Below are 57,671 nucleotides of genomic sequence, written 5' to 3'. Positions count from 1 at the left end.
ATGCGACACTAAAACTAAAGTAACTCCTCTTTCCTGATTCAATTGAAGCAATCTCTCCATAATATCTTCAGTAGATTTGGGATCTAAAGCAGAGGTAATCTCATCACAAAGCACAACTTCAGGTTGACCAACAATCGCCCTAGCAATGGCAACTTTTTGTTGTTGACCACCACTTAAATTGCCTGGATAGGCGTGTCGTCTATGATAGAGATTTAAAAAATTAAGAGTGTCGTATACCTGTTCTTCAAGTTGATTCTTAGATATCTTTGGATGGTAAATACGCAGAGGATAGGCTATGTTTTCAAATATGGTTTTCGAAGAAAACAGTCCATAATTTTGAGAAATATAGGCAACTTTTTTAGCAAAATCACGACGTGAAAGCTTCTTCATTGGCAAAGAGTTATCAAACCCAGCTATACTTATAGAGCCAGATGTTGGCGTATCAAGAAAGTCTAAACAACGCAAAAGTGTTGTTTTCCCAGAACCACTATGACCAACTACCCCGAAAACCTCTCCTGGATAAACAAAAAAGGATACTTCAGAGAGAAGAATATGGTCGCCTAAATTCTTGCTAACATTTTGAACTGAAATGATAGGAGAATGTTGTTCCAACACAAGCCATACCTCTCCTTTTATTTATGAATACAAAACTATAGAGAAGAGGGATTAAACTACACCATTCTATATTTCTGCAAGTAGGTTTACTGTTCTTAAAGTTCAGTTATCAAACTCTCTGCTCTAGAAAAGATAGATATAAGTTTTGTTTAAAACGAACCAAAATTTGATCTATTAAAACAAGAAGAAGAAGATTCTATGCGCGACATTCTCAATACAAACTTCTGATTTAAAGATAAACTATACCAAAAGAAATAGTCCCGCTTTCAAACAAACTTACTATTCCAAAAAATGTATAGAACTGAGAACAACCTTTTGAATTTACCATATAATAAAAATAGCATTCAACAATGCATTTAGTTTTGTATAGTTCCTTAGAAACTATTATTTAACTTATTAAGCTCCTTGATAAAGTTCCTTGACAAATCCCTGGGTTAACCCCAAACTGAGCGCTGAATAAGCTTAAGGAGATAAACCCTGATGTTGAATATTCAAGATATTCTAGGAAATGATGACGAAAACCTATTGTCATATCAATGTAAACATATTACAAAAGATAAACTGACTCTTCCGTCCCATGATTTTGTAGACAAGGTATTCGGATCCTCGGATAGGAATAACCGTGTTCTCAGATCCCTACAAGCTATGTTTTCCCATGGGAGGTTAGGAAATTCAGGCTATCTATCTATACTTCCCGTAGACCAAGGCGTGGAACACTCCGCAGGAGCGTCTTTTGCTATTAATCCTATATATTTTGATCCAGAAAACATTGTGAAGCTCGCAATAGAAGCTGGATGTAATGCTGTCGCTTCTACCTACGGAACACTGAGTTTACTTTCTAGGAAATACGCTCATAAAATTCCCTTTATGCTAAAGCTAAACCACAATGAACTGCTCTCCTATCCAACAAAATACCATCAAATTTTCTTTACTCAAGTAGAATCAGCATATTCAATGGGCGCAGTTGCTGTAGGGGCTACTGTTTATTTTGGCTCCGAGACTTCTAATGAAGAAATTGTAGCAGTTTCCAATGCGTTCGCTCAAGCCCGTTCCCTGGGTCTCGCAACAGTACTTTGGTGCTATCTACGCAATCCAGCCTTTGTTGCTAATGGAGTAGATTATCATACTGCAGCAGATCTGACAGGACAAGCTGATCATTTAGGTGCTACCCTAGGAGCTGATATTGTTAAACAAAAGCTCCCCACATGCCAAGGAGGATTTAAAGTTATCAATTTTGGGAAAACAGACGAAAGAGTCTATTCGGAACTCTCTTCGAATCATCCAATTGATCTTTGCCGTTATCAAGTCTTAAATAGCTATTGCGGCAAGATAGGTCTAATTAACTCTGGAGGACCTTCTGGAAAAAATGATTTTGCAGAAGCTGCTAAAACAGCGGTAATTAACAAAAGAGCTGGGGGAATGGGGCTAATTCTTGGAAGAAAAGCCTTTCAGCGCCCCTTACCAGAAGGCATCCAATTATTAAACCTGGTTCAAGATATTTATTTAGATCCCAATATTACAATAGCTTAACTTTTCAAAGAAGGTCTATATGCACTCGCACTCAAAACCAACGAAACCGTTGGGAACATTCACTGTAGGTATGTTATCACTTGCCGTAGTGATTAGTTTGCGTAATCTCCCATTAACAGCAAAACATGGTCTTTCTACCCTGTTCTTTTATGCGCTAACTGTAACATGTTTTATGATTCCTTATGCTCTGATTTCTGCTGAGCTTGCTTCTTTCAAGCCTCAGGGAATTTATATTTGGGCACGTGATGCTCTAGGAAAATGGTGGGGATTCTTTGCTATATGGATGCAATGGTTCCACAACATGACATGGTATCCTGCTATGCTGGCTTTTATAGCTAGTACTATTGTTTATAAAATCAATCCTGAATTAGCTCACAATAAGGTTTTTATTGCGACCGCAATTCTTTCTGGTTTTTGGATACTTACATTTTTCAATTTTTTAGGAATTACTTCTTCCGCGTTATTCAGCTCCATTTGTGTAATCATAGGAACATTAATTCCAGGAGCTATCTTGGTCAGTTTAGCTCTTTTTTGGATTTTTTCTGGAAACCCGATTGCCATTTCTCTTTCTTGGGGAGATCTTCTTCCTGACTTCAGCAACATGTCTTCGCTTGTATTACTCGCAGGAATGTTACTTGCGTTATGTGGTCTAGAGGCTAATGCTAACCTTGCTTCTGATATGGTAAATCCTCGAAAAAATTATCCAAAGGCAGTCTTTATTGGTGCAATAGCAACACTAACTATTTTAGTTTTGGGTTCTTTATCAATAGCAATAGTAATCCCAAAAGAAGAAATTAGTTTAGTCTCTGGACTAGTAAAAACCTTTACCTTGTTCTTTGATAAATACAACCTCTCCTGGATGACTGGAATCGTTGTGGCTATGACCATTGCAGGGTCGCTAGGAGAACTTAATGCCTGGATGTTTGCAGGAACGAAAGGCCTTTTTATTTCTACTCAAAATGACTGTCTTCCGAGAATTTTTAAGAAAGTAAATAGCAAAAATGTTCCAACAAACTTAATGTTGTTCCAAGCTATTGTTGTGACAATATTCACACTTTTATTTCTATGCTTGGATTCAGCAGACCTTGTTTATTGGATTCTAACTGCACTCAGCGTGCAAATGTATCTGGCAATGTACATTTGTCTCTTTCTTGCTGGACCTATCTTACGTATTAAAGAACCAAAAGCCCAGCGTCTATATTGTGTACCAGGAAAGTTTTCTGGGATCTGTGTGATGTCTATTTTAGGAATTCTCTCTTGTATTTTTGCTCTGTGGGTTAGCTTTCTCCCTCCCAAAGAGCTTACTGAGATATCTGAAAGCGGTAGAGTAGGGTATACTGCATTCCTCCTATTAGGATTTAGCTTAAATTGCTTAATTCCTTTCGGAATCTATTTTATGCATAAACGCTCCAAATAGCTAATCCAAAAGCATTTTTGGGAAAAGAAAAGAAAGAAGCTTTCCTTGCTGTACTGCAGCCAGAAGAGCTTCTGGATTCAACTTTGTTCGCTTACAGAAAGTATTAATTTCTCCCTGACAAACAAGTCCTACTTGAAACTGTCCCGAATATAGTATATAGAAAAACTTATCCCATAAACTTATGGGCATTAATAATTTCAGGTATTTAGCTATAGATAAGAAACATTCCTCGGATTCTATTAAAGCCTCTAAGAAAATAAACGGGTTTTCTAGAATTTGTTCCTTCATAATGCCTAGATCGTCGAGGCCTTGTTTTAAGCTTTTAATTTTCAAAAGCTTTGGAATTGATGTTACACTTAACTCAGGAATGACAAGTTTTTTTAGTACTGCTTTATAAGCTTCTTTTGTCTTATTGAAATCTTCTTGCTGGTCCTCGGAATTTTTTGCGTAATGAATGCTATTAACAGCTTTCCAACAGGTAGGATCTGGCTCAGGATATATAGAAGACGGTGCTATTCCTTTTAAATCTAAAGACATTAATCCTAGCCAAGTTTCTTCTTCCCCTTGAAAAATATGATTCAACAGAGGAGCTAGTATATTCTTTTGTTCTATGAAATCTTTAATTTCTTGAGCAGAAAAATGGGGACAGTACTTTTGAATAATCTCACATGCCTTGATTCTATCATGACTAGATCGTAAACAAAGCGCTGAAAGTCGGAGATTAATGGTCTGCATATTCAAAGCACACAATTCTCTATTACTCTCAGCTTGCAGTCTTCCAGTTGCCCGAATATCCGGACACGTGGAAAAGTATTGCATCAGGCCACCTACAGAACTAAGAGTTTTTTCAACTTTCCTATATTCATTTAATCCTAAAGTATTTTTTATCCAAGTAGGCTCTAAAGAAAATAACATCTCTAACAATTCCTCGCCTGAAGATTGTAAAGCTGACATTAAACCTTCATAAAGAACAGCTACCGAAGAATTCGCTAAATCTTTATTAGCAAACTTCCAAAGAAGTTTCAATTTATCAGGAGGTGTTTTTTGAAGCTCCTCCATCTTAGCAATAACATTTTTTAAAAGTGTTTCGAGGTATTTGATTCTTGTTTCCCTACGATCATCGGGATTCCCCCGCTCTTCTAGAAAATTTGAGGGAGGAAGGATCTTGGGTCTACGGAAATCATCGAGCGCAAAGTTCTTAAGAAATTCATTAATTGTAACCTCTGGATCTTCTCCACCTAATAATAAATTAAGAGTCTGGTCAGAGAAAAATACCGAAGGACTAGCTATAGAAAAGACCGTAGTCTTTTCTATAGAAGATTGTCGGTAAAATAAATAGATAACACAAAGAACAGAGCAGATCGACAGAGTGATCAGCATAGCCAATAAAAGAGTTCCTCCACTAATGACGCTACAAAAGTAGAGAGCGGCCATCACCGAGCCTATTGCTAAGATAGCTAAAAGTAAATAGGCTATAGGCTTTAGACTGCCTTTGATTGAGAAACCATAACTGTTTGAAGTATTAAGTACTGGATCATCCGTTATGGTTACTTGAAGAGAAGGTGTATTCATGCTTACAAATAAAATAAATGTTGTAATAAAAGATCTAAAATTTTTCCAGATCCTATGGCTTCCGTTAAATCTTGAAAAGAGACTCCTGCACGTTCTGCTATAATCTTAAGCTCTTTTTTTCTAGCTATACCCGAAGTAAGCATACCCGTTAGCATCGGACGCAAAAGCGCAGCCCAACTACTCATCGGCATAGCCTTTTCTAATAAACCTTTTAAGAATTTCTGATACTTAGGCTTACCGTTGAACAATTCTATTAATAAAAATGGATTTTCGAAAATAACAGATTGTTGATTTTTGCAAAACTCAGACAGGAGCGTCAAATCATTGTAATGGGTAGCTAATGAGGCAGAGAAATTCCAACTTGAAGGTGATGCTACCCCCTCACAAAAGGCTAGGCGTTCATTAAAAGCCTGTTTAATAACGCGTATCTCTTTCCAGTCATACATATATGCAGAAGAATTCATGGCTGAGAAGTAGTTGTTCCCCTCTTTAGCTCCAGGAATTTCTTGAGCATTTTTTGGGAAAAGAGCTCTGAACTCCCCTTGCAACTCAGGAGTCTGCTGAGATAAAAGAAACTGGACTACATTCCCCTGTTCCAAATAAGCCTTCAGTTCATCAGTAAGAAGATTAGGATTATATGCAATGATTTTTTCAATAGACTTTTCTTCTAAAAACCATCCGTAAAACCAAAAATTAATAGAAAGTACCAACTTCTGCATACGAGAAGCGAGCCCTTGTTTTTCATTCTTTAAAGAAACTGCGTGAGCGATCAACTGCCTGACCACCGCACTTGCAAGCTCTGGCTTTGTCAAAAAGAGAATCAACAGATCTGAGCAGGCATGCTCCTCTACCATGGCTCCAAGACGTTTTAAACAAGCACACAAAGAGTGTTTTGGCTTGCGAGCTAAAAAACGAGGAAGAAAAAGATTTTTTACTTCACTGCTAATTCCTGAAAATAAGCTTCCAGAACTTTTTATGCTTTCCTTGAGAGCTAGAGGGAAGTCAATAATTAGGGACTTGATTTCCTTTTCCAAAGACTGCATCCGTTCGGCTATGGGCTTAGAATACACTTTATTCTGATGATAAAAGGTACTTTCAATGACCTGAGGTTTAAAATCATCTTCACTCAATAATGGAGTCTTCGGAGGCTTAAGGGAAGTTATTTCAGGGTTCTTGAGTAAGCTTTTAGCTTCAACTGGCTGAGTCTTCTCTTTAGAGAACGGAATTGAGGTTCCCGCTCTCTTATATAAAAAAAAGAGGGAAATAATTGCTATCATAGAGCATACCGAGGCTGCGCATCCAGAAATAAGGAGACCTAGAGGAGCCGCTATAACATTATACCCCACCAATACCAAAGCAATACCCATCAACAAAAGGATCGAAAAAGCTAAGACGCTGAGAATAGCAATAGCAAAAGAAGCTCGGGGTTTATCATCCCTGGAAACTAAATGCTGACTTTCTATAAGGCCTTTATTTACAAAGGAAGAAGAAGATAAATTAGACAATTTTTTTTAAAAAAAAGTTAGTTAAGTAAAATCAGGTAGATATTATATACGACTAACTAAAAAAGAGAAAGTTTATACCTCCAGCTATGAGGAAAAAGATTATCATTGACATGATGTCATTTAGAGCCGTAACAATCGGGCCAGACGCTAGAGCTGGATCTACTCCGAGCTTAGCAAAGAAAAATGGAGATAAAACCCCTAAAGTCGTAGCTGTAAGAGAAGCTCCTAAAACCCCAGTAGCTACAGTAACCCCTAATTGAATTCCTCCTCCAGAGAAGATATTTAGCCCTAAAAAGCCCATTAAATAGACAACAAGACCACATAAAATCCCTAAAACGACTCCTGTAAGCAACCCTATACTCATTTCTTTAAAAATAGTCTCCCGTCGCCGTCCGAAAGAAAGAGTCCCCGTAGCCATACTCCGTACTAAAATCGTGCTACATTGAACGCCTACATTTCCCGACATTCCATTGATCAGAGGAATAAAGAATATAATCAAGGCCAAAAGAGCGGGAGAAATTTTTTGAAAATATGCCATGACGGAAGCACTAATCAGTCCCGCAAACAGGGTCACTAAAAGCCAAGGAGCTCTAAGTAAAAATCTTTGCACAACATGGCAGGTCTGGTAACCCACATCTTCAGTAGTACCTGCCATCCTGGCTATAGTTTCGTCAGCAATATCCTCAATTGCTTCAACAACGTCTTCATAAGTAATAGCCCCGATCAAAAAATTTTCTTCGTCAACAACAGGCAAAGCTGCAATTTTATATCTCTCTACAAGATCGACTACTTCCTCGCGTGTAGCATCAGGAAGTACCTTATGTTCAACCTGATTCATAATTTGCTTCAAAGAGACCTCAGGAGGATTAATAATCAAGCTTCTATCCGTAACCACGCCTCGTAATTCGCCTTTAAAATCTAAAACAAATACTAAACGGGTTAAATCGATCCCAGGATTACTGCGAATACAAGCAGAAACATCTTTCACTGTTGTTTCCATCAAAAAAGCAAAAAATTCATTAGTCATAAGCCTCCCTGCAGTATTTCTTCCGTGCTTCTGCAAATCACGAATCTTCAATGCTTTTTTAGAATCTATAAGCTCAAGAATTCTCCGATACCTACGATCTGGAATATCATCTAAAACCCATACAGCTTCGTCTGGAGGCATCTGTTCAATTAAAGCGCAGACCTCGGAATCAGAAAGCCTCCGAAAAATTGCCCATCGTGAAGCAGAGTCTGTATTGATGATAAACGCAACTTTAGCCGTAATACAAGAAAGGTTCTTGTACAAAATAGCACGCGATTCGGAGGGAAGACAGGAAACAGCATAGGCAAGATCTATTGGGTTATACTCAATCACAATTTTGGAAAGATCATGAGAGTGTATATCTGTAGAAAGACAAGTAAATGCCCTTTCTAACTTAAAGCTCAGCTCATCATCTAAATGACTCGTCCTAGAATCCATCAAATTCCCAGAACTAAAAGCTGTGTCTAATTTCTCTTCGTTTCGGTTTTGCTCCCCAACCATAACCTTCCCCTTTGATTCTCTACAACTTCACGAAATGTATGGATTTCCCTGAGATTGGCTAAATAAGGATCGTTTAACCACGTGGCTTCTGTAATACGAACACCATACCGTGCTGAGCGAATGACCATTCCCCATGCCTTTTCCACATCTTTTGTTATTGCATAGAACTTTCCTAAAGTATAGTACGCCTCTGGACACCCCAAAGAAATCGCCTTTTCTAAATATGTTCTAGCAAGTTTACTTAGACACATATTCTTATTTTTCCAAAATAGGAATAAGTATATTTTTCCCAACAATAGTAGGAAATTTTCATCTTCAAGATAGGCTTCGACCAGAGGTTCTAAAATAGTCTGCGCTTCTTCAACAAGATCTGTATTTTCTAATAACTTTCCTTTTCCTAATAAAACCGCAGCAAGAATTAGCTTAACCCTAGAGGAAGATAAAGTAAGATCTACCTTCGTTAATAATCTATACGCTTCATCATAATGGAACAAACTCTGTTGTAGTTCGGCAAGCAAATAATGAGAGTGTCCCCAAAGTTCTACGATTTCAAGTCTACCACTTAAATCCCATGCTCTCTGATAATGTAATAGTGATTCTGATAGAAAAATTTCTTTATAAGCTTCATCGACTGTGACTTCTGCCAAGCACTTTAATGCCAATCCTCGATCGCTCCAAAATAAAAAAGCCTCGGGACGCAAAGAACAGAGCCTACTTGCTACATCTAAGGCTTTTCGCAACAATCTAGCACTTTTTTTCTTCACCCCCCAAGAAAAATAAGCATCAAATAATTTTTGCCACATTCCTATGGCATCTAAATCCCATTCTAAACAAGACTGAAAACAAGAAATAGCAGAGGCAAAATGTGAGTCGTCATTAAAATAAAGAGCGGAGCAAAGCTGCACAACACCAAGAGCATGGACTAACGCACTATTGCCAGGAAAAGTCTTCATAGCAGAAATAAGCCTGAATCGACTCTCTTTAAATAAGTTTGGTTCCTCTAAATATAGTCCTAAAATTGCAATCCCTGTAGCTAATAAACCTGAAAGCGCAATCGGATCACTAGTCTTCTTTTGTAAAGAAGCAAGTTTTTCTAAACCCACTTCAACATACTTCATGTTGCTATTCAACCATCCAGAACGAATGAGAAGCTCGCCCCAAACCATCCACAGTCCTGAGAGATTAGGAAATGCTTGTATAGTTTGGTAGAGGATACGCATCGCCTGATCGAAATGCTCTTTTTTATAAGTCAGATCAAATAACTTCACACAAGCAAGAGCATAGCTATAGCGATAGTTTTCATAAGCAACGGTATCGTTATCCCTGCTGAAACTCAGAAAAATCGCTTTAGAAAAATGCTCTAATCCCTTTTCTATTTGTAAAGACTTTCCTTCTCTGGTTCCTAAAACTACCAAGCCCTTAGCATAATCAGCATGGATATGGGCATTATTAGGTGATAAATCCAGAGCCAAAGATAGGCATTTCATTCCGTAGACCAAATCACTTAACTCTAAGTGTTTGTGATAGAACTCCATAAAACTACGACCGACAGCCTGATAAACAGAAGCACTTGCTACTAAAGAAACCTCTTCTTGCTTAGCTCCTAAACGGAAGTGATCCCACCCCAGACGATTCTTCAGTTGGGGATGCATTTTCAAAAGCTGTTCTATCAAACGAAAATTGTCTATAACTTCGGAGAGAAACTTCATGTCTCCAGTTTGAGAATAAAGTTCAAAATTGATAAAGGTTCTTGCAGAGCACAAAGAAAGCCTATCGGAAGCACTGATGCCTAATTTTTCAAAAAGAAAGTCTATGTAGGTCAAAACATCAATGAAAATCGCCATGCTTTTATGTTTTAATCCATAGGTAACTCCATAGAAGATCACTTTTTTCAAAACTTTAGGTTGATTTTGAGTCATCATCAGTAGAGACCGAGACAAAGCTAAATACCCTTCACTCGGTTCGTTTTGTTGTGCCAATAATTCAATTTCAGAGAAAAGGAAATCAACCACGTCTTCAGGACAAGAGAACTCATCCTGCAAGCCTAACTTATTTATCACTCTTTTGGAGGAAATAAAAGGTAGTGGTGATCTAATCATACACCTTCTTCAATTGTCATAGCTGAATTATTTTGAAATTTGTATTAGGGGATGTTGCTTACCCTCTAACAAAAACCAGTTTTTTAAAAACAAGAACGTCTATTTCTTATTGACAAAGCACTTCAACATTTCATAGCTTCAAAACTGAGCTCATTCTAGCGTATTTCATTTTTCAATTAAAAATGTTTTCTATCTCTTTTGTGATAGTTATCGCCTTAAGAAAAGCTCTTCCGCCTTGTTTAAGACAAATTGCCTATCAGTTAAAAGACGATTTTTCCCAAATAAAACAGAAGATAAACCCTCCTATTATCTAGCCAAAAACAATAAATTTTGTTTAGAGTACTCAAAAAATTTTATCAATCTACGTTAAAATCTTTTTATACTTAAAACAATAAAATCTTAGGAATCGTCATTCATTTTTCAAATCAGGGATCACACTAATATGAGGGTATCTAGCAGTAAAGTCGAGCCCCCGTCTCTCAGGCATCTGGATTGATGGATGGGCGCCAGAAATAATTTCTCCTTTATCAAAGAGCAGAACAGCTCGTGGCTGGCAACACGTCATCAAATAAAAACCATGCTGTCCTAAACCCTGACGTCCTCCTCCTCCCTCAAACTGGAATGACGAATGCGCTTCCCAGATTAAAGATACAGATCGCGAAAGAATAACATCATCATTCCAATCCCTTTCTAGATTACCCATCAACACACGACCTGCGAGGGGATCGAGCAAGCTATAAAAAACTCCTATCACACAGGCAGAAGCATAAAAAGGCGCTTTCAAAAAAGCAGCAAGGGAGCGAGCCATCTCTCGAACAATGTCTCTACAAATAAATCTATTTTCTTCGGAAAGATCTTTACAAAAAAAATGCTCATAAAGCATGCGGAAAATAATATAAAATGGAATAACTAAAAAACGTATCAGATTGTAAACCATTCTAAACAAAGCTACGAAAGGCATTGCACAGGGAATTCCAAAACAAGGCAGTGAGCGATATTCTATTGGGGGACATTGATAAACCGCAGCTATTCCCGAACCGTCAGCACTAAGCGTCGATATATCTAGATAGCTCATATGATTCACATGCTTTGCATCCAATTTTTGCAAATTATAATTGCATGACATAGGGACCCAACAACGTCTGCTAAAAGGTGCAATACAAGTCCCAGAAATCACATCTACTTTCCTGCCTAGACGATGAAGAATGTACATACCTCCAGTCAGTAAAATTGTTGGGATAAGAATTGCTACAATCACCAAAGGCCAAGCAGTGATTAAAAGTACCCCCTGTAGATTGACTACCATTATACTCAATGCAATCAACACAGCCAATACAGTAAGGGCGATCACCGTTAATCGTATAGAAAGGTTAACACTATACGTATTCACCTTACAAACAGGAGCAGGCAGGGTATCAGATTTATGTTCTTTAAATGCAGAACGAAAGTAGCTCTGCCATCCTTGTTTTGGAAAAGATATCTCAGGACTAATTGGCTTTAAATTTTCGTTCGTAGCAGCAAGATTAAAGTAAGACATAATTATATTGTAAAAATTTTCTTGGCATTCAAATCTGAAGAAAAGAAATCCGTAGATTGTTATACTTATTTACCAAATCAAATTTTTAATCGACTCATGAAAAAACAACATTCTCATTATACCAAAAATAATCTTTTATTACTTCTTTCTATATTGCTTGGGCTGGGTTTAGGAAGTTTGCAATCTCCTTGGATTGTTTATTCTGCCGAGTGCATAACAAATACTTTTCTAAAATTCTTACGTCTACTTAGTATCCCTTTGGTATTCTGTGCCCTTGGTTCAACCATTACTTCCATACAAAATTTCAATACTATGATGATCTTAGGAAAAAGAATTTTATACTATACACTACTGACGACACTAATCGCTGCTTCTATTGGACTTCTTCTCTTCTTTTTACTTAACCCCCATATGAATCAAGAGACGCTATCCACAACTACAAAGTGTAACCCCCTAGGATATTTAGATGTTCTTGCTGACAGCCTACCAGAAAATATCTTCAAGCCATTTATTCAAGGAAATGTAATCTCAGCTGCTTGCTTAGCAATCATGGTAGGAACTGCAGCTCTATTTCTTAAAGAAAAAGAAAAAACCTTTGTTCAGCAATTTTTTAATTCATTTTTCTCTATCTTTCTTAACCTCGCTAGGGGTGGTCTAAAGCTTCTCCCCATAGCAATGATTGGATTCTCTGTCCTCTTGTTTAAAGAATTTAAAGATCAGGGCAATCTTCCCATCTTTAGTAAGTATCTGCTTTGCGTTATAGGAGCCAACCTCTCACAAGGTTTGATTGTTCTCCCCATACTACTTAAAATAAACAAAGTCTCTCCTTTAAAAATTGCCAAAGCAATGTCTCCTGCACTCGTGACTGCTTTCTTCTCAAAATCATCAGCAGCAACATTACCCCTAACTATGGAACTTGCTGAAGACGAATTGAAAATAAATAAGAATCTTTCTCGATTTAGCTTCCCGCTATGCTCTGTCATTAATATGAATGGGTGCGCTGCTTTTATTCTAATTACTGTTTTTTTTGTTGCGACTTCAAATGGCATGGTCATCACTCCACTCATGTCTTTAGGATGGGTTTTCTTTGCCACTCTCGCAGCTATAGGAAATGCAGGGGTTCCCATGGGATGCTACTTTCTTACCCTTTCTCTTCTTACATCTATGAATATTCCTTTATCCATACTAGGTCTCATTCTACCTTTTTATACTGTATTAGATATGATAGAAACTTCTCTCAATGTCTGGTCTGATTGCTGCGTAGTTAGTATAGCAAATCAACAACTCTCGAAAACACTTTCGCTATAGAGGAGGACTTAAAGCATGAATAAAAAACACGCCAGTTTTTCATCTCGATTAGGATTTATATTTTCTATGATAGGGATTGCCGTTGGAGCAGGAAATATCTGGCGTTTCCCGAGAGTTGTTGCTCAGAATGGAGGTGGCGCATTCCTAATTCTTTGGTTGAGTTTTTTATTTTTATGGTCAATCCCATTGATTATTATTGAACTTTCTATTGGAAAACTCACCCAAAAAGCTCCTATAGGAGCTTTAATTAAAACTGCGGGAAAAAAGTTTGCTTGGGCTGGAGGCTTCATTACTCTTGTTACCACATGTATACTTGCCTACTACTCTACAATTGTAGGTTGGGGATTAAGCTACTTTTATTACGCGGTTTCAGGAAAAATTAACCTCGGAAATGACTTTGCAAAATTGTGGACATCGCACTATCAGAGTTCTATTCCTCTATGGGCCCACCTGATTTCTTTAGGACTAGCCTATCTTGTAATCCGCAAAGGTATTGTTCGTGGGATTGAAAAATGTAATAAAATTCTGATCCCCGCATTCTTCCTATGCACAATTGCCCTACTTTTACGAGCAGTGACTCTCCCAGAAGCCGTCCAAGGAATCAAACAACTCTTTATTTGTGACAAAAGTTCTTTTACTAACTACAAAGTATGGATAGAAGCTCTGACGCAAAATGCTTGGGATACGGGAGCTGGATGGGGGTTACTACTCGTCTATGCGGGCTTTGCTTCAAAGAAAACTGGTGTTGTTACAAACGGAGCTCTAACAGCTATATGTAATAATCTTGTTTCCTTAATCATGGGAATCATTATCTTTTCAACATGTGCCTCTTTGGATATTTTAGGAACTGCACAGTTACAAGATGGGGCAGGAGCCTCAAGTATAGGAATCACCTTTATTTACTTGCCCGAGTTATTTACTCGTTTGCCTGGAGGCGCTTACCTAACTACATTGTTTAGCTCGATTTTCTTCCTTGCATTTTCCATGGCAGCACTCTCTTCCATGATTTCCATGCTCTTTCTTCTCTCACAGACACTATCAGAATTTGGAGTAAAGCCCTACATTTCTGAAACCTTAGCAACAACGATTGCATTTATCCTGGGCATTCCTTCTGCACTTAGTATAACATTTTTTACTAACCAAGATACCGTTTGGGGAATTGCACTTATCGTAAACGGTCTGATCTTTATTTACGCGGCTTTAGCCTACGGCCTTCCTAAATTAAGAAAAGAAATTATTAATGCAATTCCTGGAGATCTAACTCTAAACAGAGCCTTTGACTACACAATAAAATATTTGCTGCCAATTGAAGGCTCTCTTCTTTTAGGATGGTATTTCTATGAAGGACTCTTCCCTGAAAATAGTCAATGGTGGAATCCCATTTCTCTCTATAGCCTGGGGAGTCTGGTTTTACAATGGTCTTTAGGACTCATTATTTTATGGAAGTTCAATAAACAACTTTATTTAAGGTTTTCCCGTTGTAATCATGAAATTTTATAAATCCTAACAAGCTTGCCCTTGCCTAAAAACAAGGGGTCATAAAAATTAAAGGGGGGAGGGCAAAATACTTTATATTTTGCATAGAGAAAAATTATTTAAAGCTTGAAAATAACGTTTCCCTCAACCTAATATGTTTGGCAAATCTATTATTTCTAACAAGGAAAATATAATGTCAGCACCTACATCAACCCCACAACAATTGTCAGACCAAATCACTTGCTTAAATGTCCAAATGGGAGAGCTGAATGCGCAAGTAAAAGAGAACAGAAGTGATATTGAAGCCCTACAAATCGTCACTACAGCCTTAGCTGCTTCTAGTGAGACACTAACATCACAAGAAATTTGCGCAATAAGAACAGCAACAGCCTTAGTCTTATCTGCTACAGAAAAATCTGGCACTAAAACTGCAACTCAAGGACCCGTCACTGTACGGCCTCCATGTACATTCAAAAAAGTATTAGCAGTCGTATTAACAATAATTGCTTTACTTGCAATTGCTATACTTATAGCTTGTATTATTGCTGTTTGCGGAGGATTCCCCTTACTTCTATCATTTCTTAACCTATACACTGTAGGCGCCTGTGTATCATTACCAATTATAGCTTCTGCGTCAGTTGCACTTATTTGCTTGTGCGTATTTGCAACGAACTCCCTATGTAAACCAGTACTTACTGTCCACACAACAAAATAATAAGTAAAAAACATAAGAAAAAGTAGTAGTGATTTTATGACATCGATCCCTCAGACAAGTGCTAATCTTCTTAGTGAATCTTCGTTTATTCCAGATTCAGAGCAACAACCAATACGCCATCCTCTTCCAGAATCTGCTCAGTTGGCAGAAATGGCTACTCAGCTTCGGTTATTGTCCGACACGGTAATTCAACAACAACGAGAACGAACACCAACAACCGCACCTGTTATAATTCAAGTAGCTAGTCCTGCTGCAGGAAGAGCACCTACTTCTTCTCTACCAACCCCAGGAGACGAACCTCATCCTAGACCGCCTGTTCCACCAGCGCAAATAGAAAGCGAGCTAGCTTCTCTGAGAGCCGAGTTGACGCTGATACGATCTACTCTACAACAAAGCGCAAAAGGAACTCGTACAGGAGTTTTAGTTGTTACTGCAATCCTAATGACGATTTCCTTGCTTGCTATTATTATTATTGTACTGGCGGTCCTTGGATTTACTGGCGTATTGCCGCAAGTAGCTTTATTACTTCAAAGTAATGCTAACCTTATTTGGGCTATGGTCAGTGCTTCTATTATTTGCTTTATCTCATTAATTGGAACTCTAGGGTTAATTTTAACAAACAAGAATACACCCATACGTCCTTCTTAAAATAATAAATTAAATTAGAATAAGTAATATTGATTTTCTCCATACCTTCCTTGCAATTAATCACTTGGTTCTTATAAAATGATTTCTTTTGCTTGGGTAGGTATGGAGTATGCAGAGAATTTTGCGCCTGCTGTTTAACCTACATCATGGAGAAGAAAAAAGGGCTTTCCTTTTTTTTCTCTTAGGACTGGTCTGGGGAATAGGTTGTTATGGTACTCTCGCTCTAGCCGAAGGCCTATTTATTGAAAAATTAGGGTCCGCAGAATTGCCAAAAGTTTACTTGGGTTCTTCTCTGATCCTTTGTATTTTTTCATCTTTAATTCTTTATAATCTTTTTAAAAAACATATTTCCGCAACAGCACTTTTCTTAATTCCTGTTTCTTCATCTATTCTTTGTAATCTTTATCTTATTTTTTTTTCCATCTTCGATATTAATCTCCCACGTTCTCCTCTATTCTTCTACCGGATTGCAATCTGGAGTTTAACTATCCTCTCGTATACAAGTTTTTGGGGATTTGTAGATCAATTTTTTAATTTACAAGATGGGAAACGGCATTTCTGTATTTTTAATGCCATCATCTTCTTGGGAGATGGTATCGGCAGCGGAATCATAGCTAGCCTAATACACACTATAGGGATCCAGGGGATCCTTATTTTATTTACAGCAGCCCTTGTGCTTACATTTCCTATAGTATTTTATGTTTCAAAATCACTCAAAGCCCTGTCCGATGATCATGACCTTTTCATAGATACAGGCCACCCCCCACCCCTCTCAAAAGCTTTGAAACTTTGTTTTTATGATAAATACACTTTTTATCTGCTTTGCTTTTATTTTCTTATGCAGTTGTTAGCCATTGCTACAGAGTTTAACTATTTAAAAATCTTTGAAATTCAATTTGCTTCCAAGGAAGAATTTAAACTAGTTGCCCATATCGGAAAATGTTCCTTATGGATTTCTTTAGGAAATATGTGCTTTGCCCTCTTCGCTTACAGTAGAATAGTAAAGCGCCTTGGGGTCAATAATATCATTTTATTCGCCCCACTATGTTTCTTAAGCCTCTTCCTATGTTGGACCTTTAAAACAACCCTTGGTATCGCCGTCCTTGCTATGGTAGTACGTGAGGGCGTTACCTACGCTCTCGATGACAATAACCTTCAACTATTAATCTACGGAGTCCCTAATAAAATCCGAAACCAAATCCGTATTGTAGTCGAATCCTTTATAGAACCTATCGGCATGTTGGTTTGGTCTTTAGTCTGTCTCTTTTCTCCACAACAATATGTTTTCTGCCTGGTAATCTCGCTAATAGCCACTGTTCTGGTTTGCTTCGTACGCTCTTACTATGCAAAGGCTATTCTTAAAAATCTATCCGCACAAGCCCTACAACTTAGCCGCTCTATGCAGGATTGGACTAAATCTATGACGGTCAAACAAAAGAGACAAGTGGAACTCTTCTTACTCGCCCATCTTAAACACCCCAGTGAGCGTCACCAAACATTTGCTTTCCAACATCTCTTAAATCTAGCAAGCCGCAGTGTCCTTCCAAGCCTTCTTGCTCATATGAACAAACTGAGCCTACCCAATAAACTGAAGACTATAGACATGCTAAAATCTAGCTTATGGGCTAAAGATTTTTTAACCCTAGAGCTTCTTAAACGCTGGACAAGTATTTTCCCACATCCTGCCATCGCCTCGGCCATACATCTTTATTTTGCAGAACATGATCTTCTACATATCACCCATATTGCTGAAGATCTCTATGACACTGTTGGAGATAAACTTCTCGCTGCAATTCTTACTGTAAGAAGACAGGAAGCTCATGGACCCTACAGAGACCTTGCGGACAAGCGTCTTAAAGAACTACTTAACTCTAATCAACCTGAAGACATCATAAAGGGCTTAACCATACTCAAGTTAGAAAAAAATCCTGAGAACTTTCCTATTCTTTTAGACTTCTTAAATATCACAAACGAAGATATCTTGATTGTCGCTTGTAAAGCCCTACACACCTCTGTTAGAGCTAATCACAAACCCTATTGCCGCAAACTTCTTAAAATATTACGACAATGCTCCCATAATGGTGAAGCAAGTCAATACCTATTAAAAACAATTAGCGTTGCTTTCGACAGTTCATTAGTGAAAGATCTACTGATGACGACATCACAACTGAAAAATACCTCTAGAAAATATGCTGAGGCTATGATTGGAAACTTGGATAAAGAGGTTGCTCCAGCATTTCTTCAAGTCCTCACCGACGAAGGCACACATAATCGTTGTCGTATCCTTGCCACTAAAGCCCTCTGTAAAATCGATAACTGGCTGTTGAAAAAACACGCATATAAAATTGTAAAGTCTAAAGCAAGTAAGGCACTATTTTATTCTTATCACGGTCATTATATTCAAAAGAAATATCCTACGTACAATCTGAGTTTGCTGGTAAACACTTTAAATTCCAATTATTATGCTGAGGTAAACTTCATTCTGTCACTTCTAGGAATTCTTGGCTCCATGGAACATTCTGATGTACTTATTCGAGCATTAACTAGTAAAAATCAAAAAATCAAAGCTCAAGCCTTAGAATCTTTAGAGAAAAACTGCGATAGCCACCTATTCTCTTTACTAGAACCCTTCGTTAATCAACCAGGCATATGCTATAGTGAGAAACACTACTTTAAATGCGGTGTGATTCCACTAACTCTTAAAGAACTTTTAAATATGATGGAAAGCTCTCCATCATATTTAAACAAGCTAACAGCACAGCAACTCAAGCAGGAACTTTCTTACTGCGATCCAGACTTCCAATCTGTAAACACTATCTATAACCAGGAACACGAAGACTTCATTACAGAGGAATCAGAAACCCCAATCTCTTTCTTATCTATCTAAAAATACAATGAGAACCCTTTCTGAGTCCTATATGTAGAAGGGCTACAATTAATTTATAAGTTTCTGAGTAGAGGAAAAATCAATTTCAATTGTTCCCTCTTGAAACTCTTTTATCATAAAGGTAACATTTACCTATCAAGTATACTAAATATCTGTGGGGATTTAAAATCTTTGATTTTAACAACACTGATTCTTTTTAAAGCATTGTGAAGGCATCAAACTACCCAAATCATGGTTGTTGTTCGCATCTTTCCCCGCTCTTAGAAAATGATGTTTCGGGAAAATAATAGAATCTCAAAAAGGGTACGTCCGTGCATTTACTTTTGTCAAAAACTAAAAATATGGTGTAAATAAGGAACTTTTTTATGAATTTAATCGATCGTGCTTTCCTATTAAAAAAAACCATTATATTCCAATCTTTAGACATGGATCTTCTTTTAACAATCGCGGATAAAACTGAAACTATAATATTCAAGCCTGGAAGCAATGTATTCTCCATAGGGCAACCTGGATTCAGCTTTTATATCATTGTAGAAGGCTATATTACTATTTCTAAAGAAAAACTAGAGGCTCATCTAAATTTAAAACCCTTAGATTGTTTTGGAGAAGAAAGCCTATTTAACAACAAGCTCAGGGAATACAATGCCTCTGCGAATACGCAAGTCCGCATGCTAGTTCTCAGCAAAGGACAGATTCTAAATATAGTGGAAGAATGCCCTTCTGTAGCTCTATCTTTTTTAGAGTTATATGCTAAACAAATCGGTTTCAGACAGCCTTAAGCATCTCCTGGAAACAAATTACATCAATGCAAATGAAGGGTTTCATTACATTAAAAGTGGGACTTTAAATGAAATCTATTTTATAGAAAAAAAACGGCGCACCCTATTCACTGTCGAAAAACAATAGAATGCAATATCTTTAGAAAAGATTACGGCGCACCCAAAATATAAGAAGGCTTACTGCTCCTCAGCTTGACGCTTTTTGATATAATTAAATACATCACCGACAGTACGAAGTTTCTCAGCATCTTCTTCGGAGATTTCAAAAGCAAATTTTTCTTCTAAAGTCATAATCAATTCTGTCAAATCTAAGCTATCGGCATTCAAGTCTTCGATAAAAGAAGAATTTTCATTAACTTCTTTTGGATCTACTCCTAACTGCTCAACAATAATTGCTACTACATCATCTTCTAAACTCATTGCTTATATCCTTTTAATATTTAAACTATACAACACTTAGCTATTCCCTAGGGAAAAAGAGAATTAGTATCGCAAAAAATCATTTTTTATTCGACGGTTACTTAATTAGTTAGAAAAGAGAAATTTTCAAATCCTTTTCTCTCATTGTCTTAGTAAGTCAATCCTCCGTCTACAACCAGCGTCTGCGCAGTCATATAACCCGATAACTGGGATGCTAAAAATAACGCGACACGAGCAATATCTTCAGGATTTCCAGCTCTCCCCATAGGAATCATCTTCAGCCATTCGGCTTTTAAATTATCATTCAAAACACTTGTCATATCTGTTTCAATAAAACCAGGAGCAATGCAGTTGACACGAATATTTCTTCCAGCGACTTCTTTAGCTAAAGATTTTGTGAAAGCAATCATCCCAGCCTTAGCAGCGGCATAGTTCGTTTGCCCAGGACTCCCCATCTTAGCAACAATAGAAGCCACATTTATAATAGACCCCGAACGTGCCTTCATCATATGTCGAATCACCGAAGAGCATGTATAGTATAAAGAATCTAAATTGGTGTTAATAACGGATTGCCAGTCTTTCTCAGACATACGCATAAGCAAGTTATCCCTGGTAATCCCTGCATTATTTACCAAAATATCTATTTTGTTATGGTTATCTAAAAACTTCTGCATGGAATCTTTAACTTCACTACAATGACTCACATCCACACGAGCAAATGAAACTGCACCACCCAAGCCTGTTAAACTTTCTAAAACAGTTTGACCGCGCTCCTCACTCAATCCCCAAATTTCTACGTCGGCTCCACTCTCAAGAAAAAGCTTAGCTATGCCAAATCCAATTCCTCGAGTTCCTCCAGTAACTATAGCTTTTTTCCCTATTAATGTTATATCCATACAAATCATGCCTCTGTTAAGAATTTTTCAATCTGTGCAACAGTACCAAGACTTGAGATTGGTTTACAAATCCCCATAGAACGATTTAAACCAGATAAAACTTTTCCTGGACCTAATTCTAAAAACTCATCCACTTCTGGTTCGATATGATAACAGCTCTGATACCATAACGTAGGAGATGTTATTTGCCGAGCTAAACACTCTCGAATTTCTTCGTTAATTACTAAAGATTTTCCAACAACATGCGAAACTAAAGGAAGGGGAGAATCTTTCATAGCGAGCCCATAAATATCTGGAGCTAAACCGTCTTGCGCAGTTTGCATTAAAGGAGTATGAAATGCTCCAAATACATTTAAACGAACCGCTTTTTTACATCCTAAATCACGAAATAAATCGATAGCTTCGTCTACTTTTTCCTCTATTCCCGCTACTACAAGCTGTTTTGGTGAATTATAGTTAGCAATCCAAATTCCTTGACCAAGACTTTTTATATTTTCCTCTATAACTTCAGAGGGAAGCCCTAGTAAAGCAGCCATAGCCCCAGGGCTCTGCTTGCAAGCTTCATTCATCAATAGACCGCGCTTTCTAACAAGCTCAAGGCCGTCATTCATTGAGATTCTATCACAAGCAACTAAAGCAGTATATTCCCCTAAACTCAATCCAGAAACAAGAGAAGGTTGAATAGAAGACCGCTGAGATAGGACCTTCATTACAGCAATGCTGTGAAGATAGATAGCTAGCTGGCTATGCACTGTTTCCATTAAAAGATTCTCAGGACCTTCAAACATAATTGAAGTCAAAGAAAATCCCAATCTTTCATTAGCAAAATCAAAAAGATCGGCAACTTCAGGATACTGCACATATAAATCTTGTCCCATGCCTACATATTGGCTCCCTTGTCCTGGGAACAAAAAAGCATAATGTTTTTTCATTAAATCATCGTCCTTATTAGACTTGCTCTAAAACTACCGCGCCCCATGATAAACCGCCCCCAAAGGCTGCTAAAAGTAAATAATCATGGAGCTTGACGGATTCTGTATGGACCAATTCATCCAAAGCAATACCCACAGACGAGGCAGCAGTATTTCCATACTTATGTAAACTTTTAAAAACTCTAGATTCATCAATATCAAAACGCTTCGCTAGAGCATCTATAATTCTTTCATTAGCTTGATGAGGCACAAACCAGTCTATATCCTCTTCTTGAATGCCCGCCAAAACTATTGAATTTTTAGCTGCTGTTTCCATACGCCTCACAGCATGCTTAAAGACTTCTTTTCCTTCCATAGCAATAAAATGTTTTCCTGATTTTAAAGTCTCTTCAGAAGCAGGAAAACGACTTCCTCCAGCAGGAAGACTTAACAACTCCCCTAACTTACCATCTGCACCTAAACACAATCTATTAATCTCTAAAGATCCTGGCCGACTCTTTCCTACGACACAAGCGGCTCCTCCATCTCCAAAAAGCACACAGGTATTGCGATCTGTATAATTTACAAAAGAAGATAGCTTGTCGGCAGCAATTAATAATACATAGTTATACGTATCCGATTCTACATAAGCCTTCGCTACAGATAGACCATACAAATAGCCAGTACAAGCTGCCTGACAATCAAACGTAGGAACCTCTTCAATGCCTAAATATGCTTGAGCAAGCGCTCCGCTTGATGGAAAAATATAGTCAGGGGCCGCTGTAGAGAAAACAATACAATCAATCTGATCCTTGTTTAAACCAGCATTGATTATAGCTTTCTCTGCAGCCATCGCTCCCATAAAAGAAGTATACTCTTGAGGTCCAGCAATACGACGCTCTTTGATCCCCGTTCTGCTGACGATCCATTCATCAGAGGTATCTACCATTTTTTCTAAATCTGCGTTTGAAAGAACTTTTTTAGGCAGATAGGAACCCGTTGCCCAAATTGCTGCTTTTTTATTTTTATTCACAGAGAACCACAAGTAAAGAAAAAAGCTAGTATACTATTCAAAGAGTTTATACTCTAACCTTAATTTAGGCTCTAGACCTGAATATAAAAATAAAATTCACATCGCCATGATAAAATATCCAGACTACTTATCTAAATTAATTTTCTTTTTACGCAAACTTCCAGGAATTGGATTTAAAACAGCAGAAAAACTCGCTTTTGAACTCATCTCTTGGAACAGCGAGCAATTAAAAATATTAGGCGACGCTTTTCATAATGTTGCTAGTGAGCGTAGTCTCTGTTCATTGTGTTTTACTCTGAAAGAATGTAAAGAAGCCAACTGTCACTTTTGTAGAGAAGAAAGAGATAACCAAATTCTATGTATTGTTGCTTCTCCAAAAGATGTTTTCTTTCTAGAACGTTCTAAAGTATTCCAAGGACGTTACCATGTTCTTGGCTCACTTTTATCGCCAATTACAGGAAAACACATAGAAAACGAACGCCTCTCAATTTTAAAATCACGCATAGAAACTCTACGCCCGAAAGAAATTATCCTCGCCATCGATGCAACCTTAGAAGGAGATGCCACTGCTCTTTTTCTAAAACAAGAATTACAACATTTTTCTATAAGTATTTCCCGTTTAGCTCTAGGTCTTCCGATAGGCTTATCTTTTGATTATGTAGATTCAGGAACACTCGCAAGAGCTTTTTCTGGACGCCACTCGTATTAATTCTCTCATCCTAAAAATAAACAAAACCTTTCTCTCTATTCAAGTTTTCTTACCCTCCCTCTACACAATTAATTATCGAATTTGCCTAAAAACCATGTAATCAGTAGAGTTATTTGAGCGACGAGATTTATCAAGCTTTCTAAGGAAGCAAAAATCTGCTGAAATATTCAGGCTCTAGTTTGAGCAGTAAGAATGCCCATAATTAAGACGGGAAAAAGTCAAACACGGTTTAAATTTCTTTAGAAATACAAAAATAATCTAAGTAGTAAGGTCTTGTTAAAAAACTTCTTTGTCCCTATTTTTGTGCTTACCTCATTATCTGATAAACAAGCTTTCTATCTAGGGAAGACTCTTTGGAATGCTCATCATGCGAAATAAAATTATCTTGCAAATATCTATTTTAGCGTTAATCCAAACCTCTTTAACTTTATTTTCTGCAGAAAAAGTTAAAGAAGGCCATGTAGTGGTAGACTCTATCACAATCATAACAGAAGGAGAAAATGCTTCAAATAAACATCCCTTACCGAAATTAAAGACCAGAACTGGGGCTCTTTTTTCTCAGTTAGATTTTGATGAAGACTTGAGAACTCTAGCTAAAGAATACGACTCTGTTGATCCTAAAGTAGAATTCTCTGAAGGGAAAACTACAATTGCCCTTCACCTTATAGCTAAACCCTCTATTCGAAAAATTCGTATCTCAGGGAATCAAGTCGTTCCCGAGCATAAAATTCTTAAAACCCTACAAATTTATCATAATGATCTCTTTGAACGAGAAAAATTTCTTAAAGGTCTTGATGAGTTAAGAACCTATTATCTCAAGCGAGGATATTTTGAATCAAATTTAGACTATAGCCTAGAACACAACCAAGAAAAAGGTTACATCGATATTTTAATTCAAATTAATGAAGGTCCCTGCGGAAAAATTAAGCAGCTTAAGTTTTCAGGAATTTCGGGATCAGAAAAATCGGATATCGAAGAATTTGTTCAAACAAAACAGTATTCCATAACTACAAGTTGGTTTACTGGAGCTGGAGTATATCACCCAGATATTGTTGAACAAGATAGTTTGGCAATTACGAATTATCTACATAATAATGGTTATGCCGATGCTACAGTCACTCCTCACTATGAGGTTGGTGATAAAGGAAATATTCTTCTCTACATGGATATCAATAAAGGGCCTCGATATACCTTAGGTCACGTCCATATCCAAGGGTTTGAAGTTTTGCCAAAACGCCTTATAGAAAAGCAAACACAAGTTGGCCCCAATGACCTTTATTGTCCCGATAAAATATGGGACGGAGCTCATAAGATCAAACAAACGTATGCAAAGTACGGGTACATTAATACCAATGTTGATGTCCTTTTTGTTCCTCACCCAAACCGCCCGATTTATGATGTGACTTATCAGGTAAGTGAAGGATCTCCTTATAAAGTTGGTTTAATTAAAATTACCGGAAATACCCATACAAAATCTGACGTTATTTTACACGAAACAAGTCTCTTCCCAGGAGATACATTCAATCGCCTAAAGTTAGAAGATACAGAACAACGTTTAAGAAATACAGGCTACTTCCAAAGCGTGAGCGTCTATACGGTTCGTTCTCAACTTGATCCTATGGGCAATGCTGATCAATACCGAGACATTTTTGTAGAAGTTAAAGAAACAACAACAGGAAACCTGGGTTTATTTTTAGGATTCAGTTCTCTCGATAATCTTTTTGGAGGAGTAGAACTATCTGAAAGCAATTTCGACCTATTTGGAATTAGAAATTTATTTTCTAAAGGATTTCGTTGTCTACGAGGTGGCGGAGAACATCTCTTCTTAAAAGCCAACTTTGGAGATAAAGTCACAGACTATACTTTGAAATGGACGAAACCTCATTTTTTAAACACTCCTTGGATTTTAGGAATTGAATTAGATAAATCGATTAATAGAGCCCTATCCAAAGATTATGCTGTCCAAACATATGGTGGTAACGTTAGCACAACATATATCTTGAGTGAGCACCTTAAATACGGTCTATTTTATCGGGGAAGTCAAACGAGTTTACATGAAAAACGTAAATTTCTTTTAGGACCAAATATAGACAGCAATAAAGGATTTGTCTCTGCTGCTGGTGTTAACTTAAATTATGATTCTATAGATTCCCCTAGAAACCCAACGACAGGCATTCGTGGCGGGGTTACCTTCGAAGTTTCTGGTTTGGGAGGAACATACCATTTTACAAAACTCTCTTTAAACAGCTCTATATATAGAAAACTTACGCGTAAGGGTGTTTTAAAAATCAAAGGAGAAGCTCAATTTATTAAACCCTTTAGCAATACTACAGCTGAAGGAGTTCCTATTAGTGAGCGCTTCTTCTTAGGTGGAGAGACTACAGTTCGGGGGTATAAATCCTTTATGATTGGTCCAAAATACTCTGCTACAGAACCTCAGGGAGGATTGTCTTCGCTCCTTATTTCAGAAGAGTTCCAATATCCTCTTGTCAGACAACCTAACATTAGTGCCTTTGTATTCTTAGACTCAGGTTTTGTTGGCCTACAAGAGTATAAGATCTCTTTAAAAGATTTGCGTGGTAGCGCTGGATTTGGTTTACGCTTCGATGTAATGAATAATGTTCCTGTTATGTTAGGATTTGGATGGCCTTTCCGTCCTACAGAAACTTTGAATGGAGAAAAAATTGATATATCTCAGCGCTTCTTTTTTGCTTTAGGAGGTATGTTCTAAGATATAAATTAGGACTATAACAAAGGAAATCTTTGTTGTTTTCAGAAAAGGCTTTTGGTACCCTTTTTGTATATTCAAGTTAGTACAGGTGATTATGAAAAAATTATTATCTTCCACACTTCTTCTTTTTTTAGGATCGATGACTACAGCTCATGCGAATTTAGGTTACGTTAATTTAAAGCGATGCCTTGAAGAATCCGATCTAGGCAAAAAAGAAACTGAAGAATTGGAAGCTATGAAACAGCAGTTTTTAAAAAACGCTGAAAAAATAGAAGAAGAACTCTCTTCTATCTATAATAAATTACAAGATGAAGATTACATGGAAAGTTTATCGGATTCTGCTTCTGAAGAGTTAAGAAAAAAATTCGAAGATCTTTCAGGAGAGTACAACGCATTCCAATCTCAGTACTATCAATCTATCAATCAAAGTAATGTTAAACGCATTCAAAAGCTGATTCAAGAAGTAAAGGTTGCTGCAGAATCTGTGCGAGCCAAAGAAAAACTAGAAGCTGTCCTTAATGAAGAAGCTGTCTTAGCAATAGGACCTGATGCTGATAAAACAACCGAAATTATTGCTATTCTTAACGAATCTTTCAAAAAACAAAACTAGTTACATAAGTTTAAGGAGTTTTCTATGTCCGAAGCACAAGTCTATACTCTTAAACAGTTAGCTGAGCTACTACAGGTCGAAGTTCAAGGAAATATAGAAACTCCTATTTCTGGTGTTGAAGATATTAGCCAAGCTCAAGCTTGCCACGTTGCTTTTTTAGATAATGAGAAATACGCTAATTTTCTAAAAAACACCGAAGCTGGTGCTATTATTTTATCTAAATCTCAGGCAACGCAATACGCCCAGCTAAAAAAGAACTTTCTCATTACTAATGAATCTCCTTCTCTAACATTTCAAAAATGTATAGAACTGTTTATTGAACCAGTAACATCAGGATTTTCTGGAATCCATCCTACTGCAGTGATTCACCCTAATGCGCATATCGAAGAAAATGTAACAATAGAACCTTATGTTGTTATTAGCCAACATGCCCGTATCGCCTCTGGAACACACATCGGAGCTGGAAGTATCATTGGAGCCCATAGTGTTATAGGGACTAACTGTCTCATCCATCCTAAGGTTGTGATTCGAGAAAGAGTTATCGTGGGAAATCGTGTAACTATTCAACCAGGAGCTGTTTTAGGATCCTGTGGTTTTGGTTATATTACAAATGCTTTTGGTCATCATAAACCCCTAAAACATCTAGGCTACGTGATTTTAGGTGATGATGTAGAAATCGGAGCCAATACCACGATCGATCGGGGTAGATTTAAAAATACCATTGTCCATGAAGGAACTAAAATAGATAATCAAGTACAAATAGCTCATCATGTAGAGGTTGGAAAACACAGCATCATTGTTGCGCAAGCAGGTATCGCAGGTTCTACAAAAATCGGTGACCATGTAATCATTGGAGGGCAAACGGGAATTACTGGCCATATTTCTATTGCTGACCATGTAATCATGATTGCTCAAACTGGGGTCACAAAATCCATCACCTCTCCAGGCATTTATGGAGGTGCCCCCGCGCGACCCTATCAAGAGACGCATCGTTTGATAGCTAAAATTCGGAATCTTCCTAAAACTGAAGAAAGATTAAGTAAATTAGAGAAGCAAGTAAAAGATCTATCGGCACTCGGTGTTCCAGTTGTCCCTTCAAAGATCTAAAAATTGTATTTGAAATGTATTAGTTCAATTCTAGAATCCAAGAATAAAATTTCGTTTTTATTTGAACTTCTTCGTTCTAGATCCATAAAGCAAGAAAGCTATTGATAATTAATTTTAACTAATGACCTCACTATTGAGTACACATAGAACTTAGTCCTCTTTTTATCATTAGAATCTTCATGACATTTTTATTTAAAATTTCTGGACTAATTTGTCCTGAGCGCACTAATTGAATAACCATTTTCATTCCGAAATTAAATTCGTTAAGATTAGAAAAGATGAAGCCCTCCCCTCCAGAATTCAAAGCTTTTGCAGTATGGTCTGTATCGGAAAGTATAGACGGACTGATAAACTTCAATGAAGAAAAATCCACATGTAAAGCAAGTCCACGAATTGTATTTGCTAAACTATACCTTAGGGCAATAGGACTACATGAAGCAGAAGGTATAGTAGGCATATCGCCACTATAAATACGTGCTTGAATATTTCCGCTATGTTTAAGTCCTTGAATTAATTTCGCATAGTTTAATAAATCTATATATACAATCTCTTTAAAAATTAAAGTGAAAGCCACTCCATATTGTTTTAATAAAATGCCTAAATCCTTACCTAGATCATTCATATTCTGAAAACTTATAAGAGAAATATTCCGATAAGCTAAATAATAATGCAGGCTATTTACAACGGTAGTTCCTAGAAGAAGCGGTAAGTCTAGCTTCTTGTTAATAGAACGAATACACTCACATTGTTGTTCGAATGATCCACAACAAAGCAAGACTCCACCTAAACCTGTCGAATCTTTTAAATGGTGAATGACTTCGGCACATTCTTCCCATTTGCTATCACATGGAGGAGAATAAAAAAATAGTTGAGCTATTTTTTTATCTATCGAAGTTAGCATTGCAAAAAGTTCTTTGGTTTGCTCAAGCTCTTCATTTTTGTATGGCAACCATTGGGTTTTTTTTAAATAGTGGTTCTTAGAATCAAATTCTCGATTTTGAAATTCTTGAGCAGAAGCAACAATACGTTTTGTTATGATTAAAAGCTTTTCTTCTAGTTCCTCGTTTTCTTTAGGTTTATCTTCACTCGGCCTCTGATCAAGACGTTTCACGACACCATCTATCGCATCCACGTAAAACTGATTGTGTCGATTAATTTTACGAGAAACGTCCATATGATATAATCCTTGTTATTCTCTTTAAATTGCCAAGGGAAACATATTAAAATTTTTTCGATTTTTTAAAAAAACTTAATTATTTTTTCTTCGGAATAGCCCTTGTCTTTTGAAACCCTGGATTCTATAATGAGGTGAAAAACCGTTCTCGAAGCGTCTCTCTTATGAAAAAGTTATGAATAGTTTAGGACCTTACAATATAGCTTCTCAGAGCATAGAGAAATCCACAGTAGAAAGTATCATAGATATTTATGGTTCTGCTTCCTGCATTAAGTTTTTAAAACAGATGGTTCTGATTCGTGAATTCGAAGCGCGAGGAGAAGAAGCCTATCTAGAAGGACTTGTTGGGGGGTTTTACCACTCCTATGCTGGCCAAGAAGCTGTAGCAACTGCTGCTATCGCAAACACGGGATCGGATCAGTGGGTCTTTTCTTCCTATCGCTGCCACGCCCTCGCTATTCTTCTCAATGTTCCCCTTCAAGAAATTGCTGCTGAGCTTTTAGGAAAAGAAACAGGATGCGCTCTAGGTCGTGGAGGATCCATGCATATGTGCGGACCAAATTTCCCTGGAGGGTTTGGCATTGTCGGAGGACAAATTCCTCTCGCAGCTGGAGCAGCGTTTACTATTAAATACCGTGAAGAAAAAAATAAAATTTCTTTATGTTTTATCGGAGATGGTGCGGTAGCTCAAGGAGTATTCCATGAAACCCTCAACTTCGTCTCCCTTCACCAACTGCCCCTCATGCTTATTATCGAAAATAACGGCTGGGGGATGGGAACATCTTTAAACCGCGCTATTGCCAAACAACCCATAGCAGAGTCTCAAGGAGCGTCTTACGATATCCGTGCGTTCACAATAAACGGTTTTGATTTATTCAACTCTCTTTTAGGTTTCAGAGAGGCTTATCGCTATATGCTGGATACAGAATCCCCAGTGTTAATTGAGTGTCTCTGTTCGCGATTCCGAGGGCACTCTGTATCAGATCCCAATTTATATAGATCAAAAGAAGAGATGCAGTGTTTATTTAAAAAAGATCCTATTGTTTCAGCTAAAGATTGGTTAATTCGATTAAAGGTTCTAACAGAAGAACAATTTCAAAACATGCGCGAAGAATGCAAAACCGCTGTTTTACAAGCGTTCTCTAAAGCAAAACTCTCCTCAGATCCGTCCGTCACTACATTAGAGGAAGGAGTCTATGCCTAAACATAAAACATTAGAAATTCGAGAAGCTCTCCGAGAAGCTATTGATGAAGAGATGTCTCGCGATCCTAATGTCTGTATTCTTGGTGAAGAGGTGGGCGATTACAACGGTGCTTATAAAGTAACCAAGGGCTTATTAGATAAATGGGGTCCCAAGAGAGTCATTGATACCCCTATTAGTGAAGCCGCCTTCTCTGGAATTGGAATAGGTGCCGCAATGTCAGGCCTTCGCCCTATTATAGAGTTCATGAGTTGGAATTTTTCCTTTGTAGCTGCAGACCAAATTATTTCTCATGCAGCTAAGATGCACTATATGACTGGAGGAAAATTTTCTGTTCCTATAGTTTTTCGTGGTCCTAATGGCGCTGCAGCTCAGGTCTCTTGTCAGCATTCTCATTGTGTTGAGTCATTATATGCCAATATTCCTGGTCTTATTATTATAGCCCCCTCGAACCCCTACGACACTAAAGGCTTATTAAAATCAGCAATCAGAAATAACAACCCCGTTCTTTTTTTAGAAAATGAGCTAGAGTATAACTTAAAAGGAGACGTCCCCACTGAAGAATACCTAGTTCCCATTGGGAAAGCACGTATAGTTCAAGAAGGGAACGATCTTACGCTCATTACTTATAGCCGCATGGTTTCTGTTACAAAAGAAGCCTGTTCTCTAGCAAAAAAACGTTGGGGCCTATCTATAGAAATTATTGACCTAAGAACAATCAAACCTTTGGACATATCCACACTTTTATCTTCGGTACAAAAAACTTCACGCTGTATTGTAGTTGAAGAGGGTCATTACTTTTCTGGGATTTCTTCTGAAATTATTACCCTGATTACTGAGCACGCTTTTGATGCTCTGGATGCTCCTCCTTTAAGAGTATGCCAGAAAGAAACTCCTATGCCCTATAGTAAAATCTTAGAGCAGGCAACTTTGCCTAACGTTAACCGAATCTTAGACACCATTGAAAAAGTCATGAGGTAAGTTTGTGATCTCTTTATTGAAAATGCCAAAGCTTTCTCCAACTATGGAAGTGGGTACCATAGTGAAATGGCATAAGAAAAATAATGATCAAGTCCTTTTTGGAGACGTTATTGTAGAGATCTCTACAGACAAGGCTGTTTTAGAATACACAGCGAATGAAGATGGCTGGATTCGTGAAATCTTGCGTGATGAAGGAGAAAAAATAGTTATAGGAACTCCTATTGCAGTCCTTTCCACAGATACGAACGAGCCCTTTAATCTAGAGGAAATTCTTCCGAAGACAGAATCTTCTAATTTTGAATTATCTCCAGAAGCTTCTCTTGAAGAGGTCTCTCCTTTAGCAAATCAACAAGCTTCGTCAGCAACATTTGCGACAGTGGGTTTTAAGCCAGAGCCACCCCTCACCTCACCTTTAATCTTGAAACGGTTAGACACTACTAACAATTTATCCCCATTAGCTAGACAACTAGCGAAAGAGAGAAACTTAGACGTCTCTTCAATTCAAGGAAGTGGTCCTGGAGGATGCATAGTAAAAAAAGATTTAGACAAAGCTCCTCTTAAAAGCATTGCTGGGTTTGGCTATCCAGAGTCTCCTGAAGTTCCTCCAGGGTCTTACCATGAGGAGAATCTTTCTCCGATTAGAGAAGTTATTGCCTCACGTCTACAAGCTGCCAAAATCTCTATTCCACACTTCTATGTAAAGCAGCAGGTGTATGCTTCGCCTCTCCTCAATCTGCTGAAAGAACTTCAGGCTCAAGGAATCAAAGTTTCTATTAACGATTGTATTGTACGTGCTTGTGCTCTAGCTCTCAAAGAATTCCCCTTAATCAATTCTGGATTCAACAGTGTTGATAATAAAATTATCCGTTTTGAAACTATCGATATCTCTATAGCTGTGGCCATTCCAGATGGAATTATTACCCCGATTATACGCTGTGCAGACCGTAAAAACCTGGGTATGATTTCAGCAGAAATTAAAAGCCTAGCATTAAAAGCAAAAAGCCAGTCTCTTGAAGAAACTGAGTATAAAGGAGGATCCTTCTGTGTTTCTAATTTAGGAATGACAGGAATCACCGAATTTACGGCTATCGTCAATCCTCCTCAAGCGGCTATTCTTGCTGTAGGAAGTGTTAGAGAACAAGCTCTTGTAATTGATGGGGAAATTGCTATAGGATCTACCTGTGTCCTCACCCTATCTGTAGATCATAGAGTGATTGACGGTTATCCCGCAGCAATGTTTATCAAACGATTACAAAAGATCTTAGAAGCCCCAGCGGTTCTATTATTAAACTAGGCATCTTTGAAACAAAATTAGAGTTCTTTTTATAGCAAAGACGCTCTAGAAATTCTAAATGACTAGCGCGTCTAAACTTTTTAGTTTCCTTCTCCAGAACAAGATTTTGTAGGAACATGCCAAATATCTTTGGCATAATCTTGAATAGCTCTGTCACTAGAGAAAAAACCCATCCCTGCAGTGTTATAAATAGAAGTCTTAGTCCATGAGTCTGGTTGCATAAAGAGTTGATTCACATTTTCATGGGCAGCGATATAAGATTCTAAATCAGCCAAGACAAAAAAAGGATCGCCTTCATGCAGTAGGCGGTGTACTATGGGTTTAAACAAATCTTTATCATTGCTACTGAAAAATCCTTGTTCTAGCAAATCTAAAACATGTCGAATCTTAGGATTCCTATCACAAATTCCCTGAGGATAGTATTCTCGACGCAATTGTACAATTTGCTCCTCTAAAAGACCGAAAATAAACATATTCTCCTTGCCAATATGCTCTGCCATTTCTACATTTGCACCGTCCATAGTTCCTATAGTCAGAGCCCCATTTAAAGCAAATTTCATATTGCCTGTTCCAGAGGCCTCCATTCCAGCCGTAGAAATCTGTTCCGAAAGATCTGTACCAGGAATGATATCCTCAGCCATAGAAACTCGATAGTTAGGTAAAAAAAGAACCTTGAGCTTATCATTGACTTGAGAATCTTGATTTACAACGTCAGCAACATTATTGATTAACTTAATAATTAGCTTAGCCAAGGCATAGCCAGGAGCTGCCTTACCAGAAAAAATTACTGTAGTGGCAACCACATTTTGATTAGGGTTTTCTTTCAAGTCATTATAAAAGTAGATGACTCTAAGGATATTCATCAATTGTCGTTTATACTCATGAATACGTTTAATATGACAGTCGAAGAGAGAATGGGGATCTACCCTTTCTCCAACTTCCCTGTAAATTTTATTGGTTAGGTCCTGCTTATTTCTTAACTTTACCTCTTTCCAATGATCTCGGAAGCCACTATCTTCAGCAAAAGAGCGTATCAAAGAAATGTGAGAAAGATCTACGACATAACGGTCACCTATAGTTTCATTCAAAAGCTTACTTAAACGAGGATTACAGAGAGCTATCCATCGTCGTGGAGTCACCCCATTTGTCACATTGATAAACTTCTCTGGGAAAAACTCATAAAATTCTTTAAAGAGAGTGTCTTTGATTAACTGAGAGTGGAGTGATGAAACTCCATTTACCTTTGCAGAACTTACTACAGCTAGGTTCGCCATGTTGATGTGTTTTTCACATCCCTCTTCAACAATCGATAAAGATCGACGCTTATCATCATTTTTAGGATAACGAGAACTTACTTTTTCCAACCAACGAGCATTGATTTCATAGATAATCTCTAGATGCCGAGGCAATAGCTTAGAGAATAAGTCCATAGGCCATCTCTCTAGAGCCTCTGGGAGAATCGTATGATTAGTATAATTAAATATGACTGTAGTCATCTCCCATGCCTTATCCCAAGGCACCTCTTCCCTATCGACTAAAATATGCATCATTTCAGCAATACCTAAAGCAGGATGGGTATCGTTTAACTGTACTACGACTTTATCTGGAAGATTATCCAAGGAAATGTGTGTCTTGGTATACCTGCGAATAATATCTTGAATAGTTGCAGAAACTAAAAAATACTCTTGTTTGAGGCGCAGTTCCTGTCCCTCGGTAATAGAATCGTTGGGATAGAGAACCCGAGAGATGTTTTCTATCAAAGCTATATCTTCTATGGCCTGAATATAATTCCCATGATTAAAATAGCTAAATTCAAAGCCACGCGGAGATTGTGCTTGCCATAGCCTTAGAGAGTTTACAGTATCATTGCCGTACCCTGGAATGGGAATATCATAAGCCATAGCTAATACCTCTTGGGTATCGACAAGATCAGCAACCTCTTTCCCTCGAGAATCAGTATAGTGAATCACTCTTCCATAAAAGGATACGGGATAAAGGTACTCTCCCCGGCAGATTTCCCAGGGATTTCCATAACGTAGCCATTCGTCAGGTGCTTCCTCCTGATATCCGTTGATAATCCTCTGATCAAAAATACCATAATCGTAGCGTATACCATAGCCATAGGCTGGAACTGCCAATGTCGCCATAGAATCCAAGTAACAAGCTGCCAGTCTCCCCAGGCCACCATTCCCTAACCCTGCATCCGATTCCATTTCTACAAGGTGATCAAAATCGTAATTTAAAGTTTTTAACGCCTTTCTTACTAAATCTAGAATTCCTAAGTTCAAAAGATTACTTTTTAAACTTCTTCCTAATAGGAATTCCATAGAAAGGTAGTAGACTCTTTTCACATCATTTTTGTAGTAGCTATTTTGAGTTTTCAGCCACCCCTTTGCCAGCCACTCCATAACAGTTTTAGCAACAGCCGTAAAGATATCTCTAGGAGATGCTGACTCTGGTGATTGTACAACACCTAAGTAAAGACGATCTAAAATCGCCTTTTTCATAGAATCAACGCTGACTTTGTTCTTATCAAAACTCAAAAAATCTTCCACAACGTAACCATTTCAAATACCATCTAGAACCTTCCATATGCGAAATTAAAAAAAAAAAAAAGAACTTCGCCTCAGTAAATCAAGGAGTGCTTGCGAATGAGAATTTGTAATTTTTGGAATGGAGAGTTAAAAAATAAATAAAATTAGTTAATAAATCTTAATAAAATCAAAAACAACTCTGAAAAAAACAAGGTTGACAATTATCAAATAATAGATTAAACTTATTTAGTTTTTTATTCAGGAGGATAAAATGTCACCAATATCTGCAAGTACTCCCTCAACAACTACAAGTCCTGTAAAGCCACAACCACCCCTCGTTAAGTCGGAGCATCGTTATTGTTCATGGGCATTTTTTAAACCCGTGTTAATTAGTTTAGGTCTCCTCCTTGCTTCTCTAGCAACCTTAGGACTGGTTATTGCCAGCGGAGTTGCCTTGTCCCTAGGAATTGGTATTGTTCTTGCTATACAGATAGGATTTGCAGCTATTGCTCTTATCCTCCTTGTCAATCACATTAGACAATTTAGAAATGCTAGATCAGAAAATATGGAGCAGAAGCAAATAAAACTCCAAAACACTATAGACACAGCTAAGAGCTAGTTTTACAAGCAGGGTTGCTTCTCTAATGAAGCTCTTCTTCAGGGAAAAACTCCAAGCTTTTGTGCAAGGAATTTAAATTCTTAGAAATATCTTGAATAGCCATGTGAATGTCATGGTTATTTTCCTCTATTTTCTGCTCGATCAATCGGATTGACGAGATTACCGTAGAGTGATCTCGCGAAAAGACATCGCCTATCTTCACATATGATAATGAAAGTTTTTGGCGACAAAAATACATCGCCACCTGACGGGGCAATACATATTCTCTGGACTGGGAACGTCCTAAAACACTCTCTTGAGAGATCCCATAGTATTGAGCAACACTACGAATAATCTTCAAAGGGGTTAAACGGACACTTCCTGCAGCTGCTAAGACATCTTTTAAAAGAGTTTTAACATCGTCTTCATATAGTAATTGGTGGGATAGTTTTTTATACATTACCCTCTTTGCTAAAAGATTAATTGCATGCAGTAGAGTTTTTACATTTGAAGATAATGCATAAATTAAGAAATCTAACGCAGTTTCTTGAATACGAATAGATAATCGCTCTATCTGTCTCATTAAAAAACTGCGTAATCCCTCCTGAACTAAAGGATGTATTGGAATTGCAACTCCCCATTCAAATCTACTGATCAATCTGTCTTCAATAGCTTTGAGATCTGCAGGGGCATAGGATGAAGAGACTACTATCAACTTACCTTCAGAATGAAGGGAATTAAAAGTATGGAAAAATTCTTCTTGAGTTGCCGATTTTCCAGAGAAAACCTCAATATCCTCAATAAATAAAGCATCGATATTACGATAAAAAGAACGAAATTTCTGCATTTCTCCTGAACGAATAGCAGAAACTAGGTGCTCAGTAAACAAATCCGAAGAAACATAGAGAATCCTACCTCCACATTCACGAAGAACACTTACAGCAGACTGCATTAAGTGGGTTTTTCCAGCTCCTTCAGGACCAAAAAGATAAATTGGATTAAAAGCCACCCCTCCGTCTTCCTCTGAATTCTTAGTAAATTCCTGTAAAACCTGGAAAGGAAGATCATTTTCGGGGGTAACTAAGAAATTAGAGAAGGTCATCTCAGGGTTGATACTTCCATAATGCATGGTAAAGTATGCGGTTTTCTCTTGCTGCATCTGTTTCTCCTTATAAAAAGGAGCTACTTTGTCTAGAGAAGTAACGTGAACACGGATAGGCTTACTATTGTTATTTATAAGACCAGATTTAACCTTATGCCTTATATGCTCTTCAAACCAGGTAATTTGAAAAGAATCTTGAGCTTCAAGATACAAATTACAAGCATCAAAACATAAGACCTTTAATGATCGCAACCACTTGTCTACAGTATTTGTGCCAATTTCTTTTTCTTGTAGCAAAAGAAATTCTTCCCATGCTCGCATAAACTATGAGCTCATATAAATCGCTTGTTTCAATAAGTCTCTATTAAGACAATCCGACTTTTTTTTCAGTATTATCTATGTTTTTTATTATTTAAAACTACTTCATTTTTAAGATGTTTGCCATCTAATATCTTATTAGTCACCCACTGCTGAACGACTCCTAGAAGCATAGATGAAAGCCAATAGAGGTTCAATCCTGAAGGGAAATTATAAAACATAGCAGTAAACAAAATCGCCATCATGTTCCCCATAGCTTGCTGCTGTCGCTGCTGATCCGTAACAGGCCCCTTTTTATGAAGACTGGTGACCTTCTGTTGCAAGAACATAACTATCCCCAATAGAATAGGAAGTAGATGGAATTGGTTTCCAATAAACCATATCGATTTCTGCCAAGAAAATAACACATCGGGAGCTGTTAAGTTGTCAATCCACCCAGGAATAAATGAAGCCCCTCTTAATAAGAAAGATGACTTTAATAAATCAAACATAGCAATTAAGAAAGGAAGTTGTATCAATAAGGGCAAACAACCCGTTATAGGGTTTACTTTATTTGTCTTATACAAGCCCATGATTTCCATCTGAGCTCGCTTAGGTTCATTCTTATACTTTTGTTGAATTTGCTGAATATAAGGAGATAACATTTGCATACGTCTCATAGATCGTATGGACCATGCATTTAAAGGATAAAGTAGCAATTTCAAAAATACAGTAAGTAAAATAATAGAAATTCCCCAAGAACCAGAAATCAATTTGAAGAACTTCATGATAATAAATAGTAGTGCTGCAAAAGGAGCTGTAATAAATGCAAAAACCCCTCGAAAAGAAATGCTATCAAGATACTCAGGATTTTCTCCTTTCTCTTGAGTTATCGTCTTATCTAACACTTTAAGTGTGGGCTCTGCTAAAGGACCTGCATACACTAAAAATCGATACGTCCCTGCATCTTTTGGTAATGGAAGTAAAGTCTCATATCCAGGATATTTTGATGCTGGATATGCTTGATTTTTAGGAGAAATAGCAGATAACCTTGTAGGCACCGAAGAGCCTGAAATATAGAGAGATCCGTAGCCAGAAGAAATCTCTGATAACGGAGTTAAAATAATACCGAAATATCCATTCGAATTTAAAATCCATTGGGGATAAATACCGCGACGTAAAGCTAAAGGCTCTTTTACTTTAGGGAGTTTGACTTTATCTAAGGTCCCCTTATTTTTCTTAACAACCCTGTATTTAATCGCTGGAACTGAAGCATTTGACATGATTTCCACTTCAGGAACTCCTGAGGTTATCCATACATCTTCAGCTTCTTTTGTTAAGGTAATTGCAGTTTCAAAAACATAAGGCTTTTCTTCAGGATTCTCTGGAAGTTTGTAAACCTTTTGAACCGAACCATCTAAGCTTTCTAAATGAATTAAGTTAGAAGTATAGGAAAGAACTCGGTACCTTAAAGTCAAAGGCGTTGCCAGTTCTCTTCCTGAAACGACATTCAATGCATGATATTCTGAAGGAATTAATTTCTTAGAGTCACTCAATAATCCCCTACGCAGTAAAGGATAGTAACCCCCAATCGAGTTCTTGGACTGCTGGCCATCAGGAAGTTTTGAAGACACTCCTGGGAAGAGAGCTTCTGGAGATTTCCCTAAAGCTAAATCCCGATCGAAACCAATTTCATTCACGATACTCTTATCATTTGTTGAAGCAAAAGGTAAATTAATACCCTCTATAGAACCACTTTCTTGAGAAACGACAATCTGCATGTAGTCATTAAACAAAACATAGTGGTTTCCAGCATCCAATGACTGCACCGTGTCTTGGTCATCACCAAAAATTACAGCTCGTGTAATAGGAAGGTCTAAAGAGATTAGCTTTTCTTCTCGAGAATCATAAAGACCTAAAGGAAGATAGTCATTTCCTGATCTCCAAAAAACAAGTGCTGTACCAAAAATAGTACTATCTTTATTGGAAATTCTTCCTTGTGCATACTCCCCTAAAAATACTAAAGGCTCTTTATTGTTGCGAAACTCAACAACTAAAACAGGTAAACCTTCGTGATTCGTAGGAAGAAAAACTTTTCCAGCATTCGTATGATTAGAAGAAGCACCTTGTTGATGATATAAAGCCACATGAATATTGTTGAAACCACGAGTATGATCTACAAAATTCCAAGACTCTCCAGAAGAATAGACACTCTCGGCAGCTTCTCCATTATGTAATAAAAATAACCTATCTCCAATACGAACGGCATAGTTATTTTTTTGCTCTTCTCCATTTAGATTTGTGTCCCATGAAGCTACACTTAAACCTACAGATTCTACAGCAGCTAACGTCTGTTCTGAAATCCTTTGTTGTTTCTCGGCTAGGTTTTTGCAAGAGCGAAACTCATTATAACCAAAAAAGATTTGACATCCTACAAAAGCCACCCCGACTAAAGAAACAAAAAGCAAAGTACGTTTATTCATTTGATAAACTCTAAAAATTAAACTTAAGAGGTCAAAATATCATAAACGCGTATTATCTCCCAAAGGAGAATCACTTAATAAAGGGCTCTTACTATGATAGACTGTAAAATTCCAAATTTTAACGTCAGAAAAATCCTACTGTTAACTAGATATGCGAGCGATGCTTTCGATTTCTCAGTGAGCAAATTATGAATAAAATCATACCAAACACAAATAAAGGTATAGATAAAATCTGACCGATCGACAGTAAACAGTCTTCTTCTAAAACTTTTCCTTGATGGCTTTTTACATACTCTGCAAAAAAACGAATCAAAGCAACACCCATACAAACTATAGAAGTCAAATATCCCTTACCCAACTTCAGATAACGCTTATAGGAAAGAAAATATAAAACTCCAGAAAACACTAAGTAACTGATTCCCTCATAAAGCTGCACAGGATGGACAGGAACTCCTACAACACCTTGCATAGGATCAGAAAAAACGACTCCCCAAGGTAAAGACGTCGGTGTTCCTACAATTTCTTGATTCCAAAAATTACCCAAACGAATAAAAAACGCAGCAATTCCAAAGACAGCTCCACACAAGTCTGTAAGAAACAAAAAAGTCAGTTTTGAAACCTTTTTTCTATATATCCAAGAAAAAATGGCAGCCCATAAAATAAAGCCAAGAATGCCTCCGTGACTAGATAATCCTCCATGCCATACTTGAATGATCTCTTCAGGATGTTGTAAGTAAAAATTCCATCCATAAAAAATCACATAGGCCAGTCTAGCTCCAGGAACAATAAATAAAATAGAGTATAAAAAGAAATTTTCTAAAGCAACGCGTAGCTGACTTCTCGAAAAACTCAGATGATCTTTTAAACCATAATAAGAAAGAGCCAAATACCTTCCCAAGAGACAAGCTAGAAAAATCCCTATAGTAAAAAACAGGCCATACCAAGTGAGTCTTAAGGGCCATTGCTCCAGAGACCATAAAATTTTCGCATGATCCCAATATATCACAGCAAGTTCGGCTCGCATATCTCAATACCAATTAGCAAAAAATCCATAATCTAAGTAAAATAAAGCATTTGAAAATAAGTGTAACTCACTATGACGAGAAACATCAAATATTTCCTGGTACTATTTCCTGGTATTTTGTGGGTAACAGCAGGAATAAAACTCTTGCTAAAAGCTACTGCAACAGTCTTCGATCCCGTCTCTTCTTTTTTAATCTATTGTCCTCTAGCAATGGTTTCTTGGGGATTCGCATCGTTAAAATACCGCTACCTCTTAAAAAAAACTATAGAAAAGCAGCTGATTCTATCCTCTCGATTCTTTTCAGAAAAAATTACAGCGTCTTCTTATATAAAACAGACCTTTTTCTCTAAAAGATTTCTGATTATGGTCACTATGATCGCTTTCTCTTTAATCCTACGTCGCTATATTAGCAATCTTCAAGCCTTATTCATCATTCGAGCGACAATTGGCTATGCTCTCATTAAAACCGCCACTACTTATTTCTCAAAATTACAAAACACCCTGATTGAGAATCCTGAAAAAAATTAACATTAACTCTATGGAAATCATTCATATAGGAACCGATATTATTGAAATTAGTCGCATTCGCAAAGCAATTGCAATTCATGGCAAACGACTACTCGATAGAATCTTTACAGCAAGAGAACAGGAATATTGTTTAGAAAAGACCGATCCAATTCCCTCATTTGCAGGACGCTTTGCTGGGAAAGAAGCTGTAGCAAAAGCTTTAGGAACTGGCATAGGGAGTATTGTTGCCTGGAAAGACATCGAGATCTTTAAAATATCTCAAAGACCTGACGTTTTCCTTCCTACCCACGTATATACAAAAATTGGAATTTCTAAAGTTATCCTTTCTATAAGCCATTCCAAAGATTATGCCACAGCAACTGCTATCGCATTAACCTAGAAATCTTTCTGCGTCTAGTGCTGCTATACAACCACTTCCAGCAGAAGTAACCGCCTGACGATAGTATTTATCCTGAACATCTCCCGCAGCAAACACTCCAAGAACAGAAGTTTTAGATGTTCCCTTCTCAGTTACAATGTAGCCAGACTCATCGAGTGTCAGCTGCCCTCCAAGAAAACTAGTATTTGGCGTATGGCCTATGGCAAAAAAAACTCCACCAGCTTCTCTAGTTACAACTTCTTGAGTAAGAGTATTTTTAATATCTACAGCAGAAACAATACTCTCTCCCGAAATTTTTATAATCTCACTATTCCATAGAAATGTAATTTTTTCATTTTTTCTAGCCTTAGCTTCCATGGTTTTAGAGGCTCGCAGTTTGTCCCTACGATGCACTACATATACATGCCTTCCATAGCGAGTCAGGTAAATAGCTTCCTCTAAAGCCGAATCCCCTCCCCCAATCACATAAAGATCTTTATTTTTAAAAATAGGAGCAGCCCCATCACAAACAGCGCAAGCAGTCACTCCTTTTTGCCAAAACTCGTTGTCTCCTGCTCCAGGAATTTCTAAACGTTTAGCAGAAGCTCCTGTAGCTATAATACAGGCATCACAAGAATAAGTTCCTTCTTTTGATCTCAAAATAAAAGGACGAACAGAAAAATCTACAGAAAGTATGTCTTGAGCTAGTGTTTTAGTCCCAAACCGCACAGCTTGCTCCTTCATATTGTCCATAAGTTTTGGTCCAAGAATGCCTTCAGGAAACCCTGGAAAATTCTCAACCTCTGTTGTAGTCATAAGCTGTCCACCAGAAATCCCAGAGAGAAACCCTTCAAATAAAAGAGGATCCAAAAGCGCCCTTGATGCATAAATTGCCGCTGTATATCCAGATGGACCTGAACCAATAATAACTAACCGAGAATGAACCATGTGTAATTTCCTTGTCTAACTTTAGAAAGTAAGAATACTTTTCTTAACCTATACCAGAAAAAAGATATCGAATTCTAGCCCCTCTAAGCAAACAATGTTTAGGATTTATGAGCCAGTTTCAGTATGCTTTTAGATAGCTTTTTTCTACTTTTAATCTATGCGGATTTAAGACTAAAGCTCGAAAATTCCAGCCCCTCATCTTGCAATAGAAAAATCTAGATTTTTGTTATCATCCTTAGAATTTTCTTAATGCTAAAAACGAACACCTATCCTGCTATTTAATCCCCGATAGGAATCGATCGACTAGGGTTAAAAAGAAAAACTTATATTACCAATTGGAATAAGAATTTTTAGAGTACTCATGAAAAAATTGATTTGTCAATTGATCTAGTTAAAACAAAAAGATAGTAACATGATCTGGGCAACAGGTACTTGTAAAACGATCCGACTTACACTTGGCAAATCTTGTCTCTCTATATGACAAGGCACATTTATGATAATTACCGCGTGTATTTTATAAAATGTGGTAATATAGAAAATTAAAAAACAGGCCTTATATATCCCTAGAACGGAAATATAGGATTTTACGATTAATTTGATTATATCAAACTAATCGTCTCGCGCAAGGGAGATCTTGCCTTTTTTAAGGTTTATATTTACACTGTCTTTTTTGACTTTGTAGTTTTTAGGAGAATAACAATAAATGCCAAAACAAGCTGAATATACTTGGGGATCAAAAAAAATTCTGGACAATATAGAATGCCTCACAGAAGACGTTGCCGAATTTAAAGATTTGCTTTATACGGCACACAGAATTACTTCGAGCGAAGAAGAATCTGATAATGAAATACAGCCTGGCGCTATCCTAAAAGGTACCGTAGTTGATATTAATAAAGATTTTGTTGTAGTTGATGTTGGGCTTAAGTCTGAGGGAGTCATTCCTATGTCAGAGTTTACAGACTCTTCAGAGGGTTTAGCACTTGGGGCTGAGGTAGAAGTCTATTTAGACCAAGCTGAAGACGAAGAGGGCAAAGTTGTCCTTTCCAGAGAAAAAGCTACTCGACAACGTCAATGGGAATATATCCTCGCCCATTGTGAAGAAGGTTCTATCGTCAAAGGTCAAATTACACGCAAAGTCAAAGGCGGTCTTATTGTCGATATTGGAATGGAAGCTTTCCTACCTGGCTCACAAATTGACAATAAGAAAATCAAGAACTTGGATGACTATGTTGGAAAAGTTTGTGAATTCAAAATTTTAAAAATTAACATTGAACGTCGCAATGTTGTTGTCTCAAGAAGAGAACTACTAGAAGCTGAAAGAATTTCTAAAAAAGCCGAACTTATTGAACAAATTTCTATTGGAGAATACCGCAAAGGAGTTGTTAAAAATATTACTGACTTTGGTGTATTCCTAGATCTCGACGGTATTGATGGTCTTCTTCATATTACTGATATGACTTGGAAGCGCATACGCCATCCTTCTGAAATGGTCGAATTGAATCAAGAGTTAGAAGTTATTATTTTAAGTGTAGATAAAGAAAAAGGACGTGTCGCTCTGGGCCTAAAACAAAAAGAGCATAATCCTTGGGAAGATATTGAGAAGAAATATCCTCCTGGTAAACGTGTACTTGGTAAAATTGTAAAACTTCTCCCCTATGGAGCTTTCATAGAAATTGAAGAAGGCATTGAGGGTCTAATTCACGTTTCTGAAATGTCTTGGGTAAAAAATATTGTAGATCCTAGTGAAGTAGTGAACAAAGGTGACGAAGTTGAAGCTATTGTTCTCTCGATCCAGAAGGATGAAGGGAAAATTTCTCTGGGATTAAAACAAACAGAACACAATCCTTGGGACAATATCGAAGAAAAGTATCCTATAGGTCTTCATGTAAATGCTGAAATCAAGAACCTAACAAATTACGGTGCTTTTGTTGAATTAGAACCAGGAATCGAAGGCTTAATTCATATTTCTGACATGAGCTGGATTAAAAAAGTCTCCCACCCTTCAGAGTTATTCAAAAAAGGAAGTTCTGTAGAGGCGGTTATTCTATCAGTAGACAAAGAAAGTAAAAAAATCACTTTGGGAGTCAAACAATTAAGTTCAAATCCTTGGAATGAAATTGAAGCTATGTTCCCTGCTGGCACAGTAATTTCAGGAGTTGTTACTAAAATTACTGCCTTTGGGGCCTTTGTTGAACTACAAAACGGGATTGAAGGTTTGATTCATGTTTCAGAACTTTCTGAAAAGCCCTTTGCAAAAATTGAAGATATTATCTCCATTGGGGAAACTGTTTCTGCAAAAGTAATTAAGCTTGATCCAGATCATAAAAAGGTTTCTCTTTCTGTAAAAGAATACTTAGCTGACAATGCCTATGATCAAGACTCTGGGACAGAATTAAATTTTGAAAATTCTCAAACCCCTAAAGAAAGAAAGAAAAAAGGAAAATAGCATCTAAAATTTAGCTATTTACTGATTTCCTTACTTATAAGAGGAGTATAATGAATAAAAATCTTGTAGCTATTTTTGACTACATGGAAAAAGAAAAAGGCATTCAGCGTTCTACAATTATAGGAGCTATCGAATCTGCTTTAAAAATTGCTGCTAAAAAAACCTTAAGAGATGATGCCAATATATCTGTAAATATTAATTCTCGCACTGGAGATATTGAAGTCTTTTGTGAAAAGGAAATAGTAGAAATCTGTCAGAATCCTAGCAAAGAAATTCCTCTTGATAAAGCCAGAGAATACGATCCCGACTGCCAAATTGGTCAGTATATGGATGTTCCTTTTGTTTCTGATAATTTTGGGAGGATAGCTGCTCACGCAGCCCGACAAATTATTGGTCAAAAACTAAGACATGCAGAAAGAGACGTGATTTATGAAGAGTACCGTCATCGAGTAAATGAAATTTTATCTGGTGTTGTTAAGCGTTTTGCTAAGGGTTCTAATTTAATTATTGATCTAGGGAAAGTTGAAGCCATTCTTCCTACGCGATTTTATCCTAAAACAGAAAAGCACAAGATTGGAGATAAAATTTACGCTCTACTCTACGAAGTTCAAGAGTCTGAAAATGGCGGAGCTGAAGTTATTCTTAGTCGTAGTCACGCAGAATTTGTTAAACAATTATTCATTCAAGAAGTTCCAGAATTAGAGGAAGGCTCTGTCGAAATTGTTAAAATAGCCCGTGAAGCAGGATACCGAACCAAACTAGCTGTAAAATCTTTGGATCCTAAAACTGATCCTGTTGGAGCTTTTGTAGGTATGCGAGGTTCTCGAGTAAAAAATATCATTCGAGAATTGAACGACGAGAAAATTGATATTGTCAATTACTCACCTATATCTACAGAGTTATTACAGAATCTTCTTTATCCCATAGAAATTCAAAAGATTGCTATTTTAGAAGACGATAAAGTGATTGCAATTGTAGTTAATGATGCTGACTACGCCACTGTTATTGGTAAACGAGGAATTAATGCTCGTTTAATTAGCCAGATTCTAGACTATGAACTCGAAGTACAACGTATGAGTGAGTATAATAAGCTATTAGAAATTCAACGCCTCCAACTAGCAGAATTCGATAGTCCACACCTAGATCAACCTTTAGAAATGGAAGGGATTAGCAAGCTAGTCATCCAAAATTTAGAACATGCTGGATACGACACAATTAGAAGAGTATTATTAGCAAGTGCTAATGATCTGGCATCTGTTCCTGGGATCAGTTTAGAGCTTGCTTATAAGATCCTTGAGCAAGTCAGCAAATATGGAGAAAGTAAAGTTGACGAAAAACCTGAAATTGAAGATTAAGAATGCTCAATTAACAAAAGCGGCTGGTCTGGACAAGCTAAAACAAAAACTTGCCCAAGCAGGATCTTCTGAAGCTAAATCTTCTTCAGAAAAATCTTTTGCGAAAGAAAAAGCTGTAAAAGTAGCTGCTCCTGCAACTTCTAATGCTACCGCAAATACAGAGCTAGCTTCATCCGAGCCTACTTCACGTCGCATTCGTGCTAAAAATCGCTCATCGTTCTCACCTGAAGAAGAGTCTTCTGCGCATATTCCGTTGGATACATCTGAATCTCCTTCTGTCTCGATAGCAGATCCTGAGCCCCAGTCAGAAGTAGTTAACGAACTTTATGAGGAAGTTCCTGAAATGGACCAAATTACTGAAACTCCTCCTGCTCAACCCATAACCCCAAAACCAATATCTCAAGAACAAGAACTAGAACCTAAAGTTGTGAAGCCTGCTGAGCCTAAAAGCGTTGTGATGATTAAATCTAAGTTCGGGCCTACAGGAAAGCATATCAATCATCTCCTTGCAAAAACGTTCAAAGCTCCTAGTAAGGAAGAGAAAGTAGTAGCTGGATCAAAAAGCGTTAAGCCAGTCGCTGCAGATAAAACAGCGAAACCTGGGACGTCTGAAACTAACGAACAGAATAATCGAGAAAAACAATTTAATCCAACAAACCGTAGTCCGTCCTCTGCTCCAAAAAGAGATATCGGGAAAAAAAATCTTACTGACTTTCGTGATCGTTCTAAGAAATCTGATGAAAGTTTAAAAGCTTTTACAGGAAGAGATCGTTATGGATTAAATGAGGGTGGAGAAGAAGACAGATGGCGTAAAAAACGTGTTTATAAGCAAAAAAAACACTATGATGAAGCTTCAATTCAGCGTCCTACGCATATCAAAATCCCCCTACCAATTACTGTAAAAGATCTAGCAGCTGAGATGAAACTCAAGGCTTCAGAAGTCATTCAAAAGTTATTTATCCATGGTATGACTTACGTAGTCAATGATGTTCTAGATAGTGAAACCACGGTACAATTTATTGGTTTAGAGTTTGGATGTACGATTGATATTGACTATTCTGAACAAGATAAGTTGTGCTTGAGCTATGACACAATAAAAGAAGAAATTCAATCCACAGATCCTAGTAAGCTTATTATTCGCTCCCCTATTGTTGCCTTTATGGGTCACGTCGACCATGGGAAGACCACACTAATTGACTCCTTAAGAAAAAGTAATGTTGCAGCAACAGAAGCTGGAGCCATTACCCAGCATATGGGAGCCTTTTGTTGTTCAACCCCCGTTGGCAATATAACAATTTTAGATACTCCTGGTCATGAAGCCTTCTCAGCCATGCGAGCTCGGGGAGCTGAAGTTTGCGATATTGTTGTTCTTGTAGTCGCTGGAGACGAAGGAATTAAAGAACAGACTTTAGAGGCTATTGAACATGCAAAAGCTGCCAATATTGCTATTGTTGTAGCTATCAATAAGAGTGATAAACCTAATTTTAATGCAGAAACCATTTACAGACAGCTTTCTGAAATCAACCTGTTACCCGAAGCCTGGGGAGGTACGACTGTTACAGTAAATACCTCAGCAAAAACAGGTGAAGGCCTTTCAGAACTTTTAGAGATGTTAGCCTTACAAGCTGAAGTCTTGGAGTTAAAAGCCGATCCTTCAGCACGTGCTCGAGGACTTGTTATTGAATCAGAATTACACAAAGGGCTCGGACCAGTTGCAACTGTTTTAATTCAAAACGGAAGCTTAAGACTGGGAGAGGCTCTAGTATTTAATGATTGTTACGGCAAAGTAAAAACTATGCATAACGAGCATAACCAATTGATGCAAGAAGCTGGGCCATCTATTCCTGTTTTGATCACAGGTTTATCGGATATTCCTAAAGCTGGTGATCCTTTCTTTGTCGTTAAAAACGATAAAACTGCTAGAGATATTATTGAAGCTAGATCTGCTGGCCAACAGCGTTTTGCTTTACAGCAGAAGAAGCGACCTAATTTTGATTCTATGTTACAGAATAAAAAGACTCTCAAGCTGATGATTAAAGCTGATGTCCAAGGATCCATAGAAGCTTTGGTCAGTTCAATATCCAAGATTAAATCCGAAAAAGTAGATGTTGAAATTTTAACCAACAGCGTAGGAGAAATTTCAGAATCAGATATTCGTTTAGCTGCTGCTTCTAAAGCAGTCATTCTTGGTTTCCATACAGGAATAGAAAGTCATGCCGAGCCTTTAATTAAAAGCTTAGGAGTACGAGTGGAGCTCTTTAGCATTATTTATCACGCTATCGATAAAATTAAAGAAATAATGACCTCTCTACTAGATCCTATTGCTGAAGAAAAAGACGAAGGTTCTGCAGAAATTAAAGAAATCTTTAGGTCCTCACAAGTAGGAGCTATTTACGGTTGCATAGTTAGTGAAGGAACCATGACTCGTAATCATAAGGTTCGTGTCTTACGTAATAAAGAGGTTCTTTGGAAAGGCACGCTCTCTTCATTAAAACGTGTTAAAGAAGATGTCAAAGAGGTTCGAAAAGGTTTAGAGTGCGGGATTTTGTTAGAAGGGTACCAACAAGCTCAGATAGGTGATGTCCTACAATGTTATGAAATCATCTATCACCCACAAAAATTATAACTTAAAGTACTTTATGACAGAAAGTAGACGTATTAAAAGGGTAAATGCTTTATTACAAGAAGCCATTGCAAAGGTGATTTTAAAAGATGTCAAACATCCAAAGATTTCTAATCTTTGGATTACGGTGACTCGTGTTTCGTTATCTAAGGATTTACATGCTGCACGTGTTTATGTATCTGTTATGCCTCATGAGAATACCAAGGAAGAAGCTTTAGAAGCTCTAAAAGCGTCTGCTGGTTTTATTGCTCATAAGGCTTCAAAAAATGTTGTCCTTAAATATTTCCCAGAACTTCATTTTTATCTCGATGATATTTTCTCACCTCAAGATTATATAGAAAACCTGCTCTGGCAGATTAAAGAGAAAGAAAAGAGTTAGTAAACTGTATTTTTTGAGAATCTGAATATTATTAAAGACATTGCTATGGATCTCGCAGTAGAATTAAAAGAGGGTATTCTTCTTGTAGACAAACCTCAGGGGAGAACTTCGTTTAGCCTTATCCGTGCTCTAACTAAGTTAATAGGAGTTAAAAAGATTGGTCATGCAGGAACTCTAGATCCTTTTGCTACTGGCGTTATGGTCATGTTGATTGGCCGTAAATTTACAAGACTTTCTGATATTTTGCTTTTTGAAGACAAGGAATACAAAGCTGTTGCCCATTTAGGGACAACTACCGATTCTTATGATTGCGATGGCAAGGTTGTAGGGAGATCTAAGAAAATTCCTAGTCTCGAAGAAGTACTATCTGCTGCTGAATATTTTCAAGGAGAGATCCAACAACTTCCCCCAATGTTTTCCGCTAAAAAAGTCCAAGGCAAAAAACTATACGAATATGCTAGAAAAGGTTTGTCTATAGAACGTCACCATTCTACAGTTCAAGTTCACTTGCAAATTACAAAGTATGAGTACCCTCTATTGCATTTTGTAGTACGCTGTAGCAAAGGAACTTATATTCGCAGCATTGCTTATGAGCTTGGCACTATGCTAGGTTGTGGAGCTTATCTTGAGCAGCTACGCCGTTTACGTAGTGGCTGTTTTTCTGTAGATCAATGCATTGATGGGAATCTATTAGACCACCCTGACTTCGATATTTCTCCCTACCTACGAGATACCCATGGAAATAGCCTATAGTTTAACGTCTTCTTTCTCTATAGATTCTGTAACTTTGGGTTTTTTTGACGGATGTCATCTAGGGCACATTAACCTTTTATCTATTCTTACCTCCTATCCTGGATCCTCTGGGATTATTACTTTTGATTCTCATCCCCAAACAGTCCTTTCTTCAGCTCGCACTAAGCTAATCAATACAAAAGACGAGCGCCTACAATTGTTGCAAACGTTTCCAATAGATTGGTTGGGCGTCCTTACTTTTGATCAATATTTTGCAAATCAATCGGCAGAAGAGTTCATTACTTCATTGCATCTTAGCTTGAAGTGTAAACGGATAATCTTAGGTTATGATTCTTGCATAGGGAAAGAACAACAAAGCAACGCGCAGGTTCTTGGTGCTATAGGTAAGCCACTAGGTATAGAGATCGTTAAGATTCCCCCTTACCGCATTGATAGCGTTGTTGTCTCCAGTAAAGCAATCCGCCAGTTGCTCTGTGAAGGGAATGTGGAGCTTGCTAATCGTTTTTTGGGTCGTCCCTACACACTTTCTGGAACAATAACAGAGGGCTCGGGAATAGGAAGTTCCCTAGGATTCGCTACCATAAATCTTCCTAGAGACGAAAGTTTGATTCCTCTTGGAGTTTATGCTTGTGAAATGCTTTATAAAGGCAACACCTATCGTGGTATTATGAATTTAGGAATTGCCCCTACTTTTGCAAGAGAGTCCTTATATGCAGAGGCCCACATTTTTTCTTTTTCCGAAAACCTATATGGCAAAGAAGTGAGCCTTATCCCCAAAAAGTTTCTTAGAAAAGAAAAGAAATTTCCATCGAAAGAAACTCTAATACAAGCAATCGAAAAAGATATTTTGGACGCTCAGGATTGGTTTTACCAACGAGTCCTTTAATTATGAAGAAACAGCATAGTATCGCCATCCTGAACTATATAATCACGCCCCTCTATACGTAATTTCCCTGATTCACGAGCTCCTGCACGACCTTGACATTCTACTATATCTTCAAAAGTGATTACTTCCGCACGAATAAAGCCCTTTTGAATATCGGTATGAATTTGTCCAGCAGCTTCCCAAGCAGAAGATCCTCGAGCTACTGTCCACGCGCGCGTCTCCTGGGGGCCTGTAGTAAAATAAGAAATAAGCCCCAAAGTCTCGTAGGCAGCAAGTACTAATCTATGAAGTCCTGATTTCTCCAGGCCTAAACTTAAAAGAAATTCCAAGCGTTCTTCACTAGGTAGTGAAACAATTTCTTCTTCGATACGAACGCAGATAGGAACAACTTGAGCATTTTCTTTAACAGCAACTTCTCTAACAGAAGCAACATAATCATTGTTCATATCTGGGAGAGAACTCTCGTCAACATTAGCTATATAGAACATAGGCTTGATGGTCAAAAATGGATAGGGCTTTAACGCCACAATTTGTTCTGAAGTCAATTCTAAAGTACGTAATGGTAATCCCATTTCTAAATGAGCAATAATCTTATCAAATAGAGGCAAGAGAGCTCCGACTTCACGCTTTCCTTTAGCGAGCTTTTCTAATTTGCTACGGATACTTGTTGCCGAGGAGAAATCAGCAAAAATCAGCTCTAAGTTGATAACTTCAATATCTTCAACGGGATTGACTTTCCCTGAAACGTGGGTCACGTCTGCATCATCAAAACAACGCACTACATGAGCAATCGCATGAGTTTCTCGAATATGAGAAAGAAATCGATTTCCTAGACCTGCACCATCCGAAGCCCCTTTAACTAAACCTGCAATATCTACAAACTTCATATCTGCATGTATGATCTTCTGACTGTTGCTAATTTTAGCTAAAGCCTCCAGTCTTTCATCAATAACTGGAACAATGCCTACATTGGGATCGATAGTACAAAACGGGTAGTTACAGGAGGCAACTTGAGCTCCTGTTAAAGCATTGAACAATCCAGACTTTCCTACATTAGGAAGCCCTACAATTCCGCATTCCGTATGACTCATAAGACATCTAGCATTAAAAATAATGATATGCCTTCTTGAATTTCAGAAAAAGAATTCTCCTGTTTCAAAAAAGCACAATAATTAGAAACCATCACATTCAAAACCAAGAGCACTTTGAAAATGATAAAAGGCTACTATAATCGATTGAAGTTTTCCCTACCTAATACTTTCTTCATATATAAGAATCTTGAAGTTGCCTAAAATATCGATACATTTGACAATTTTTCGTTGCCCTTCTTTATCTCTAAGAGAGTAATTTATAATATTACTAAAAACAAAACGTTTAGGCTTCACTCTTGAGAAAAACAAGAGCATAAGGTAATTTGCAGATAATTCCGAGTATAGTCCTCTTAATCGAACCTTGGCAACAGCATGGGTGAAAAAACAGAAAAGGCCACGCCGAAGCGACTTAGAGATGCTCGGAAGAAAGGTCAAGTAGCAAAGTCTCAGGATTTTCCTTCTGCCGTCACTTTTATAGTCTCGATGTTTACGGCCTTCTCCCTATCCACCTTTTTTTTTAAACATTTAGGTGGCTTTCTGGTTTCAATGCTTTCGCAAGCTCCCACACGGCATGACCCTTTAATTACCTTATTTTATCTCAAGAACTGTCTTATTCTTATTTTAACAGCGTCCCTTCCCCTACTAGGAGCTGTTGCAGTTGTTGGGGTCATTGTAGGTTTTCTTATTGTCGGTCCTACATTTTCTACCGAAGTTTTCAAACCAGATATTAAGAAATTCAATCCTATTGATAACATCAAACAAAAATTTAAAATAAAAACTCTCATAGAGCTAATTAAATCTGTTTTAAAAATTTTTGGAGCTGCTTTAATTTTATACATAACCTTAAAAAGTAGAGTTTCCTTAATTATAGAAACTGCAGGGGTTTCCCCTGTGATTACTGCTCAAATCTTTAAAGAAATTTTCTATAAAGCAGTAACCTCCATAGGCATTTTCTTTTTGATTGTTGCGGTTCTTGACCTTGTGTATCAGCGCCACAATTTTTCTAAGGAATTAAAGATGGAAAAGTTTGAGGTTAAGCAGGAATTTAAAGATACAGAAGGGAATCCAGAGATTAAAGGTCGACGTCGACAAATTGCTCAAGAAATTGCCTATGAAGACTCCTCATCACAAGTAAAACATGCAAGCACAGTAGTCTCCAATCCCAAAGATATTGCTGTTGCTATTGGCTACATGCCTGAGAAATATAAAGCACCATGGATCATTGCGATGGGCATTAACTTACGAGCTAAAAGGATACTTGATGAAGCTGAAAAGTATGGCATTCCCATTATGCGAAACGTACCTTTAGCACATCAGCTTTTGGATGAAGGGAAAGAGTTGAAATTTATTCCAGAATCTACTTATGAAGCTATTGGAGAAATTCTACTTTATATTACTTCACTTAATGCGCAAAATCCTAATAATAAAAATACTAACCAACCTGATCATTTATAATGAATAAGCTACTCAATTTCGTCAGTAGAACACTTGGTGGCGAAGCCGCCTTAAATATGATCAATAAGTCCAGCGACCTAATCCTTGCTCTTTGGATGATGGGCGTTGTCTTAATGATCATCATTCCCTTACCTCCGCCTATCGTCGACTTGATGATCACCATTAACCTATCAATATCCGTATTCTTATTGATGGTGGCCCTCTATATTCCAAGTGCTTTGCAACTCTCTGTTTTCCCCTCGTTGCTACTCATCACCACGATGTTCCGCTTAGGGATTAATATTTCCTCTTCTCGACAGATTCTCCTTAAAGCATATGCGGGTCATGTGATCCAAGCATTCGGGGATTTCGTTGTTGGAGGGAACTATGTAGTCGGGTTCATTATTTTCCTTATTATTACGATCATTCAGTTTATCGTGGTAACTAAGGGTGCTGAGCGTGTTGCCGAAGTTGCTGCTCGATTTCGATTGGATGCGATGCCAGGTAAGCAGATGGCGATTGATGCTGACTTACGAGCAGGTATGATTGATGCTACTCAAGCTCGTGATAAAAGAGCTCAAATCCAAAAGGAAAGTGAACTCTATGGAGCCATGGACGGTGCCATGAAGTTCATCAAAGGAGACGTTATCGCTGGTATCGTTATTTCTTTGATTAACATTGTTGGTGGTTTGACGATTGGGGTTGCTATGCACGGCATGGACCTCGCTCAAGCAGCTCACGTCTATACTCTTCTTTCTATTGGTGACGGTTTAGTCTCTCAGATTCCTTCTCTTCTAATCGCCTTGACAGCGGGTATTGTGACGACTCGTGTATCGAGTGATAAAAATACTAACTTGGGTAAAGAGATTTCCAATCAGCTCGTTAAAGAACCACGCGCCCTACTCCTTGCGGGTGCTGCAACTTTGGGAGTTGGTTTCTTCAAGGGATTCCCTCTATGGTCTTTCTCTATTTTAGCATTAATTTTCGTTGCTCTAGGCATTCTATTAATGACTAAGAAATCTTCGGCAGCAAAAAAAGGCGGTGGCACGGGAGCTTCAACAACCGTAGGCGCTGCTGGGGATGGCGCTGCTACTGCTGGGGATAATCCTGATGACTACTCTCTAACTCTACCCGTAATTCTAGAACTTGGGAAAGACCTCTCTAAGCTGATCCAACACAAGACAAATACAGAAGGGAATCCAGAGATTAAAGGTCGACGTCGACAAATTGCTCAAGAAATTGCCTATGAAGACTCCTCATCACAAGTAAAACATGCAAGCACAGTAGTCTCCAATCCCAAAGATATTGCTGTTGCTATTGGCTACATGCCTGAGAAATATAAAGCACCATGGATCATTGCGATGGGCATTAACTTACGAGCTAAAAGGATACTTGATGAAGCTGAAAAGTATGGCATTCCCATTATGCGAAACGTACCTTTAGCACATCAGCTTTTGGATGAAGGGAAAGAGTTGAAATTTATTCCAGAATCTACTTATGAAGCTATTGGAGAAATTCTACTTTATATTACTTCACTTAATGCGCAAAATCCTAATAATAAAAATACTAACCAACCTGATCATTTATAATGAATAAGCTACTCAATTTCGTCAGTAGAACACTTGGTGGCGAAGCCGCCTTAAATATGATCAATAAGTCCAGCGACCTAATCCTTGCTCTTTGGATGATGGGCGTTGTCTTAATGATCATCATTCCCTTACCTCCGCCTATCGTCGACTTGATGATCACCATTAACCTATCAATATCCGTATTCTTATTGATGGTGGCCCTCTATATTCCAAGTGCTTTGCAACTCTCTGTTTTCCCCTCGTTGCTACTCATCACCACGATGTTCCGCTTAGGGATTAATATTTCCTCTTCTCGACAGATTCTCCTTAAAGCATATGCGGGTCATGTGATCCAAGCATTCGGGGATTTCGTTGTTGGAGGGAACTATGTAGTCGGGTTCATTATTTTCCTTATTATTACGATCATTCAGTTTATCGTGGTAACTAAGGGTGCTGAGCGTGTTGCCGAAGTTGCTGCTCGATTTCGATTGGATGCGATGCCAGGTAAGCAGATGGCGATTGATGCTGACTTACGAGCAGGTATGATTGATGCTACTCAAGCTCGTGATAAAAGAGCTCAAATCCAAAAGGAAAGTGAACTCTATGGAGCCATGGACGGTGCCATGAAGTTCATCAAAGGAGACGTTATCGCTGGTATCGTTATTTCTTTGATTAACATTGTTGGTGGTTTGACGATTGGGGTTGCTATGCACGGCATGGACCTCGCTCAAGCAGCTCACGTCTATACTCTTCTTTCTATTGGTGACGGTTTAGTCTCTCAGATTCCTTCTCTTCTAATCGCCTTGACAGCGGGTATTGTGACGACTCGTGTATCGAGTGATAAAAATACTAACTTGGGTAAAGAGATTTCCAATCAGCTCGTTAAAGAACCACGCGCCCTACTCCTTGCGGGTGCTGCAACTTTGGGAGTTGGTTTCTTCAAGGGATTCCCTCTATGGTCTTTCTCTATTTTAGCATTAATTTTCGTTGCTCTAGGCATTCTATTAATGACTAAGAAATCTTCGGCAGCAAAAAAAGGCGGTGGCACGGGAGCTTCAACAACCGTAGGCGCTGCTGGGGATGGCGCTGCTACTGCTGGGGATAATCCTGATGACTACTCTCTAACTCTACCCGTAATTCTAGAACTTGGGAAAGACCTCTCTAAGCTGATCCAACACAAGACAAAATCAGGACAAAGCTTTGTTGACGATATGATTCCTAAAATGCGACAAGCTCTCTATCAGGATATTGGGATCCGCTACCCTGGCATTCATGTTCGGACAGACTCGCCTTCTTTAGAAGGACACGACTATATGATTCTTCTTAATGAAGTTCCCTATGTCCGAGGAAAGATTCCTCCGAACCATGTATTGACCAATGAAGTCGAGGACAATCTAAGCCGTTATAATCTACCCTTCATTACCTATAAGAATGCTGCGGGCCTCCCTTCAGCATGGGTCAGTGAAGATGCTAAGGCTATTCTAGAGAAGGCTGCAATTAAATATTGGTCTCCACTCGAAGTAATCATTCTCCATCTTTCTTACTTTTTCCATAAAAGCTCTCAAGAGTTTTTAGGAATCCAAGAGGTACGTTCTATGATCGAATTTATGGAACGTTCATTCCCAGACTTAGTGAAAGAAGTTACAAGGCTAATTCCACTTCAAAAGCTCACTGAAATCTTTAAGAGACTAGTCCAAGAACAAATCTCAATCAAAGATCTACGTACCATTTTAGAATCTCTCAGTGAGTGGGCTCAAACTGAGAAAGATACTGTTCTGCTTACAGAATATGTACGATCTTCTTTAAAGCTCTATATCAGCTTCAAGTTCTCTCAAGGGCAATCTGCGATTTCTGTTTATCTCTTAGATCCAGAAATTGAAGAGATGATTCGTGGAGCAATTAAGCAAACATCAGCAGGCTCTTACCTTGCTCTAGATCCTGATTCTGTGAACCTAATCTTAAAATCTATGAGGAATACCATTACACCAACACCTGCAGGAGGTCAACCACCAGTATTATTGACAGCAATTGATGTAAGAAGATATGTACGAAAATTAATAGAAACAGAGTTCCCCGATATTGCTGTGATTTCTTATCAAGAAATTCTACCAGAAATTCGCATCCAGCCCTTGGGAAGAATTCAGATTTTCTAATTGATACGTTGTCGCTCATAGGAGGCATATGGCAGCATCAGGAGGCACAGGTGGTTTGGGAGGCACTCAGGGTGTTAACCTCGCAGCTGTAGAGGCTGCAGCTGCAAAAGCAGATGCCGCAGAAGTTGTAGCCAGTCAAGAAGGTTCTGAGATGAATATGGTTCAGCAATCTCAGGACATGACAAATCCTGCAGCAGCAACACGTACCAGAAAAAAAGAAGAGAAGTTTCAGACTCTAGAATCTCGGAAAAAAGGAGAAGCTGGAAAAGCAGAGAAAAAGTCTGAGACTGCTGAAGATAAATCTGATTCAGATCTTGCAGATAAATATGCTGCTGGTAATTCTGAAGTTTCTGGTCAAGAACTTCGCGGCTTGCGTGATGCCCTAACTGAGGATTCTTCCCCAGAAGAGATTACTGCTCTTGTAAAA

Annotated in this window: 45 protein-coding genes (2 of these 45 cut by a window edge); 28 read left to right on the top strand and 17 right to left on the bottom strand. The window is 37.8% G+C overall.

Translation table 11 applies throughout. The features are described from left to right. A protein-coding gene (locus tag CMV32_RS04680; RefSeq protein WP_100934759.1) for a methionine ABC transporter ATP-binding protein crosses the window boundary here: on the bottom strand, positions 1-615 show its 5' portion. The gene continues 411 nt to the left of window position 1, outside the view; the window shows 615 of its 1,026 coding nt (coding positions 1-615); it begins with the start codon at positions 613-615; the stop codon falls past the left edge of the window. A gap of 480 nt (positions 616-1,095) precedes the next feature. Here CMV32_RS04680 and CMV32_RS04675 point away from each other — a divergent pair, with 480 nt between their 5' ends. Then, on the top strand, positions 1,096-2,145 hold the full coding sequence (locus CMV32_RS04675; RefSeq protein WP_100934758.1) for a class I fructose-bisphosphate aldolase: 1,050 nt from the start codon (positions 1,096-1,098) through the stop codon (positions 2,143-2,145). Positions 2,146-2,164: 19 nt separating this feature from the next. Continuing rightward, complete coding sequence (locus CMV32_RS04670) at positions 2,165-3,562, top strand: amino acid permease (protein WP_100934757.1); 1,398 nt, start codon at positions 2,165-2,167, stop codon at positions 3,560-3,562. Here CMV32_RS04670 and CMV32_RS04665 read toward each other — a convergent pair whose 3' ends face one another. From CMV32_RS04665 to CMV32_RS04640, 5 genes are all read right to left on the bottom strand, one after another. Continuing rightward, positions 3,563-5,134 carry a hypothetical protein gene (locus CMV32_RS04665; protein WP_239923161.1) on the bottom strand — a complete coding sequence of 524 codons (1,572 nt, stop codon included), beginning with the start codon at positions 5,132-5,134 and terminating at the stop codon, positions 3,563-3,565. 2 nt (positions 5,135-5,136) lie between these two features. Next, positions 5,137-6,639 carry a CT214 family putative inclusion membrane protein gene (locus tag CMV32_RS04655; protein WP_239923160.1) on the bottom strand — a complete coding sequence of 501 codons (1,503 nt, stop codon included), beginning with the start codon at positions 6,637-6,639 and terminating at the stop codon, positions 5,137-5,139. Between the two features lie 52 nt (positions 6,640-6,691). After that, positions 6,692-8,104, bottom strand: coding sequence for a magnesium transporter (mgtE, locus tag CMV32_RS04650; protein ID WP_100934800.1), 1,413 nt, complete (start codon positions 8,102-8,104; stop codon positions 6,692-6,694). Positions 8,105-8,130: 26 nt separating this feature from the next. Next, positions 8,131-10,266 carry a tetratricopeptide repeat protein gene (locus CMV32_RS04645; protein ID WP_100934756.1) on the bottom strand — a complete coding sequence of 712 codons (2,136 nt, stop codon included), beginning with the start codon at positions 10,264-10,266 and terminating at the stop codon, positions 8,131-8,133. Positions 10,267-10,675: 409 nt separating this feature from the next. Continuing rightward, positions 10,676-11,803 carry a hypothetical protein gene (locus CMV32_RS04640; RefSeq protein ID WP_100934755.1) on the bottom strand — a complete coding sequence of 376 codons (1,128 nt, stop codon included), beginning with the start codon at positions 11,801-11,803 and terminating at the stop codon, positions 10,676-10,678. 96 nt (positions 11,804-11,899) lie between these two features. On the opposite strand from CMV32_RS04640, the gene CMV32_RS04635 reads away from it, so the two are divergent. The 6 genes from CMV32_RS04635 to CMV32_RS04610 all read left to right on the top strand — a co-directional run bounded on the left by CMV32_RS04635 (position 11,900) and on the right by CMV32_RS04610 (position 19,616). After that, positions 11,900-13,111: a dicarboxylate/amino acid:cation symporter gene (locus CMV32_RS04635; protein WP_100934799.1), complete on the top strand. Its 1,212-nt coding sequence runs from the start codon at positions 11,900-11,902 to the stop codon at positions 13,109-13,111. A 15-nt stretch (positions 13,112-13,126) separates the two neighbouring features. Continuing rightward, on the top strand, positions 13,127-14,611 hold the full coding sequence (locus CMV32_RS04630; protein ID WP_100934754.1) for a sodium-dependent transporter: 1,485 nt from the start codon (positions 13,127-13,129) through the stop codon (positions 14,609-14,611). Positions 14,612-14,780: 169 nt separating this feature from the next. Then, on the top strand, positions 14,781-15,302 hold the full coding sequence (gene incB, locus CMV32_RS04625; RefSeq protein WP_100934753.1) for an inclusion membrane protein IncB: 522 nt from the start codon (positions 14,781-14,783) through the stop codon (positions 15,300-15,302). A gap of 36 nt (positions 15,303-15,338) precedes the next feature. Then, the gene (locus CMV32_RS04620; protein WP_100934752.1) at positions 15,339-15,950 is read left to right on the top strand and encodes a hypothetical protein; all 612 of its coding nucleotides are present in this window, start codon (positions 15,339-15,341) and stop codon (positions 15,948-15,950) included. Between the two features lie 109 nt (positions 15,951-16,059). Continuing rightward, positions 16,060-18,837, top strand: coding sequence for a hypothetical protein (locus CMV32_RS04615; protein ID WP_100934751.1), 2,778 nt, complete (start codon positions 16,060-16,062; stop codon positions 18,835-18,837). Positions 18,838-19,202: 365 nt separating this feature from the next. Next, entirely contained in the window at positions 19,203-19,616 is a 414-nt protein-coding gene (locus CMV32_RS04610) for a cyclic nucleotide-binding domain-containing protein (RefSeq protein ID WP_100934750.1), read from the top strand. 177 nt (positions 19,617-19,793) lie between these two features. Here CMV32_RS04610 and acpP read toward each other — a convergent pair whose 3' ends face one another. From acpP to fabH, 4 genes are all read right to left on the bottom strand, one after another. Beyond that, on the bottom strand, positions 19,794-20,036 hold the full coding sequence (gene acpP, locus CMV32_RS04605; RefSeq protein WP_100934749.1) for an acyl carrier protein: 243 nt from the start codon (positions 20,034-20,036) through the stop codon (positions 19,794-19,796). Positions 20,037-20,185: 149 nt separating this feature from the next. After that, a complete protein-coding gene (gene fabG, locus CMV32_RS04600) occupies positions 20,186-20,932 on the bottom strand; it encodes a 3-oxoacyl-ACP reductase FabG (protein WP_100934798.1) in 747 nt (248 codons plus the stop codon). A gap of 5 nt (positions 20,933-20,937) precedes the next feature. Then, a complete protein-coding gene (locus tag CMV32_RS04595; RefSeq protein WP_100934748.1) occupies positions 20,938-21,864 on the bottom strand; it encodes an ACP S-malonyltransferase in 927 nt (308 codons plus the stop codon). A gap of 16 nt (positions 21,865-21,880) precedes the next feature. Continuing rightward, on the bottom strand, positions 21,881-22,888 hold the full coding sequence (gene fabH / locus CMV32_RS04590; RefSeq protein WP_100934747.1) for a ketoacyl-ACP synthase III: 1,008 nt from the start codon (positions 22,886-22,888) through the stop codon (positions 21,881-21,883). Between the two features lie 94 nt (positions 22,889-22,982). On the opposite strand from fabH, the gene recR reads away from it, so the two are divergent. From recR to lpxD, 4 genes are all read left to right on the top strand, one after another. Further along, positions 22,983-23,585: a recombination mediator RecR gene (recR, locus tag CMV32_RS04585; protein ID WP_100934746.1), complete on the top strand. Its 603-nt coding sequence runs from the start codon at positions 22,983-22,985 to the stop codon at positions 23,583-23,585. A 358-nt stretch (positions 23,586-23,943) separates the two neighbouring features. After that, positions 23,944-26,316, top strand: coding sequence for an outer membrane protein assembly factor BamA (bamA, locus tag CMV32_RS04580; protein WP_100934745.1), 2,373 nt, complete (start codon positions 23,944-23,946; stop codon positions 26,314-26,316). Between the two features lie 94 nt (positions 26,317-26,410). Continuing rightward, on the top strand, positions 26,411-26,926 hold the full coding sequence (locus CMV32_RS04575; protein WP_100934744.1) for an OmpH family outer membrane protein: 516 nt from the start codon (positions 26,411-26,413) through the stop codon (positions 26,924-26,926). A gap of 24 nt (positions 26,927-26,950) precedes the next feature. Continuing rightward, positions 26,951-28,033: a UDP-3-O-(3-hydroxymyristoyl)glucosamine N-acyltransferase gene (lpxD, locus tag CMV32_RS04570; RefSeq protein WP_100934743.1), complete on the top strand. Its 1,083-nt coding sequence runs from the start codon at positions 26,951-26,953 to the stop codon at positions 28,031-28,033. Positions 28,034-28,163: 130 nt separating this feature from the next. Here the strand turns inward: lpxD and CMV32_RS04565 are convergent, their stop codons facing one another. Next, positions 28,164-29,207 (bottom strand): hypothetical protein, encoded by a 1,044-nt coding sequence (locus CMV32_RS04565; protein ID WP_100934742.1) that lies wholly within the window; start codon positions 29,205-29,207, stop codon positions 28,164-28,166. Between the two features lie 175 nt (positions 29,208-29,382). Between CMV32_RS04565 and CMV32_RS04560 the strand changes: the two genes are divergently transcribed. Genes CMV32_RS04560 through CMV32_RS04550 form a run of 3 tightly spaced genes read left to right on the top strand, consistent with a single transcriptional unit; the run spans position 29,383 to position 32,684 of the window. After that, positions 29,383-30,411 carry a thiamine pyrophosphate-dependent enzyme gene (locus tag CMV32_RS04560; protein ID WP_100934741.1) on the top strand — a complete coding sequence of 343 codons (1,029 nt, stop codon included), beginning with the start codon at positions 29,383-29,385 and terminating at the stop codon, positions 30,409-30,411. Then, positions 30,404-31,390, top strand: coding sequence for a pyruvate dehydrogenase complex E1 component subunit beta (locus tag CMV32_RS04555; RefSeq protein ID WP_100934740.1), 987 nt, complete (start codon positions 30,404-30,406; stop codon positions 31,388-31,390). The genes CMV32_RS04560 and CMV32_RS04555 overlap by 8 nt, the downstream gene beginning before the upstream one ends. Before the next feature lie 4 nt (positions 31,391-31,394). After that, positions 31,395-32,684 carry a pyruvate dehydrogenase complex dihydrolipoamide acetyltransferase gene (locus CMV32_RS04550; protein WP_100934739.1) on the top strand — a complete coding sequence of 430 codons (1,290 nt, stop codon included), beginning with the start codon at positions 31,395-31,397 and terminating at the stop codon, positions 32,682-32,684. Between the two features lie 80 nt (positions 32,685-32,764). Here CMV32_RS04550 and CMV32_RS04545 read toward each other — a convergent pair whose 3' ends face one another. Beyond that, positions 32,765-35,227 (bottom strand): glycogen/starch/alpha-glucan phosphorylase, encoded by a 2,463-nt coding sequence (locus CMV32_RS04545; protein ID WP_192940656.1) that lies wholly within the window; start codon positions 35,225-35,227, stop codon positions 32,765-32,767. 262 nt (positions 35,228-35,489) lie between these two features. On the opposite strand from CMV32_RS04545, the gene CMV32_RS04540 reads away from it, so the two are divergent. Further along, positions 35,490-35,837 (top strand): hypothetical protein, encoded by a 348-nt coding sequence (locus CMV32_RS04540; protein ID WP_100934737.1) that lies wholly within the window; start codon positions 35,490-35,492, stop codon positions 35,835-35,837. A gap of 22 nt (positions 35,838-35,859) precedes the next feature. Here the strand turns inward: CMV32_RS04540 and dnaA are convergent, their stop codons facing one another. The 3 genes from dnaA to CMV32_RS04525 all read right to left on the bottom strand — a co-directional run bounded on the left by dnaA (position 35,860) and on the right by CMV32_RS04525 (position 40,722). Beyond that, complete coding sequence (gene dnaA / locus CMV32_RS04535; RefSeq protein ID WP_100934736.1) at positions 35,860-37,239, bottom strand: chromosomal replication initiator protein DnaA; 1,380 nt, start codon at positions 37,237-37,239, stop codon at positions 35,860-35,862. 71 nt (positions 37,240-37,310) lie between these two features. Then, positions 37,311-39,698 carry a membrane protein insertase YidC gene (gene yidC, locus CMV32_RS04530; RefSeq protein ID WP_100934735.1) on the bottom strand — a complete coding sequence of 796 codons (2,388 nt, stop codon included), beginning with the start codon at positions 39,696-39,698 and terminating at the stop codon, positions 37,311-37,313. Between the two features lie 145 nt (positions 39,699-39,843). After that, on the bottom strand, positions 39,844-40,722 hold the full coding sequence (locus CMV32_RS04525; RefSeq protein ID WP_100934734.1) for a prolipoprotein diacylglyceryl transferase: 879 nt from the start codon (positions 40,720-40,722) through the stop codon (positions 39,844-39,846). A gap of 72 nt (positions 40,723-40,794) precedes the next feature. Here CMV32_RS04525 and CMV32_RS04520 point away from each other — a divergent pair, with 72 nt between their 5' ends. Further along, a complete protein-coding gene (locus CMV32_RS04520; RefSeq protein ID WP_100934733.1) occupies positions 40,795-41,250 on the top strand; it encodes a hypothetical protein in 456 nt (151 codons plus the stop codon). A gap of 10 nt (positions 41,251-41,260) precedes the next feature. Further along, positions 41,261-41,629 (top strand): holo-ACP synthase, encoded by a 369-nt coding sequence (acpS, locus tag CMV32_RS04515; RefSeq protein WP_100934732.1) that lies wholly within the window; start codon positions 41,261-41,263, stop codon positions 41,627-41,629. On the opposite strand, the gene trxB is transcribed toward acpS, so the two are convergent. Next, positions 41,621-42,556, bottom strand: a complete 936-nt coding sequence (gene trxB / locus CMV32_RS04510) for a thioredoxin-disulfide reductase (protein WP_100934731.1) — start codon at positions 42,554-42,556, stop codon at positions 41,621-41,623. The two genes, acpS and trxB, sit on opposite strands and share 9 nt — an antisense overlap. Before the next feature lie 703 nt (positions 42,557-43,259). Between trxB and rpsA the strand changes: the two genes are divergently transcribed. From rpsA to CMV32_RS04480, 6 genes are read left to right on the top strand one after another with little or no spacing between them, the layout of a single operon-like run. Further along, the gene (rpsA, locus tag CMV32_RS04505; RefSeq protein ID WP_100934730.1) at positions 43,260-45,002 is read left to right on the top strand and encodes a 30S ribosomal protein S1; all 1,743 of its coding nucleotides are present in this window, start codon (positions 43,260-43,262) and stop codon (positions 45,000-45,002) included. A gap of 50 nt (positions 45,003-45,052) precedes the next feature. Beyond that, positions 45,053-46,357 (top strand): transcription termination factor NusA, encoded by a 1,305-nt coding sequence (gene nusA / locus CMV32_RS04500; RefSeq protein ID WP_100934729.1) that lies wholly within the window; start codon positions 45,053-45,055, stop codon positions 46,355-46,357. Further along, the gene (gene infB, locus CMV32_RS04495; RefSeq protein ID WP_100934728.1) at positions 46,314-48,983 is read left to right on the top strand and encodes a translation initiation factor IF-2; all 2,670 of its coding nucleotides are present in this window, start codon (positions 46,314-46,316) and stop codon (positions 48,981-48,983) included. The genes nusA and infB overlap by 44 nt, the downstream gene beginning before the upstream one ends. Positions 48,984-48,996: 13 nt before the next feature. Then, complete coding sequence (gene rbfA, locus CMV32_RS04490) at positions 48,997-49,359, top strand: 30S ribosome-binding factor RbfA (RefSeq protein WP_100934797.1); 363 nt, start codon at positions 48,997-48,999, stop codon at positions 49,357-49,359. Between the two features lie 45 nt (positions 49,360-49,404). Then, positions 49,405-50,112, top strand: coding sequence for a tRNA pseudouridine(55) synthase TruB (truB, locus tag CMV32_RS04485; protein ID WP_100934727.1), 708 nt, complete (start codon positions 49,405-49,407; stop codon positions 50,110-50,112). After that, positions 50,096-50,998, top strand: a complete 903-nt coding sequence (locus tag CMV32_RS04480; RefSeq protein ID WP_100934726.1) for a bifunctional riboflavin kinase/FAD synthetase — start codon at positions 50,096-50,098, stop codon at positions 50,996-50,998. Before truB ends, CMV32_RS04480 begins: the two co-directional genes overlap by 17 nt. Here the strand turns inward: CMV32_RS04480 and ychF are convergent. Then, the gene (gene ychF / locus CMV32_RS04475; protein ID WP_100934725.1) at positions 50,995-52,089 is read right to left on the bottom strand and encodes a redox-regulated ATPase YchF; all 1,095 of its coding nucleotides are present in this window, start codon (positions 52,087-52,089) and stop codon (positions 50,995-50,997) included. The genes CMV32_RS04480 and ychF overlap by 4 nt on opposite strands. 372 nt (positions 52,090-52,461) lie before the next feature. Here ychF and sctU point away from each other — a divergent pair, with 372 nt between their 5' ends. The 4 genes in view from sctU to sctW are tightly spaced (at most 28 nt apart) and all read left to right on the top strand, a layout consistent with a single transcriptional unit that may run on beyond the window. After that, positions 52,462-53,544, top strand: coding sequence for a type III secretion system export apparatus subunit SctU (gene sctU, locus CMV32_RS04470; protein ID WP_100934724.1), 1,083 nt, complete (start codon positions 52,462-52,464; stop codon positions 53,542-53,544). Then, positions 53,544-55,112, top strand: a complete 1,569-nt coding sequence (locus CMV32_RS04465; RefSeq protein WP_100934723.1) for an FHIPEP family type III secretion protein — start codon at positions 53,544-53,546, stop codon at positions 55,110-55,112. The genes sctU and CMV32_RS04465 overlap by 1 nt, the downstream gene beginning before the upstream one ends. Further along, positions 55,112-57,244, top strand: coding sequence for a type III secretion system export apparatus subunit SctV (gene sctV, locus CMV32_RS04460; RefSeq protein WP_100934722.1), 2,133 nt, complete (start codon positions 55,112-55,114; stop codon positions 57,242-57,244). Before CMV32_RS04465 ends, sctV begins: the two co-directional genes overlap by 1 nt. A 28-nt stretch (positions 57,245-57,272) precedes the next feature. Then, positions 57,273-57,671 carry the beginning of a type III secretion system gatekeeper subunit SctW gene (gene sctW / locus CMV32_RS04455; protein WP_100934721.1) on the top strand. The gene runs 801 nt beyond the window's last position, so only the first 399 of its 1,200 coding nucleotides appear in the window; it begins with the start codon at positions 57,273-57,275; its stop codon lies off the right edge, out of view.

The organism is Candidatus Chlamydia corallus, from assembly GCF_002817655.1.
GTDB lineage: Bacteria > Chlamydiota > Chlamydiia > Chlamydiales > Chlamydiaceae > Chlamydia > Chlamydia corallus.
This window is presented reverse-complemented; position numbering and strand designations above follow the sequence as displayed.

What these genes read in the sequence shown, in the direction of transcription:
- CMV32_RS04555 (WP_100934740.1), top strand. Translation starts at nt 30,404, where the DNA reads ATGCCTAAACATAAAACATTAGAAATTCGAGAAGCTCTCCGAGAAGCT.
- mgtE (WP_100934800.1), bottom strand. Translation starts at nt 8,104, where the DNA reads ATGGATTCTAGGACGAGTCATTTAGATGATGAGCTGAGCTTTAAGTTA.
- dnaA (WP_100934736.1), bottom strand. Translation starts at nt 37,239, where the DNA reads ATGCGAGCATGGGAAGAATTTCTTTTGCTACAAGAAAAAGAAATTGGC.
- fabG (WP_100934798.1), bottom strand. Translation starts at nt 20,932, where the DNA reads ATGGATATAACATTAATAGGGAAAAAAGCTATAGTTACTGGAGGAACT.
- CMV32_RS04610 (WP_100934750.1), top strand. Translation starts at nt 19,203, where the DNA reads ATGAATTTAATCGATCGTGCTTTCCTATTAAAAAAAACCATTATATTC.
- acpS (WP_100934732.1), top strand. Translation starts at nt 41,261, where the DNA reads ATGGAAATCATTCATATAGGAACCGATATTATTGAAATTAGTCGCATT.
- rpsA (WP_100934730.1), top strand. Translation starts at nt 43,260, where the DNA reads ATGCCAAAACAAGCTGAATATACTTGGGGATCAAAAAAAATTCTGGAC.
- CMV32_RS04525 (WP_100934734.1), bottom strand. Translation starts at nt 40,722, where the DNA reads ATGCGAGCCGAACTTGCTGTGATATATTGGGATCATGCGAAAATTTTA.
- lpxD (WP_100934743.1), top strand. Translation starts at nt 26,951, where the DNA reads ATGTCCGAAGCACAAGTCTATACTCTTAAACAGTTAGCTGAGCTACTA.
- CMV32_RS04520 (WP_100934733.1), top strand. Translation starts at nt 40,795, where the DNA reads ATGACGAGAAACATCAAATATTTCCTGGTACTATTTCCTGGTATTTTG.
- sctU (WP_100934724.1), top strand. Translation starts at nt 52,462, where the DNA reads ATGGGTGAAAAAACAGAAAAGGCCACGCCGAAGCGACTTAGAGATGCT.
- CMV32_RS04565 (WP_100934742.1), bottom strand. Translation starts at nt 29,207, where the DNA reads ATGGACGTTTCTCGTAAAATTAATCGACACAATCAGTTTTACGTGGAT.
- CMV32_RS04540 (WP_100934737.1), top strand. Translation starts at nt 35,490, where the DNA reads ATGTCACCAATATCTGCAAGTACTCCCTCAACAACTACAAGTCCTGTA.
- yidC (WP_100934735.1), bottom strand. Translation starts at nt 39,698, where the DNA reads ATGAATAAACGTACTTTGCTTTTTGTTTCTTTAGTCGGGGTGGCTTTT.
- CMV32_RS04635 (WP_100934799.1), top strand. Translation starts at nt 11,900, where the DNA reads ATGAAAAAACAACATTCTCATTATACCAAAAATAATCTTTTATTACTT.
- CMV32_RS04645 (WP_100934756.1), bottom strand. Translation starts at nt 10,266, where the DNA reads ATGATTAGATCACCACTACCTTTTATTTCCTCCAAAAGAGTGATAAAT.
- infB (WP_100934728.1), top strand. Translation starts at nt 46,314, where the DNA reads ATGGAGAAAGTAAAGTTGACGAAAAACCTGAAATTGAAGATTAAGAAT.
- ychF (WP_100934725.1), bottom strand. Translation starts at nt 52,089, where the DNA reads ATGAGTCATACGGAATGCGGAATTGTAGGGCTTCCTAATGTAGGAAAG.
- acpP (WP_100934749.1), bottom strand. Translation starts at nt 20,036, where the DNA reads ATGAGTTTAGAAGATGATGTAGTAGCAATTATTGTTGAGCAGTTAGGA.
- CMV32_RS04560 (WP_100934741.1), top strand. Translation starts at nt 29,383, where the DNA reads ATGAATAGTTTAGGACCTTACAATATAGCTTCTCAGAGCATAGAGAAA.
- CMV32_RS04480 (WP_100934726.1), top strand. Translation starts at nt 50,096, where the DNA reads ATGGAAATAGCCTATAGTTTAACGTCTTCTTTCTCTATAGATTCTGTA.
- truB (WP_100934727.1), top strand. Translation starts at nt 49,405, where the DNA reads ATGGATCTCGCAGTAGAATTAAAAGAGGGTATTCTTCTTGTAGACAAA.
- CMV32_RS04640 (WP_100934755.1), bottom strand. Translation starts at nt 11,803, where the DNA reads ATGTCTTACTTTAATCTTGCTGCTACGAACGAAAATTTAAAGCCAATT.
- trxB (WP_100934731.1), bottom strand. Translation starts at nt 42,556, where the DNA reads ATGGTTCATTCTCGGTTAGTTATTATTGGTTCAGGTCCATCTGGATAT.
- sctV (WP_100934722.1), top strand. Translation starts at nt 55,112, where the DNA reads ATGAATAAGCTACTCAATTTCGTCAGTAGAACACTTGGTGGCGAAGCC.
- CMV32_RS04620 (WP_100934752.1), top strand. Translation starts at nt 15,339, where the DNA reads ATGACATCGATCCCTCAGACAAGTGCTAATCTTCTTAGTGAATCTTCG.
- CMV32_RS04665 (WP_239923161.1), bottom strand. Translation starts at nt 5,134, where the DNA reads ATGAATACACCTTCTCTTCAAGTAACCATAACGGATGATCCAGTACTT.
- CMV32_RS04615 (WP_100934751.1), top strand. Translation starts at nt 16,060, where the DNA reads ATGCAGAGAATTTTGCGCCTGCTGTTTAACCTACATCATGGAGAAGAA.
- CMV32_RS04630 (WP_100934754.1), top strand. Translation starts at nt 13,127, where the DNA reads ATGAATAAAAAACACGCCAGTTTTTCATCTCGATTAGGATTTATATTT.
- CMV32_RS04670 (WP_100934757.1), top strand. Translation starts at nt 2,165, where the DNA reads ATGCACTCGCACTCAAAACCAACGAAACCGTTGGGAACATTCACTGTA.
- incB (WP_100934753.1), top strand. Translation starts at nt 14,781, where the DNA reads ATGTCAGCACCTACATCAACCCCACAACAATTGTCAGACCAAATCACT.
- CMV32_RS04675 (WP_100934758.1), top strand. Translation starts at nt 1,096, where the DNA reads ATGTTGAATATTCAAGATATTCTAGGAAATGATGACGAAAACCTATTG.
- recR (WP_100934746.1), top strand. Translation starts at nt 22,983, where the DNA reads ATGATAAAATATCCAGACTACTTATCTAAATTAATTTTCTTTTTACGC.
- CMV32_RS04465 (WP_100934723.1), top strand. Translation starts at nt 53,544, where the DNA reads ATGAATAAGCTACTCAATTTCGTCAGTAGAACACTTGGTGGCGAAGCC.
- rbfA (WP_100934797.1), top strand. Translation starts at nt 48,997, where the DNA reads ATGACAGAAAGTAGACGTATTAAAAGGGTAAATGCTTTATTACAAGAA.
- bamA (WP_100934745.1), top strand. Translation starts at nt 23,944, where the DNA reads ATGCTCATCATGCGAAATAAAATTATCTTGCAAATATCTATTTTAGCG.
- CMV32_RS04595 (WP_100934748.1), bottom strand. Translation starts at nt 21,864, where the DNA reads ATGAAAAAACATTATGCTTTTTTGTTCCCAGGACAAGGGAGCCAATAT.
- nusA (WP_100934729.1), top strand. Translation starts at nt 45,053, where the DNA reads ATGAATAAAAATCTTGTAGCTATTTTTGACTACATGGAAAAAGAAAAA.
- CMV32_RS04575 (WP_100934744.1), top strand. Translation starts at nt 26,411, where the DNA reads ATGAAAAAATTATTATCTTCCACACTTCTTCTTTTTTTAGGATCGATG.